Annotated in this window: 50 protein-coding genes and 1 pseudogene (1 of these 51 running past the window's edge); 18 read left to right on the top strand and 33 right to left on the bottom strand. The window is 61.7% G+C overall.

Going from position 1 to position 57,671, the window contains the following annotated elements:
• From GV818_RS16315 to bacA, 5 genes are all read right to left on the bottom strand, one after another.
• Nucleotides 1–681, bottom strand: the beginning of a protein-coding gene (locus GV818_RS16315) for a DNA repair ATPase (protein ID WP_161758024.1). The gene continues 4,569 nt to the left of window position 1, outside the view; 681 of the gene's 5,250 nt are visible here — the first part of the coding sequence; the start codon lies at nt 679–681; the stop codon falls past the left edge of the window.
• Between the two features lie 162 nt (nt 682–843).
• Nucleotides 844–2,919 (bottom strand): flotillin family protein, encoded by a 2,076-nt coding sequence (locus tag GV818_RS16310; RefSeq protein WP_161758025.1) that lies wholly within the window; start codon nt 2,917–2,919, stop codon nt 844–846.
• Between the two features lie 36 nt (nt 2,920–2,955).
• Nucleotides 2,956–3,597 (bottom strand): OB-fold-containig protein, encoded by a 642-nt coding sequence (locus tag GV818_RS16305; RefSeq protein ID WP_161758026.1) that lies wholly within the window; start codon nt 3,595–3,597, stop codon nt 2,956–2,958.
• Between the two features lie 66 nt (nt 3,598–3,663).
• Nucleotides 3,664–4,359, bottom strand: coding sequence for a PspA/IM30 family protein (locus GV818_RS16300; protein WP_161758027.1), 696 nt, complete (start codon nt 4,357–4,359; stop codon nt 3,664–3,666).
• Nucleotides 4,360–4,374: 15 nt separating this feature from the next.
• Complete coding sequence (bacA, locus tag GV818_RS16295; protein WP_161758028.1) at nt 4,375–4,995, bottom strand: biofilm formation regulator BacA; 621 nt, start codon at nt 4,993–4,995, stop codon at nt 4,375–4,377.
• A gap of 317 nt (nt 4,996–5,312) precedes the next feature.
• On the opposite strand from bacA, the gene GV818_RS16290 reads away from it, so the two are divergent.
• Both GV818_RS16290 and GV818_RS16285 read left to right on the top strand, forming a co-directional pair.
• Nucleotides 5,313–6,512 carry a CaiB/BaiF CoA transferase family protein gene (locus tag GV818_RS16290; RefSeq protein WP_161758029.1) on the top strand — a complete coding sequence of 400 codons (1,200 nt, stop codon included), beginning with the start codon at nt 5,313–5,315 and terminating at the stop codon, nt 6,510–6,512.
• Nucleotides 6,513–6,588: 76 nt separating this feature from the next.
• Nucleotides 6,589–7,440: a TIGR02285 family protein gene (locus GV818_RS16285; protein ID WP_161758030.1), complete on the top strand. Its 852-nt coding sequence runs from the start codon at nt 6,589–6,591 to the stop codon at nt 7,438–7,440.
• 167 nt (nt 7,441–7,607) lie between these two features.
• On the opposite strand, the gene GV818_RS16280 is transcribed toward GV818_RS16285, so the two are convergent.
• Nucleotides 7,608–7,895 (bottom strand): DUF3509 domain-containing protein, encoded by a 288-nt coding sequence (locus GV818_RS16280; protein ID WP_161758031.1) that lies wholly within the window; start codon nt 7,893–7,895, stop codon nt 7,608–7,610.
• A gap of 218 nt (nt 7,896–8,113) precedes the next feature.
• Here GV818_RS16280 and GV818_RS16275 point away from each other — a divergent pair, with 218 nt between their 5' ends.
• On the top strand, nt 8,114–8,767 hold the full coding sequence (locus GV818_RS16275) for a response regulator transcription factor (RefSeq protein ID WP_178124944.1): 654 nt from the start codon (nt 8,114–8,116) through the stop codon (nt 8,765–8,767).
• Here the strand turns inward: GV818_RS16275 and GV818_RS16270 are convergent.
• The 6 genes from GV818_RS16270 to xerD all read right to left on the bottom strand — a co-directional run bounded on the left by GV818_RS16270 (nt 8,764) and on the right by xerD (nt 18,563).
• Nucleotides 8,764–10,029 (bottom strand): EAL domain-containing response regulator, encoded by a 1,266-nt coding sequence (locus GV818_RS16270; RefSeq protein ID WP_161758033.1) that lies wholly within the window; start codon nt 10,027–10,029, stop codon nt 8,764–8,766. The two genes, GV818_RS16275 and GV818_RS16270, sit on opposite strands and share 4 nt — an antisense overlap.
• 91 nt (nt 10,030–10,120) lie before the next feature.
• Entirely contained in the window at nt 10,121–13,735 is a 3,615-nt protein-coding gene (locus tag GV818_RS16265) for an ATP-binding protein (RefSeq protein WP_161758034.1), read from the bottom strand.
• Nucleotides 13,736–13,827: 92 nt separating this feature from the next.
• Nucleotides 13,828–15,237: a threonine synthase gene (thrC, locus tag GV818_RS16260; protein ID WP_161758035.1), complete on the bottom strand. Its 1,410-nt coding sequence runs from the start codon at nt 15,235–15,237 to the stop codon at nt 13,828–13,830.
• A 108-nt stretch (nt 15,238–15,345) separates the two neighbouring features.
• Nucleotides 15,346–16,650: a homoserine dehydrogenase gene (locus GV818_RS16255; RefSeq protein ID WP_161758036.1), complete on the bottom strand. Its 1,305-nt coding sequence runs from the start codon at nt 16,648–16,650 to the stop codon at nt 15,346–15,348.
• 135 nt (nt 16,651–16,785) lie between these two features.
• Complete coding sequence (locus GV818_RS16250; RefSeq protein ID WP_161758037.1) at nt 16,786–17,517, bottom strand: thioredoxin fold domain-containing protein; 732 nt, start codon at nt 17,515–17,517, stop codon at nt 16,786–16,788.
• Nucleotides 17,518–17,666: 149 nt separating this feature from the next.
• Nucleotides 17,667–18,563 (bottom strand): site-specific tyrosine recombinase XerD, encoded by an 897-nt coding sequence (gene xerD / locus GV818_RS16245; protein ID WP_161758038.1) that lies wholly within the window; start codon nt 18,561–18,563, stop codon nt 17,667–17,669.
• Nucleotides 18,564–18,670: 107 nt separating this feature from the next.
• Between xerD and GV818_RS16240 the strand changes: the two genes are divergently transcribed.
• Entirely contained in the window at nt 18,671–20,473 is a 1,803-nt protein-coding gene (locus tag GV818_RS16240; RefSeq protein WP_161758039.1) for a cation:proton antiporter, read from the top strand.
• A 71-nt stretch (nt 20,474–20,544) separates the two neighbouring features.
• On the opposite strand, the gene GV818_RS16235 is transcribed toward GV818_RS16240, so the two are convergent.
• From GV818_RS16235 to ffh, 6 genes are all read right to left on the bottom strand, one after another.
• Nucleotides 20,545–20,958, bottom strand: a complete 414-nt coding sequence (locus GV818_RS16235) for an acyl-CoA thioesterase (protein WP_022642499.1) — start codon at nt 20,956–20,958, stop codon at nt 20,545–20,547.
• A 91-nt stretch (nt 20,959–21,049) separates the two neighbouring features.
• The gene (gene rplS / locus GV818_RS16230) at nt 21,050–21,400 is read right to left on the bottom strand and encodes a 50S ribosomal protein L19 (protein ID WP_009047143.1); all 351 of its coding nucleotides are present in this window, start codon (nt 21,398–21,400) and stop codon (nt 21,050–21,052) included.
• Nucleotides 21,401–21,445: 45 nt separating this feature from the next.
• Nucleotides 21,446–22,219 carry a tRNA (guanosine(37)-N1)-methyltransferase TrmD gene (trmD, locus tag GV818_RS16225; RefSeq protein WP_178124942.1) on the bottom strand — a complete coding sequence of 258 codons (774 nt, stop codon included), beginning with the start codon at nt 22,217–22,219 and terminating at the stop codon, nt 21,446–21,448.
• The gene (gene rimM / locus GV818_RS16220; RefSeq protein ID WP_161758041.1) at nt 22,201–22,737 is read right to left on the bottom strand and encodes a ribosome maturation factor RimM; all 537 of its coding nucleotides are present in this window, start codon (nt 22,735–22,737) and stop codon (nt 22,201–22,203) included. Before rimM ends, trmD begins: the two co-directional genes overlap by 19 nt.
• 5 nt (nt 22,738–22,742) lie before the next feature.
• Complete coding sequence (rpsP, locus tag GV818_RS16215; protein WP_161758042.1) at nt 22,743–22,994, bottom strand: 30S ribosomal protein S16; 252 nt, start codon at nt 22,992–22,994, stop codon at nt 22,743–22,745.
• A gap of 249 nt (nt 22,995–23,243) precedes the next feature.
• Nucleotides 23,244–24,620 carry a signal recognition particle protein gene (gene ffh / locus GV818_RS16210; RefSeq protein WP_161776998.1) on the bottom strand — a complete coding sequence of 459 codons (1,377 nt, stop codon included), beginning with the start codon at nt 24,618–24,620 and terminating at the stop codon, nt 23,244–23,246.
• Between the two features lie 208 nt (nt 24,621–24,828).
• Here ffh and GV818_RS16205 point away from each other — a divergent pair, with 208 nt between their 5' ends.
• The 3 genes from GV818_RS16205 (at nt 24,829) to GV818_RS16195 (ending at nt 28,554) form a co-directional block, all read left to right on the top strand.
• Complete coding sequence (locus tag GV818_RS16205; protein ID WP_161758044.1) at nt 24,829–25,641, top strand: cytochrome C assembly family protein; 813 nt, start codon at nt 24,829–24,831, stop codon at nt 25,639–25,641.
• A 9-nt stretch (nt 25,642–25,650) separates the two neighbouring features.
• Entirely contained in the window at nt 25,651–26,880 is a 1,230-nt protein-coding gene (locus tag GV818_RS16200; RefSeq protein ID WP_161776997.1) for an HlyC/CorC family transporter, read from the top strand.
• Nucleotides 26,881–27,237: 357 nt separating this feature from the next.
• Complete coding sequence (locus GV818_RS16195) at nt 27,238–28,554, top strand: MFS transporter (RefSeq protein ID WP_161776996.1); 1,317 nt, start codon at nt 27,238–27,240, stop codon at nt 28,552–28,554.
• A 60-nt stretch (nt 28,555–28,614) separates the two neighbouring features.
• Here the strand turns inward: GV818_RS16195 and purT are convergent, their stop codons facing one another.
• The 5 genes from purT to GV818_RS16170 all read right to left on the bottom strand — a co-directional run bounded on the left by purT (nt 28,615) and on the right by GV818_RS16170 (nt 31,901).
• On the bottom strand, nt 28,615–29,796 hold the full coding sequence (gene purT, locus GV818_RS16190; protein ID WP_161758047.1) for a formate-dependent phosphoribosylglycinamide formyltransferase: 1,182 nt from the start codon (nt 29,794–29,796) through the stop codon (nt 28,615–28,617).
• Nucleotides 29,797–29,897: 101 nt separating this feature from the next.
• On the bottom strand, nt 29,898–30,365 hold the full coding sequence (locus GV818_RS16185) for a preQ0 transporter (protein ID WP_161758048.1): 468 nt from the start codon (nt 30,363–30,365) through the stop codon (nt 29,898–29,900).
• 144 nt (nt 30,366–30,509) lie between these two features.
• A complete protein-coding gene (locus GV818_RS16180) occupies nt 30,510–30,725 on the bottom strand; it encodes a DUF1289 domain-containing protein (protein WP_161758049.1) in 216 nt (71 codons plus the stop codon).
• Nucleotides 30,722–31,246, bottom strand: coding sequence for a gamma carbonic anhydrase family protein (locus GV818_RS16175; RefSeq protein ID WP_161758050.1), 525 nt, complete (start codon nt 31,244–31,246; stop codon nt 30,722–30,724). The genes GV818_RS16180 and GV818_RS16175 overlap by 4 nt, the downstream gene beginning before the upstream one ends.
• A 55-nt stretch (nt 31,247–31,301) precedes the next feature.
• Entirely contained in the window at nt 31,302–31,901 is a 600-nt protein-coding gene (locus tag GV818_RS16170) for a CoA pyrophosphatase (protein WP_161758051.1), read from the bottom strand.
• A 136-nt stretch (nt 31,902–32,037) separates the two neighbouring features.
• On the opposite strand from GV818_RS16170, the gene GV818_RS16165 reads away from it, so the two are divergent.
• From GV818_RS16165 to nagE, 7 genes are all read left to right on the top strand, one after another.
• Nucleotides 32,038–32,589, top strand: coding sequence for an NUDIX hydrolase (locus tag GV818_RS16165; protein WP_161758052.1), 552 nt, complete (start codon nt 32,038–32,040; stop codon nt 32,587–32,589).
• A gap of 48 nt (nt 32,590–32,637) precedes the next feature.
• Nucleotides 32,638–33,141, top strand: a complete 504-nt coding sequence (locus GV818_RS16160; RefSeq protein ID WP_161758053.1) for a L,D-transpeptidase family protein — start codon at nt 32,638–32,640, stop codon at nt 33,139–33,141.
• A 272-nt stretch (nt 33,142–33,413) separates the two neighbouring features.
• On the top strand, nt 33,414–34,145 hold the full coding sequence (locus tag GV818_RS16155) for a GntR family transcriptional regulator (RefSeq protein WP_161758054.1): 732 nt from the start codon (nt 33,414–33,416) through the stop codon (nt 34,143–34,145).
• Between the two features lie 28 nt (nt 34,146–34,173).
• Nucleotides 34,174–35,280 (top strand): N-acetylglucosamine-6-phosphate deacetylase, encoded by a 1,107-nt coding sequence (gene nagA, locus GV818_RS16150; protein ID WP_161758055.1) that lies wholly within the window; start codon nt 34,174–34,176, stop codon nt 35,278–35,280.
• On the top strand, nt 35,261–36,283 hold the full coding sequence (locus GV818_RS16145; protein ID WP_161758056.1) for an SIS domain-containing protein: 1,023 nt from the start codon (nt 35,261–35,263) through the stop codon (nt 36,281–36,283). Before nagA ends, GV818_RS16145 begins: the two co-directional genes overlap by 20 nt.
• Nucleotides 36,284–36,310: 27 nt before the next feature.
• A complete protein-coding gene (ptsP, locus tag GV818_RS16140) occupies nt 36,311–38,833 on the top strand; it encodes a phosphoenolpyruvate--protein phosphotransferase (RefSeq protein ID WP_161776995.1) in 2,523 nt (840 codons plus the stop codon).
• A 22-nt stretch (nt 38,834–38,855) separates the two neighbouring features.
• Nucleotides 38,856–40,562 (top strand): N-acetylglucosamine-specific PTS transporter subunit IIBC, encoded by a 1,707-nt coding sequence (nagE, locus tag GV818_RS16135; protein WP_161758058.1) that lies wholly within the window; start codon nt 38,856–38,858, stop codon nt 40,560–40,562.
• Nucleotides 40,563–40,632: 70 nt separating this feature from the next.
• Here the strand turns inward: nagE and GV818_RS16130 are convergent, their stop codons facing one another.
• Together GV818_RS16130 and purL are read right to left on the bottom strand one after the other, a co-directional pair.
• The gene (locus tag GV818_RS16130; protein WP_161758075.1) at nt 40,633–40,944 is read right to left on the bottom strand and encodes a Nif3-like dinuclear metal center hexameric protein; all 312 of its coding nucleotides are present in this window, start codon (nt 40,942–40,944) and stop codon (nt 40,633–40,635) included.
• A gap of 5 nt (nt 40,945–40,949) precedes the next feature.
• The gene (gene purL / locus GV818_RS16125; RefSeq protein ID WP_161758059.1) at nt 40,950–44,846 is read right to left on the bottom strand and encodes a phosphoribosylformylglycinamidine synthase; all 3,897 of its coding nucleotides are present in this window, start codon (nt 44,844–44,846) and stop codon (nt 40,950–40,952) included.
• 287 nt (nt 44,847–45,133) lie between these two features.
• On the opposite strand from purL, the gene mltF reads away from it, so the two are divergent.
• Nucleotides 45,134–46,594 (top strand): membrane-bound lytic murein transglycosylase MltF, encoded by a 1,461-nt coding sequence (gene mltF / locus GV818_RS16120; protein WP_161758060.1) that lies wholly within the window; start codon nt 45,134–45,136, stop codon nt 46,592–46,594.
• A 66-nt stretch (nt 46,595–46,660) separates the two neighbouring features.
• Here the strand turns inward: mltF and pdxJ are convergent, their stop codons facing one another.
• The 8 genes from pdxJ to lptF form a co-directional block, all read right to left on the bottom strand.
• Nucleotides 46,661–47,407, bottom strand: a complete 747-nt coding sequence (gene pdxJ, locus GV818_RS16115; protein WP_161758061.1) for a pyridoxine 5'-phosphate synthase — start codon at nt 47,405–47,407, stop codon at nt 46,661–46,663.
• Nucleotides 47,408–47,542: 135 nt separating this feature from the next.
• Nucleotides 47,543–48,232 (bottom strand): DNA repair protein RecO, encoded by a 690-nt coding sequence (gene recO, locus GV818_RS16110; protein ID WP_161758062.1) that lies wholly within the window; start codon nt 48,230–48,232, stop codon nt 47,543–47,545.
• Between the two features lie 111 nt (nt 48,233–48,343).
• Entirely contained in the window at nt 48,344–49,246 is a 903-nt protein-coding gene (gene era / locus GV818_RS16105) for a GTPase Era (RefSeq protein ID WP_161758063.1), read from the bottom strand.
• Complete coding sequence (rnc, locus tag GV818_RS16100; protein WP_161758064.1) at nt 49,239–49,928, bottom strand: ribonuclease III; 690 nt, start codon at nt 49,926–49,928, stop codon at nt 49,239–49,241. Before rnc ends, era begins: the two co-directional genes overlap by 8 nt.
• Before the next feature lie 216 nt (nt 49,929–50,144).
• On the bottom strand, nt 50,145–50,999 hold the full coding sequence (lepB, locus tag GV818_RS16095; protein ID WP_161758065.1) for a signal peptidase I: 855 nt from the start codon (nt 50,997–50,999) through the stop codon (nt 50,145–50,147).
• Nucleotides 51,000–51,004: 5 nt separating this feature from the next.
• A complete protein-coding gene (gene lepA, locus GV818_RS16090) occupies nt 51,005–52,804 on the bottom strand; it encodes a translation elongation factor 4 (RefSeq protein ID WP_161758066.1) in 1,800 nt (599 codons plus the stop codon).
• Nucleotides 52,805–52,972: 168 nt separating this feature from the next.
• A complete protein-coding gene (gene lptG / locus GV818_RS16085) occupies nt 52,973–54,034 on the bottom strand; it encodes an LPS export ABC transporter permease LptG (protein WP_161758067.1) in 1,062 nt (353 codons plus the stop codon).
• Entirely contained in the window at nt 54,027–55,145 is a 1,119-nt protein-coding gene (gene lptF / locus GV818_RS16080) for an LPS export ABC transporter permease LptF (RefSeq protein WP_161758068.1), read from the bottom strand. Before lptF ends, lptG begins: the two co-directional genes overlap by 8 nt.
• 306 nt (nt 55,146–55,451) lie before the next feature.
• Between lptF and GV818_RS16075 the strand changes: the two genes are divergently transcribed.
• The 3 genes and pseudogenes from GV818_RS16075 to GV818_RS16065 all read left to right on the top strand — a co-directional run.
• Entirely contained in the window at nt 55,452–56,942 is a 1,491-nt protein-coding gene (locus GV818_RS16075; protein ID WP_161758069.1) for a leucyl aminopeptidase, read from the top strand.
• Between the two features lie 60 nt (nt 56,943–57,002).
• On the top strand, nt 57,003–57,431 hold the full coding sequence (locus GV818_RS16070; protein WP_161758070.1) for a DNA polymerase III subunit chi: 429 nt from the start codon (nt 57,003–57,005) through the stop codon (nt 57,429–57,431).
• A gap of 7 nt (nt 57,432–57,438) precedes the next feature.
• Nucleotides 57,439–57,671 (top strand): annotated as a pseudogene (locus GV818_RS16065) (DNA polymerase III subunit chi); the annotation flags it as partial.

Raw genomic sequence — 57,671 nt, 5'->3', positions numbered from 1 at the left:
GTCGAGGATGTTCAGGTGCGGAAAGCGCCCTTCCACCACCATCTCGCGGGTGGCTTTCTTCCATTCGAAATCGAAGGGCGCCGGCAGGGCGATATCGCGCTCGCCGCGGTTGTCGATGTAACGCACGTCCCGGCCGTCCACCGAGATCGACCAGCGGAACACCCGCACATCGGTGACGCGCTCGCCGATCTGGAAACTCGCCAGCAGCTTGCCGTCACGGATCGCCAGTTGCAGCAGGCGGGTGTTCTTGTAATAGGTGTAGAGCTCATTGAAATCATTGAGGAAGCCCTGGGCAGCCAGGAAGCTGCCTTCCAGGGGCACGGGCTCGGCTTCATAGCCTTCGCCCTCTTCCACCAGCCGGTAGAGGGAAAACACGTCGGCGACGCTGGTTTCCTTCTTCAGGCCGATAAACACGTTGTAGCCAAACAGCAGGCAGTCGCCGACCTGGACGATGTCCCGGGCGATGCAGTTGTTCTCGGTACGGATGCGCACCCGCCCGACCACTTCCATGCGGCTGTTGCCGAACTCGTCGAGACGCCTCTGGTTGAGGCTGTCGGTGGTGGCCCGCAGGCGCTGGCCCTGGTCCAGCAGGCGCTTTTGCAGCACCTCATAGGCGCCGCCTTCGGCGACGGCCTTGTCCAATACGTCCTGCGGGGGAGTTGCGACTTGAGCGTCCGACATCGTGGCCTTCCTGGATCTACGGCGGTGTGCAAAAAAAGCGGGCTCCTGAAACCTGGAGCCCAGTACCTGAAACGCCCGCAGCGGCACCCGCCCTGGAGCCGTCGATACAGACGACGGCTGCGGGGCCGGGGAGCGCGGGTGAATCAGGTGGGGTCAGGCATTTCAGGCTTCGGCAGAGGGCGCCTCAACCTTGCGCGTAACGGCAGCGGCAGCCAGCTCGGCCGCTACGGCCGGGGCGCTCTTGCCGTTGAGCAGGCGCGCCAGGACGTCCTGGACCACCGGGCTCTTGCCCACCACGCCCTCGATGGCCTTGCCCACCGACAGCGACTTGGCAAAGGAGTTGAAGAAGTCGCCTTCGCCACCGACGATCTCGATCTTGGCCTTGCTGAGGGCAGCAGACAGTACTTCGGCCTGGTCCTTGGCGATTTCCTTGTTGGCGGCGATGGCGGCCATCGCTTCCTCGAAGTTCTTCTCCAGTTGCATGCGGAATTCTTCGTGCTGGCGCGCGCTGTCGCTGAGGGAATCCAGAGCACTGAACTTCTTGCCCAGACCTTCGGCCTCGGCGTTCAGGCGCTGCAGCAGCACCTCGGCTTCGGCCGAACCCAGGTCCTTGGTGGCCTTGGCCTTGGCCGCGCCCAGTTGCTCTTCGCCACGGGCCTGAGCCCCGAGTTTTTCTTCCATGACCTTGGCTTCCGCCAGGCCGTCTTTCTCTTTGGCAGCCGCCTGGGCTTCCATGATGCGTGCGTCGGCCAGGCCTTTTTCCTGTTCGCCACGGGCTTCGGCAATCAACTGCTCGGTGCGTACGCGGGCTTGAGCCAGGCCTTCTTTTTCCTGGGCCGCAGCAGTGATTTCCAGCACTCGGGCATCCGCCAGGCCAGGCGCGGCGCGCTCGGCTTCCAGGCCTTCGGCCAGGCGTTTCTTGGCTTCGGCCTGTTTGGCCGCGGCTTCCAGTTCGGCCTGGGCCAGGTTGTTGATTTCCACCGCCTTGTGTTTGGAGCGGGTCTCGTCGGCCTCGGCCTGTTTGACCTGGCGCACCAGGTCCTGCTCGGCTTCGGCCTGGGCCTGGATCACCACCACTTGCTTGGCGCGTTCGGCTTCGGAAATCTCGCGCACTTCCTTGATCCGTTCTTCTTCCTGGGCCACGGTTTTCTCTACCGCTACCCGCTCACGAATCACCGTGGCGATGTTCTTGCGCTGCTCTTCCAGGGCCTTTTCTTTCTCGATGCGCTGCAGCTCGACTTCACGCTCGCGAGCCACCACTTCCAGGTCCTTGGCACGGGTGACTTTTTCCACCTCGATGACCACGGCACGCTGGCGGTTCTGCTGGGCCACTTCGACTTCGCGCTGATGGTTCTCGGTGCGCACGTCGATTTCCTGCTGGGACTGAATGCGTGCTTGTTCGGCCTTCAGGCGCTCTTCTTCCTTGACCTTGGCGGTTTCGGCTTCTTCGCGGGCACGGATGGTTTCAATCTCGCGCTTCTGCCGCGCTTCAGCGTCGGCCTGCTGGCGTTCCAGGGACAGCGAGGCTTCGCGGGTCTCAACGTTTTTCTTCTGGATCGCCAGCGCCTGGTTGCATTCCAGTTCGTTGGTGATGACGTTCTGTGTCGCGGTCAGCTCGGTGATCTTGCGGATACCCTCGGCGTCGAGAATGTTGCTCGGATCCAGGGAGTGCTTGGCCGTCTGTTCCAGGTAGTCGATGGCCACGTCTTCCAGCACGTAACCGTTGAGGTCGTTGCCGATGATCTCGATGATCCGGTCGCGGAAATCCTGGCGATTTTCGAACAGTTGGACGAAGTCGAACTGCTTGCCCACGGTTTTCAGCGCTTCGGAGAACTTGGCGTTGAACAGCTCGTTGACTGCCGCGCGATCAGAGGCGCGGTCGACACCAATGGCCTTGGCCACCTTGAGCACGTCTTCCTGGGTTTCATTGACCCGCAGGTAGAAGGCCACGGTGATGTCGGCGCGCATGTTGTCGCGGCAGATCAGCCCGTCCTTGGCCCGACGATCAACTTCCAGGGTGATCAGCGAAATGCGCATGAACTCCTTGAGGTGGATGACCGGGTACACCAGGGCGCCGGTGAAGTGCACCTTGGGGGTCGAGGACATGTCGTTGACAATCAGCGCCGTGCCTTGGGGGACCTTGATGTAAAAGGCCTTGAACAAGGCCAACAGGCCGAAGACCACCAGGACGACGAGGCCAATCCCGAGCAGGATGGGCAGCAGCGACGGTAAATTCATGCAATCAATCTCCTTTGATTCTGAGGAAGTCCGGGCTCAGAGGCCGCGAAACTCGTCCTCGGTAATGACCCTATAGGCGTGTTGCGCCTGCAGATACTCCAGTAACACGACGCGATCGCCGCGTTTGAAAGCTTGTGTTTCATCGGCACGCACACGCAGGATCAGGCCCGCGCCGCCGTTCTCGAGCACAGCTTCGCCGTGCTCCAGGGTGACCCGGCCGCTGCGTACCACAGCGGTCTGCCCCAGCACCGATTGGCTGCTGGTAGCTTCCATCTTGTGAAACAGCGGACGTAGCGGGCTACAGATTGCGGCGCTGATGGGCGCGGCCAGAAACAGCGCGACCATCGCCAGCAACAGACCCAGGGGATAGCGCAGCCAGCCCAGCGGCAGGTGACTGAGAATGTAGAGTTCGGCGAAATAGGTCAGGAACCAGCTGAAGAACGTCAGCAGGGTCAGCACCAGGGTGACCGGCACCCCGTTGAGCTTGAACTTGATCAGCAGCCCGGCCAGGCCTTCGGTGGCGTGAGCGCTGTCGAGCAGCGAGTCGGCCTCGAAGTCCAGCAGGTCGACATCAAGCATGCCCATGGCAACCACGGCCCAGTAGATCACTGCCAGACAGAGCATGAAGCTGAACAGCACTGTGGGGAACGACAACACTGTCTGCAGGAAGATTTCCATTGCTTTCCTATCCCTGAAAAAGCCAGGCAAGGCCCGACGGCCCTGCCCCTACAACACAACGGTGAATCAGGACTTGTTGCGGTCCTTGAGGCGCGCCAGCACGCTGTCGGCGCTGGTGCTGCCAGCGACGATCCCGGCTTCACGCAACTTGGCGTCCAGGGCATCGTCCGGGTTGCTGGTGTTGGCCAGCTCGGCAGCGGCGTCCATCTTTGCCGCGCGCTCAGCCTGCTTCTGCTTGATCCGCTCCAGGGACTCCACGGCAGTGTGCAGCTTGCTCTGCGAGCCGCCGTAGCGCTGGGCCACAGCCTGCTGGGCCTTCTGCACGCTCTCGGTGGCCTTGACGGTATCCACCTGCTGTTTCAAATGTTTGATATTGCCTTCGGCCTGGGTCACGGCCTTGCGCAACTGCGCCACGCTGGCGGCAAAACCGTCGGCCTGCTCGCGTTCCACGGCCAGGTCGTTTTCCAGATTGGCGATCTTCTGCGCCACTTCCTGGGCCAGGGTTTCATTACCCGCTTCCAGGGCCTTGAGGGCGTAGCTTTCATACTCGGCGACCTTGGCCGCGCTGCGGTCGGCGCGCTCGGCGGCGAGTTTCTGCCGCGCCATGATCTCGGCCAGGGCTTCCTTGGACTTGCGCAGTTCCTGATCGGCGTCACGGATCTCCTGATCGAGAATCCTCAGCGCCTGGCTGTCCACCAGGGCCTCGCCCGCCTCATTGGCACCACCGCGCAGCGCGGTGAGCAGCTTGCTCCATACGTTCATGTGCATTCCTCCAGGTCAGGCCTGAGCCTTCAGGTAGCCTTCGTAGGCCTCGGTTGCCCTGATCACGTTACTGGCCAGGGTTTCGATCTCGTAGAGCACGTTGGAGAGAATCGAAGTGGCACTCAGGGCGCCGAACATCATGTAGTGGCGCTCGCCGTCGAAGCGGGCTTCCAGGCCGATGCTCGACAGCGGGAACAACTGGCGGCTCAGCAGCACTTCCTCGTTGAACGCAGCCACGTCGGTCACTTCGCTTTGCGGCCAGAGCAGCGCCTCCACCAGGATCTGCTCGCCGGACAAGGCGACGAACAGCGGCAAGTCGCCGTATTCGCGCATGGTCACGTGCAAGCTCGGCTCGGCCCCTTCAAGCAGTTCAACGCTGGCTTCGCCGCTGTTGAACAACTCGGTGGCCACCAGGGCCTGGCACAGCGATCGGGCATTCCAGATCTGCGGCATGCTCACTTCTCCATCCTTTTCCACAGGAGCCAGCCCTTCTAAGGGCTGACGCAGTTTGCGTTCAACCGCCAGCAACGCCTGGGCGTTCTCCGGCAGTATCCAGACTTCCTTTTTCACCAAGCCCTGATCACGCAGGCGCTGGCGGAATAAACGTTGGTAATGAGCTGAGGATTTGTTTTCCATGACGCAGAGACTAAAACATCACATGTAAGGTTTTCAATTCATCACATGTAAAATTTACAGGTGATGTTTGTAACAAAAAATATCAGACGGGTCGCAGGGCAAACCGCGAAACCGGCAACGGCCGCATAGACCCTTTTTCATCTTTCGCAACTGCTACTTTTTCAAGCGGCGTCATTAAACCCGCCAACAAAGCGAATGAGAAGCACAATTGTCCCAGGCCCAACCCGCAAATAATCAATAATGGCAGGTAGCCGGCGCTGCCTTAATGGCGACCAATGGTCTAGGCTAAGCGGATTTTCCTGCCCAGCGGATGCCTCATGAATAGCCTCAGCAAGCCCCTCGCCGGATTGAAAGTGATTGAACTCGGCACCCTGATCGCCGGCCCCTTCGCCTCGCGTATCTGCGCCGAGTTCGGTGCCGAAGTGATCAAGGTCGAGTCTCCGGATGGCGGCGACCCATTGCGCAAGTGGCGCAAGCTGTATGAGGGCACCTCGCTGTGGTGGTTCGTCCAGGCACGCAACAAGAAGTCCCTGACCCTGAACCTCAAGCATCCGGAAGGCTTGGCGGTGCTCAAGCAGTTGCTGGGCGAAGCGGACATCCTGATCGAGAATTTCCGTCCCGGCGTGCTGGAGAAGCTCGGCCTGGGCTGGGACGTGCTGCACGCCCTCAACCCGAAACTGGTGATGGTGCGCCTGTCGGGCTTCGGCCAGACCGGGCCAATGAAGGACCAACCGGGCTTCGGCGCGGTAGGTGAATCCATGGGCGGCCTGCGTTACATCACCGGTTTCGAGGATCGGCCGCCGGTGCGTACCGGGATCTCCATCGGCGACTCCATCGCCGCACTGTGGGGGGTGATCGGCGCGCTGATGGCCCTGCGGCACCGCGAGGTCAACGGCGGCCAGGGGCAAGTGGTGGACGTGGCGTTGTACGAGGCGATCTTCGCCATGATGGAAAGCATGGTTCCGGAGTTCGATGTGTTCGGCTTCATCCGTGAGCGCAGCGGCAACATCATGCCCGGCATCACGCCTTCGTCGATCCACACCAGTGCCGACGGCAAGCACGTGCAGATCGGCGCCAACGGTGATGCCATCTTCAAGCGCTTCATGTTGATCATCGGCCGCGAGGACCTGGCCAATGACCCGGGCCTGGCCAGCAACGACGGGCGCGATAGCCGCCGCGACGAACTCTACGGGGTGATTGATCGCTGGGTGGCCTCGCTGCCCCTGGACCGGGTGCTGGAGCAACTGAACCAGGCCGAAGTCCCGGCCAGCCGGATCTTCAGCGCCGAGGACATGTTCCACGACCCGCAATTCCTTGCCCGGGAAATGTTCCTCCAGGCCAAGCTGCCCGACGGCAAGGCCTTCAAGATGCCCGGCATCGTGCCGAAACTCTCTGAGACTCCCGGCTCCGCGGAGTGGGTCGGTCCGGAACTCGGCGAGCACTCAACAGAAATCCTTGCGAGCCTGGGCTACAACAGCGAGCAGATCCAACACCTGCGCAATACTGGGGCAATCTAAGCTGAAACACCGGTCTCACACAGACGCCCTGCAACGGGCAATCCAGCGCGCGAAGCAGTGCCTCGTCCGGCTCGCAATGCCGCTTGCGGCGCTATTGCTGTGGCTGCCCAGCGCCCCCAGCCACGCCGGAGAAATCATCACCTGGCTACTGCGCGACTTTCCGCCCTTGAGCATCTTCGAGGGGGAGCAAAAGGGCCACGGCGTCATCGATCTGCTGATGCCGCAACTGATCGCCAACCTGCCGGAATACCAACACGAGCTGGTTCGGGTCAATCGCGCCCGTGGCATGCAGATGCTGCGCGAGCCGAGCTTCACCTGCGATCCTTCGCTGATCTGGAGCAAGGAGCGCGCGCAATGGGTGGCCTTCTCGATCACCAGCTTTCGCGTGCTGAGCAATGGCCTGGCGATTCGTCGCGCCGACCGCGAGCAACTGACGCAGTTTATCCATGACGGCAAGGTCGACCTGCACGGCCTGCTGGACAGCGGCAAGGAGTTGCTCGGGGTGGTGGCCGAGCGCAGCTATGGGCAACAACTCGACAACCTGCTGCAGCAAGTCCCGCCCAGTGCCATTCATGCCCACTATGGCAACGACGCCCTGGGCAGCCTGCTGCAGATGCAACGCCTGGGGCGCCTGCAATTGCTCCTGGGCTACCGGGCGGAAATCCGCTATCAGGCCGTACAGCAAGGCATCGACCCCCAGGACCTGGAGTTCTACCCGATCGAAGGCATCAGCAAGTACCAGGAAGTCCATGTCGGCTGCTCCGATACTCCCCAGGGCCGGCTAGCCATCACCCGCATCAACCAGACCCTGCTCAAACTGCGCGAGGAACGTCTGGTGGAGTTGTATGCAGCCTGGCTGGAACCCGGGATGCGCGACGAATACCGCGCCGACGCCCGAAGCTATTTCCAGGATCTAAAGGACCACTGACAAACGCCGGGCAAAAAGAAACCCCGAGAAGTGGGGAGACGACTCGGGGTTAAACGTGGTCTTTGACGACCCGTACCAGCAGGCTACAAGCACCGGAGCACAATGCCTGATCCTGCTGATACTGAGTCTGACTGACAGGATGGCTGGAAGGTTCCATAAAAAATTTGTCAGTTGCGCCGATCGAAAACCTTGCCTTCGGCGACATGGCGCAGCGCGGCAATCACGCAGGGCTCCAACCGCCCTTCGGCGATCAGCACGTCACGGTGCAAGCCATCGACAACATCAGTGAGTAAACGCTTGTCGGTGAGCTGGGCCTGATTGACTTCACGTTCCACAACGATGGCACCTGAAGCATTCTTCAAGCTCAGCAGGCATTCACCGTGGGCGCCGCCAGGCGTTAGGGTGACCAGGTAGGGACTCAGTGCCTCGCTCAATAAAAGACTGATACTTTCCATCTAGATCACCACTCAATAGCTCGAATAAAAGGTTCGAAAACAAAAATGCCGGTAGCTTTCTGACATTCAAGTGACCATCGCCCAGAGAAGAAAGTTCGCCACACCTACTGCTGCCGACCTGAGTCATTCGAGCATGCACGGGTAACATGACAGATATAAAACGGCCGACCAGGCGCAAACCACGCCGCCGTTGCATTGGAGCCCAAGCTTTGAAAGCAATGTCGAACAACAAATTGCGCATCATCCTTGCCGACGACCACCCGATCTTCCTGATCGGTTTGCGTGCGGTGCTGGAACAGGACAACAGCCTGGCTATCGTCGGCGAAGCCCGTTCGCCTTCCGCCCTGACCCAACTGATGCAGGAGGTCGAATGCGATGTGCTGGTCACGGATTTCATGATGCCCGAGGAGCAGCAGAACGACGGGCTGCGACTGATCGAGCAATTGCGCCGGCATCATCCCGACCTGCCCATCGTGGTGGTGACCATGCTCAACCACGCCGGACTGTTTCGCTCGATCCTCGACCTGGGCGTGACGGGGTTGCTGAGCAAGGCCAGCCTGGCCGATGAACTGCCGTCAGCCATTGCCCATGCGCGACAGCACAAACCCTATGTGGCCCAGGCCATCAAGCGGGCATTGAGCCTCGCCGGCGAAGTGGGGCCAGACCGGCTGGTCTCCAAGGATCAGTTGTCGCCCCGGGAACTGGAAGTGATCCGCCTGCTGGCCGCCGGCCACGCGGTGGGAACCATCGCCGCCCAGCTCAACCGTAGCAAACAGACCGTCAGCGCGCAGAAAGTCAGCGCCATGCGCAAACTCGGCCTTTCCAGCGAGGCCGCGCTGTACATCTATGTTCAGGAACACGGGCTGTCCTAAGCACACAAACCGGCCGCCTGCTGGCCAAGGCCGTTGCACCCCAGCCCGTGGGTCTCGGCCAGCCATTGGCGCGTCTCGGCGGCGCTCAGCGGCGGGGCAATAAAACAACCCTGCAGGTGAGCCGCTCCCAAGCCCTTGGCAGCCATACAGTCGGACTCGGTCTCGATCCCCGTCACCACCACCCCCAGGGACATGCGTCGCGCCATGCTCATCGCACCGCCGACCAGCGCCCGCTTGCGCTCATCGTCGGCCATGCCTGCGACAAACACCGGAGGAATCTTCAGCTCGGTGAAAGGCAGCTCCAGCAAGCGTTGCAGGCTGGTTCCACCGGTACCGAAATCGCCGATGGACAACTTGCAGCCGATCATCCGCAAGCGCAGCAGCGCCTCGACATGGGCGGTATCGGTCTGCAGCTGCGTGGTGTCGATCACTTCCAGGGTCAACATCCGCGCCGGCACTTCGAAGCGCCTCAGCAACGCCTCCAACTGACGCGGGAACAATGGCCGCTCAAGGATGCCGATGGGAATGTTTACGGCAATCGGCAGCCAGTGGCCCAGCACCAGCTTGACTCCGGCCACCAGCTCAAGCGCCTGCTCCAGCATGTGCCAGGTGAAGACCTCCTGCAGGCCGGCGAACTCGATCAGGGGCAAAAACTCGCCAGGCATCAGCAAGCCCCGCTCGGGGTGCTGCCAGCGCGCCAGCGCCTCGACGCCTTGCAGCCCGCCGTGCTGGTGGATGACCGGCTGAAAGTGCGCGACACCACACGCCAATACCGCCGCCAGCCCCTCATCCTGGGTCACCGCCTCAAGGACAAAGGGCTCAAGGCCGAGCAAGTCCCGGAGCAAGGTCTGGTTCAGCTCGGGGCCGCCTGCCCGGGAGTGCTGCTGATAGGCACAGAGCAGGTCGCCGATCACCGCGGCCGAAGCCGGCTTGGGCAGGCACGCGAGCACTTTCAACCCCAGCTCGCGAGCCATGCCGGCCGTGCCCTCAAGTACATCCGGCTCGGCGTCGCTGAGAATGATCAGAGCCTTGGCCTGCTGCTCAAGGGCCAGTTCGCGGATCAGCTCCAGCCCATCGGTCTGCTCCAGGTACAGATCGCAGATAGCGATATCCACCGGCCCCTTGCTGTCCAGCGAACGCCGTGCGGACTCCGGGTTCTCGGCGGTCAGCACGTTGAACACGCCATTGGCGTTGAGCATCTGGTGCAAGGCCATCAATTGGAACGAGTTGTCTTCGAGAATCAGCACTTTAAGCGAATGCATGGGGGCAACCTCCGATACGGCGTAGGTGGGAACAGTCCACTACAGGCCGATACGATAATCAGACGAATCCCAATCACCCATAGGACAAGTCTTATTCGTCCAGAGCTGTCTGGATGTCGCTGCGCAACATCCCAATGACCTCGAGCAACTGCGGCCATTGCCTGCCCAGCGCCTGCCCCTGCCGCTCCTTGACCAGCACCTCCAGCTCGATACAGGCCTTGGCCAGGGGCAAGGCGTCGATCAGGCAACACACCCCCTTGAGCCGATGCAAAGTGCCTCCCAGGCGCCCCCAATCCTGCACGACCAAGGCCTCTTCCAGCGCCTGCTGCTCTTCGCCAAGGTTGCGCAACAACTCCTGCAACATGCGCTGCAGCACGTGCTCGTCGGCCTGGGTCATGCCGCGCAAGGTCTGGATGTTGAATGATGGCGACGGCAGGAATCGGGCGAGCGACTGGGCCAACTGATCCAGGGTCACCGGCTTGACCAGCAACTGATCCATCCCCGCACGCTCGCAACGCTCTCGCTCGTCTTCGAAGGCATTGGCCGTGCAGCCGATCACCGGACAGGGCGCACGCCCTTCCTGCGCCTCGATCTCGCGGATGGCCTCGGTCAGGGCGTAGCCACTCATGCCCGGCATATTGCAATCGGTCATCAGCACATCAAAGGTCCCGGAGCGCCATTGCTGCAGCGCCTCACGGGCGTTGCCGCAGGCCACGACCCGATGCCCGAGAAACATCAATTGCTGGCTCAGGACCATGCGATTGGCGCTCAAGTCATCCACCACCAGCACGTCGATACTGCGGCTCGGCGGGCGCTCGGCAGGCGGCGAGGCTGGCGGATCGAGATCCTCGCTGACCCGCTCCAGATACAGCTCGATCACTACAACGGTTCCGGCCCCCGGCTCACTCAGCAGTTGAATGCGCCCGCCCATCAACTCGGTCAACTGCCGGCAGATGCTCAGACCCAATCCGGTACCACCGTAGGTCGAAGAGGTCATGGCATCCGCCTGGACAAAGGGCGTGAATATCTTCGCTTGCTGCTCGGCACTGATCCCCGGGCCGGTGTCCGCGACGCTGATCCGCAGACACGGGATGCCAGACTCATCGAGCTGGCGCTCAACCGTCACCCGCACCTCACCTTCAGCGGTGAACTTCAAGGCGTTGCTCAACAGGTTGTGCAGGACCTGGCGCAGGCGCAAGGGATCAAAGAGATAACGCCCCCGGGCCTCCTCATTGAACACCAGTTGCAAATGCACTCCCTGGTTGCGTGCGGTCACCTCAAAGAGCTGCCGAACACTCTCGAAAAACGGCTTGAGGGCGGTGACCTGCGGCACCAACTGCATATGACCAGCCTCGATCTTGGCCAGATCAAGGCTGTCCCCCATCAGACTGATCAACTCCTGGGCAGACTGATAGGCCACCCGCAGGGCCTCGGAGAAGGGCGCACCCCGCATCCCGGCCTGCTCCTTCTCCAGTTCCAGCAAGCCAATGATCGCGGTCATCGGCGTGCGGATCTCATGACTCATGGTGGAGAGAAAAGCGCTTTTCGCGGCATTGGCCTGATCGGCAGACTGACGCGCCTCCACCAACTGGTTCTCCAGACGCTTGCGCTCGGTGATATCGATCCAGCCACCCAGCAAGCCCTGCAGGCGGCCCTCGGCGCTGTAGAACGGAACCGTCCATTGATAGGCATGGATCGACCCGTTGCGCGTCTCCACCTGGCGGTCGGCGAACACCGATTCCTCGGACGCCAGCAACTGCATGATCTCGCCATGCAGCTGGCGAGCGGTGGCCGCAGGCAACAGATCCAGCTCTGGCAGTTGTCGCCCCTGAATCAACGCCAGGCTCGTCCCCAACTGCTGTTCATAACTCTTGTTGCAGGTGATCAGGCGCCCCTCCAGATCACGGACAAAGATCGGGTTGGGAATGCCGTCAAGCAGGGCCCGCATGAACACCAACTGATCATTGAGCCGCTGCTCGGCCTGCAATCGCTGCTGAATCTGCAGCTTGAGCCGACTGCTCCAGGCCAGGGAAATCAGACCGAACAGCAATGCGGTGGAAATGGCCCAGTACACCCAGGTCGGCACCCGCTGCCAGACCGGCATCGGCACCGGGGTGGCCCCCAGCCATTTGAGACGGATGGCGCTGAGCTCCGCCACCGGCAGCGCCTCCAACGACTTGTTGAGAATACTCAGCAGCTCGGGCTGATCCTTGCGCACGGAAAACTCGTCGGCGGACCAAGTGCCTTCAACGCTGCGCCCCACCCGGAGCCCATCGTCAGCCGGCCCCAACCCAAGCGCCTGGACCTGGACCTCGTTCTGAATGGTGGCCAGGGCTTCACCACTGCTGACCAGGGCCCGAGCTTCCTCATAGCTGGCAACGCTGCGCAGTCGGATGTCGGGATAGTTGCGCCGGATGTAACTCTCAAGGGTATGCCGCGCCGGCAACGCCAGTACCTCACCGGCCATCTGCTCCAGGCTGCTCAGGCGGCGATCCTCGGGGCGCACGACAAAGACCCAGGCAGCACCACCAAAGGCATGGGAGAAATTCAGGAACAACCGCCGGTCTTCACTGGCCGTGAGGGTCGAGTTCATCTGCGCCTGCCCACTCTCCAGCCACTCCAGGGTCTGTGCTGTGGAAAGGCTCTCCTTGTGCACAAAATGCAGGCCGGTCATGCGCGCGATACGGTTGAGCAGATCGATGTTCAGTCCAGCCCAGCGCCCCTCCTTGTCCTTGAACACGTTGGGCGGGTACTGCTGGGACGCCACCATCACATGGGGATGCTGGAGAATCCAGGCCTGCTCCTCGGCGCTCAGTTCGATGCGCTCACCGGAGATGTTCGCCCCCAGGCCGGTGGTCCAGCGGGCCTGTATTTCCCGCTGCAGGGATTCGTCGATGCTCTGCAGTGCCTGCTCCAGCATGCCTGCCAGCAACGCGTTGTCGTCACGGGTGGCAAAGGCGAAGCCGGTCGACGGCAAGCGGCTTTCATCCTGGATATGCACAGCCAGATAAGGGCGCAGGGCCTTGTAGGCACGCACGATGATCTCATTGCCGATAAAGGCGTCGGCGTCGCCCTGGTTCAATGCCTCAAGGCCGCTGTAGAGGTTGGGCGAGAGCATGATCTGACTGTTCGGATACGCCGCATGAACCTGTTCGGCGTTGGCATACCCGTCCAGTAACACCAGCTTCTTTCCGGCCAGATCATCACTGGGGCTCGACCCGTCACGGCGCACCACCACCACGGCCCTGTCGGGCATGTAGTCACTGGTGAAGCGCAGCCCAGAGAGGCCCCGCTCATAGCCATTGGCGCTGGTCAGAACATCGATGGTGCCGTTGCGCAGCGCTTCGACCGCCTGCTCACGCTCGGAAAAACCCAGGACTTCCATGGCCACGCCCAATCGCTCGCCCACCAGGCTGAGGTAATCGGCGCTGATGCCCTGATAGCGATTGCGGTCCCGGGTGATGTCAATGGGCTGGTAGTCATCAATGGCAATCCCCACCCTCAGGCGTGGATGCGTCGCCAGCCATTGACGCTCGGCGGGCGCCAGGGTCAGAGGGTCCAGCTCGACGAACGCCGGCACCAGTTTGAAGGGCAGATTCTTCGCCGTACCGGCCAGCGCCATACCCCAGAGCAGGGCCCAGGCCAGCAGGCCCAGCAATAGCAGGCCCAAGGCGCGCCGCACCCTGTAAGTTTGACGAAGCATCATCCGGGCCTCCCTGCCCCTGGCGGGCCAAGCTTGTGCATGAAAAAACAAAGCCCGTCAGGAGACGGGCTTCGTGGGACGACAAGACCAAGGGATCAGAGGGGCTTGCCACGATTGCCGTGCTGGCTGACAAAAGCCTGCACCGCTTTCAGGTCATTGGCCAGTACTGTGCAGCGCTCTTCACGCTGGAACAGGTCGGACAAGTGCGCTGGCAGCTCCAGGGACTTGCCGATACCGGCCTTCTCCACAGCTTCCGGGAACTTGACCGGGTGCGCGGTGCCCAGAATCACCATCGGCGTATCCAGGCTGCGACGGCACTCGCGAGCCGCCTTGACCCCGATCGCGGTGTGCGGGTCCAGTATCTCGCCGGTCTGCTCGAACACCTCGGCAATGGTTTCGCAGGTCTGCTCGTCGTTCACCGCCAGGGAATCGAACAGCTTGCGCGCTTCGGTCCAGCGATCTTCGTCGACGCTGAAGCCGCCGCCCTGCTTGAAGCTGTCCATCAGGCCGGCCAGGGCCGCGCCGTTGCGACCGTGCAGGTCGAACAACAGGCGCTCGAAGTTCGACGAGACCATGATGTCCATGGACGGCGACAGGGTCGCGTGCAGGGTTTCCTTGACGTACTGATTGCCGCTCATGAAGCGGTGCAGGATGTCGTTGCGGTTGGTGGCGACGATCAGTTGGCTGATCGGCAGGCCCATGTTGCGCGCCAGGTAGCCGGCGAAGATGTCGCCGAAGTTGCCGGTGGGCACCGAGAACGCGATGGAACGCGCCGGGCCGCCCAGCTGCAGGGCCGCGTGGAAGTAGTAGACGATCTGGGCCATGATCCGCGCCCAGTTGATCGAGTTCACCGCCACCAGGCGGGTGCCCTTGAGGAAGCCTTGATCAGCGAAGCTGGCCTTGACCATTTCCTGGCAGTCGTCGAAGTTGCCTTCGATGGCGATGTTGTGGATGTTCTCGCCGAAGATGGTGGTCATCTGCCGGCGCTGCACTTCCGAGACGCGGTTGTGCGGGTGCAGGATGAAGATGTCGACGTTGTCACAACGCTTGCAGCCTTCGATCGCCGCCGAACCGGTGTCACCGGAGGTGGCGCCGATGATCACCACGCGCTCGCCACGCTTCTCCAGCACGTAGTCCAGCAGGCGACCCAGCAGTTGCAGGGCGAAATCCTTGAACGCCAGGGTCGGGCCGTGGAACAGCTCGAGCACCCACTCATTGCCATTCAGCTGACGCAGCGGCGCGATGGAACTGTGGGAGAAGGCGCCGTAGGTTTCTTCCAGGATCTTCTTGAAGTCGGCGTCCGGAATGCTGCCGGTGACGAACGGGCGCATGACCCGGAACGCCAGCTCGTGATACGGCAGGCCGGCCCAGGAAGCGATTTCCTCCTGGGTGAAACGCGGCAGGTTCTCTGGCACATAGAGACCGCCATCGCTGGCCAGACCTGCCAGCAACACATCTTCGAAATTCAGGGCCGGTGCCTGGCCACGAGTACTGATATAGCGCATGGGGACAAACCTTCGGTTTGAGCCTCAAGCTGCAAGCTGCAAGCTGCAAGTCAACGCCGGATCTGCCGTGACTTGCCACCTGAGGCTTGCAGCTTGTAGCTGCTTCGATTAATTCAAATGTTCGACGCGGATACGGACCACTGGACCGACAACACCCTGCAGGGCTTCCAGGGCGGTGATCGCATCGTTGATGTGCTGCTCCAGAACACGGTGGGTCAGCAGGATCATCGGTACCAGGCCGTCCTGCTCTTCCACTTCCTTCTGCATGATCGATTCGATATTGATCCCGCGCTCCGAGAGGATGCTCGCGACCTGGGCCAGTACGCCCGGGTGATCCTTGGCCTGGATGCGCAGGTAGTAGGCGCTTTCGCAGGACTCGATCGGCAGGATCGGGTGGTCCGACAGCGAGTCCGGCTGGAAGGCCAGGTGCGGCACGCGGTTTTCCGGGTCGCTGGTCATGGCGCGAACCACGTCCACCAGGTCGGCCACTACCGAGGAGGCGGTCGGTTCCATGCCGGCGCCAGCGCCGTAGAACAGGGTCGAACCCGCAGCATCGCCGTTGACCATCACCGCGTTCATCACGCCATTGACGTTGGCGATCAGGCGATCGGCAGGGATCAAGGTCGGGTGCACCCGCAACTCGATACCGGCTTCGGTGCGGCGTGCCACACCCAGGTGCTTGATGCGATAGCCCAGGGCTTCGGCGTAGTTCACGTCAGCGGTGGTCAGCTTGGTGATGCCTTCGGTGTAGGCCTTGTCGAACTGCAGCGGGATACCAAAGGCGATGGACGCCAGGATGGTCAGCTTGTGCGCAGCATCGATGCCTTCCACGTCGAACGTCGGGTCGGCTTCGGCGTAACCCAGGGCCTGGGCTTCGGCCAGTACGTCTTCGAAGGTACGGCCTTTCTCGCGCATTTCCGAAAGGATGAAGTTGCCGGTGCCGTTGATGATCCCCGCCAGCCAGTTGATACGGTTGGCCGAAAGACCTTCACGGATCGCCTTGATCACCGGGATGCCACCGGCCACTGCGGCCTCGAAGGCCACGATCACGCCCTTCTCCTGGGCCTTGGCAAAGATTTCGTTGCCGTGGACGGCAATCAGCGCCTTGTTCGCGGTGACCACATGCTTGCCATTCTCGATGGCCTTGAGCACCAGTTCGCGAGCCAAGGTATAGCCGCCTACCAGCTCGATGACGATATCGATTTCAGGGTTGGTGGCCACGGCGAAGACATCGTTGGTAATCGCAATACCGGTCGTCTGGAACTGGGGCTTTGGCGTACGGGTAGCAATCTGCGCTACTTCGATTCCACGCCCGGCACGCCGAGCAATCTCCTCGGCGTTGCGCTGAAGTACGTTTAAGGTACCGCCACCGACAGTACCCAGCCCACAGATGCCTACTTTGACCGGATTCACTCTGAACTCCCCATAAAACGGCCGACTCAAGGTCGGCCGTGGAAAACAGCCGCAAACAGCGCGGCTCTCTATTAATGGCCCGTCGGTCGCAACCGCCGGGCCATGATCGTCAAAGGCTAGCGTGACGATGCAGGATTATTTCGCACCCAGCGCCAGTTTGGCGATCTGTGGTGCTGGCTGGTAGCCCGGAATCACTTGGCCGTCGGCCAGGACGATGGCCGGCGTACCGTTGACGCCGATCGACTGCCCCAGGGCGAACTGCTTGGAAACCGGGTTGGCGCACTTGGCCGCCTTGATTTCCTTGCCGTCGACCATCTTGTCCATGGCGGCTTTCTTGTCCGCCGAGCACCAGACTGCTTGCAGCTGTTCGTCACCCGGCGAGCCCAGGCCCTGGCGCGGGAACGCAACGTAGCGCACTTCAACGCCCAGCTTGTTCAGCTCGGGCACTTCAGCGTGCAGCTTGTGGCAGTACGGGCAGGTGGTGTCGGTGAACACGGTGATGTGGGTCTTGGTCTCGCCGATGGCCGGATAGACCACAGTTTCCGCGACCGGGATGCCGTTGATCAACTTGGAAATGCCCAGACGCTCGGTTTTTTCCGTCAGGTTGACCGGCTTGCCGTCCTTGAGCTGGAACAGATAGCCCTGGACCACGAACTGGCCGTCGGCGCTGGCATACAGCACTCGACTGCCCTTGAGCTTGACCTCATACAGGCCGGCCAGGGGACTGGCGGTGATGCTCTCCACCGGCGTATCGAGCTGCAGAGTCTCGAGGCTTTTGCGAATGGCTTTATCGGCACTGTCATCGGCCATGGCGAAGGTGCTGAGCAGCGCCAGGGAGGCGGCGGCAAAAATCTGGGTCAAACGCATGGGAACTCCTGAAGGCGGGCAAATGGGCAACCTGGAGCGATCGCCATGGCAATCGCTCGCAAACAGCCGTTTTGCAAACCGGCAAAGCCTATCACATCTGTTTGCCGGCACCGACTACGGGCGACGCAAAGCGCCTTCCGAAAGCCAAATCAGCCCCGCGGGTGATGCTTGGCGTGCAAATCCTGCAGACGGGCACGGGCCACGTGGGTATAGATCTGAGTGGTGGACAGGTCACTGTGCCCCAACAACATCTGCACCACCCGCAGATCGGCGCCGTGATTGAGCAGATGCGTGGCAAAGGCATGGCGCAGAGTATGGGGCGACAGCGACTTGCCAATGCCGGCCACCTTGGCCTGGTGCTTGATCCGATGCCAGAAGGTTTGCCGGGTCATCTGCTCGCCACGCAGGCTGGGAAACAGCACATCGCTGGGCCGCCCTCCCAGCAACTCGCCCCGGGCGTCACGCATGTAACGCTCGACCCAGACAATCGCTTCCTCGCCCATGGGCACCAGGCGCTCCTTGCTGCCCTTGCCCATCACGCGCAACACGCCCTGACGCAGGTTTACCTGCTCCAGGGTCAGGCTGATCAACTCGGTGACCCGCAAGCCACAGGCATATAGCACTTCGAGCATGGCGCGATCACGCTGGCCGATGGCTTCACCGAGGTCCGGCGCCGCCAGCAGCGCCTCGACATCCGCCTCCGACAGTGACTTGGGCAGTGGACGCCCCAACTGCGGCATATCGATCTGCAGGGTCGGGTCGACCTCGATCAGCTTTTCTCGCAGCAAGTAACGATAGAACCCACGCAACCCTGAGAGAAATCGCGCCGTCGAGCGGGGCTTGTAAGCCTGCTCAACACGCCAGGCCAGGTGATCAAGGATCAACTCGCGCCCGGCCCGCGGCAACTCCAGCCCCTGCTCCTGCAACCAACCATTGAACAATGCCAGGTCACTGCGATAGGCATCACGGGTGTTGTCGGACAGGCCTTTCTCCAGCCACAGGGCATCGAGAAATCGGTCGATCAAGGGGTGGTCAATGGCGGGCATAAACACTCGAAAGGCGCGATCCAGGGGCCACGCGCAAAAAAATAGTGAACTGTGCAGAGGGTCGCTAGTCTTTCATAGCCAGCCATTTCAAGGAACAGGGTGCATTGATGAGCGAACAACAGATTTTGCTGGCCTTCGGCGGCATTGGCGTCGCCGCGCTGGGCTGCCAATGGTTGGCCTGGAGACTGAAACTGCCGGCCATTCTGTTCCTGCTGCTCAGCGGCATTCTCGCCGGCCCGATACTGGGCTGGCTCGATCCCCAGGAGATGTTCGGCCCGTTACTGATGCCCCTGGTCTCCCTGGCTGTGGCGCTGATCCTGTTCGAAGGCAGCCTGACCCTGCACCTCTCGGAATGGCGGGAGATTGGCAACGTAGTGCACCGCCTGGTGACGATCGGCGCCCTGTCCACCTGGGCTGTGATCACCCTCGCCACTCACTGGCTACTGGGCTTCGACTGGATGCTGGCCCTGCTGTTCGGGACCTTGACCCTGGTCACCGGGCCGACAGTGATCGTGCCCATGTTGCGGGTCGTGCGCCCCAAAGCCTCGATCGCCAACATCCTGCGCTGGGAGGGCATCGTCATCGACCCGATCGGTGCGCTGCTGGCGGTGGTGGTCTACAGCTTCATTATTGCCAGCGCCGCCGGCGAGGGCCTGAGCCACAGCCTGCTGACCTTTGCTGGGGTGATCCTCTGTGGCGGGCTGTTCGGCATCGTCGGTGGCTGGGTCCTGGGCAGCATCATGCGGCGCCAATGGTTGCCGGAATACCTGCACAACCTGGCGACCCTGGCGGCGGTGCTGGGGATCTTCATTGCCTCCAACCAGGTGATGCATGAATCCGGGCTGCTGGCGGTGACGCTGATGGGCATGTGGATGGCCAACATGAAGGGCGTGGACGTGCGACATATCCTGCACTTCAAGGAAAACCTCAGCGTGCTGCTGATTTCCGGGCTGTTCATCCTGCTGGCGGCGCGCCTGGACCTCAAGGCGCTGATTGCCCTGGGCCCGCTGGTGCTGATTCTGCTGCTGGTGATCCAGTTCATCGCCCGACCACTGAATGTTTTGCTGTCCACTGCAGGATCGAGTCTCAACTGGCGCGAGCGTGCCTTGCTGGCCTGGATCGCACCGAGGGGGATTGTGGCGGCGGCGGTTTCGGCGATTTTCGCCATACGCCTGGATGAGGCCGGGCATCAGGGTGCACTGCTATTGGTGCCACTGACCTTCGCCGTGATCATCGGCACGGTGGTCCTGCAAAGCGCCACCGCTCGTCCGTTGGCGCGCCTGCTGAAAGTCGCGGAACCCGCCCCCAGCGGCTTCCTGATCGTCGGCGCCAACGGCCCGGCACGCACCATTGGCAAGGCCTTGCAGCAGTTGGGCAGCCGAGTGCTGCTGACCGACTCCAGCTGGGAGAACATCCGCGCCGCGCGCATGGAAGGCCTGCCCACCTATTTCGGCAATCCGGCCTCGCAGCACGCCGATGCGCACCTGGATCTGGTGGGATTGGGGCATCTGCTGGCGCTCTCACCTTCAGGCGAACTCAACACCCTGGCGGCCATGCGCTTTCGTCACGACTTCGGCCATCAGCGCCTGTTCGCGCTGGCCAACAGCCAGGAAAGCCGGCGCACCGACAAGCACCGAGCCAGCCATGAACACCGCGGCCAGCTCCTGGGCAGCGAGGCCCTGACCTATACCAAGCTGGCCAGCCTGCTGGGCCAGGGCGCGGAGCTGTACAGCACAAACCTGACCGAAGCCTTTGACTGGGACGCCTACCAGACGTTGCACGGCGAACGCGCGACCCTGCTGTTCGCCCGCGATGGCAACGGCTGGGTACATGTTTTCACCCCGGAAAGCAGCCTCAAGCCGGCGGCAGGCTGGACCCTGCTGGCCCTGATCCAACCCGAGTCCCTCTAACCACAACCCCCTCGTAGGAGCTGGCTTGCCAGCGAAGAGGCCCGAGCCCCCATTCGCCGGCAAGCCGGCTCCTACGCCGCGAACCCTGGAAGCACCGGCACCGGGCGCTTGTCGTCGTCGATGGCGACAAAGCTGAACAAGCCATGGATGGCCTTCTCCCGACCATCACAGCTCATGCTTTCGACAAACACCTCGACCTCGACCTTGAGGCTGGTATTGCCCACCTTCACCACTCGCCCCACCAACTCGACAATCGAACCAGCGGCGATCGGATGATTGAAATCGATCCGGTCAGTGGACACTGTCACCAGTGGCAGCCGACAGAAACGCGTGGCCGCGATAAACGACACTTCGTCCATCCAGGCCAGGGCGGTGCCGCCAAACAGAGTGTTGTGGTGGTTGGTGGTGGACGGGAATACCGCCTTGGTCACGCGGGTCACCGAGAGCTCGGTGCGGCGCTGAATTTCTTGCTCGCGAGGGGACATGGATCGACTGCCTGAAACACTAAGAAGGGATAAATGACGGGCAACAAAAAAGCAGCCCGTAGGCTGCTTTTTTCTGCATCGGAAGCTGGACTTAAGCCAGTTTTTCCTTGATGCGAGCTGCTTTACCCGACAGGTCACGCAGGTAGTACAGCTTGGCTTTACGTACGTCACCGCGACGCTTGACAGCCATGCTGTCGATTTGCGGGCTGTAAGTCTGGAAAGTACGCTCTACGCCAACACCGTTGGAGATTTTACGAACGGTGAATGCACTGTTCACGCCGCGGTTACGCTTGGCGATTACAACGCCTTCGAATGCCTGCAGACGGGAACGATCGCCTTCCTTCACTTTCACCTGAACGACAATGGTGTCGCCCGGGGCAAAGGCTGGGATCTCTTTGGTCATCTGCTCTGCTTCGAGTGCAAGGATGATTTTGTTGGTCATGCTGTGCTCCTAAGGTAAATCGTCGGATCTACCATCGATACGTTGTTAACTATCGTCCCGCTCGCGGAGATATTCCTCGAGCAGCTTCTTCTCTTCTCCAGAAAGCGAGCGGCTTTCCAGAAGATCGGCGCGTCGTTCATAGGTCCGACCAAGGGACTGCTGTAAACGCCAACGCCGGATGTGTGCGTGGTTGCCACTTAGCAACACGTCGGGAACACGCTGATCCGCATACACCTCCGGTCGGGTGTAGTGCGGGCAATCCAGCAGACCGTCCGTGAAGGAATCTTCCTCCGCGGAATCCACATGCCCTAAAGCTCCGGGCAGCAGTCGCGTAACCGCATCAATCAGGACCATCGCCGGCAGCTCGCCACCGGAGAGTACATAGTCGCCAATCGACCACTCTTCATCGACATGAGCCTCAATAAAACGCTCGTCAATGCCTTCATAGCGACCGGCAATCAGGATCAATGCATCCTCATTCGCCAACTCGCGTACCGCCGACTGATTCAGTTGACGGCCCTGGGGCGACAGGTAAATCACCTTCGCACCCTCCCCGGCTGCATTTCTGGCCTGAACCAGCGCATCCTCCAGGGGCTTGATCTTCATCACCATGCCTGGACCACCGCCAAACGGGCGATCGTCTACAGTGTGATGTCGATCCGTGGTGTAGTCTCGCGGATTCCAACAGGTGAGCTGCAACAGCCCCTGTTTCACCGCGCGGCTGGTTATGCCGTACTCGCTGATGGCGGAAAACATCTCGGGAAACAAACTGATCACTTCTACGCGCAAATTAGCCACGCTTAGAAGTCCGCGTCCCATTCCACCTTCATCTCGCCCGCGGCCAGGTCGATGGCCAACACGCATTGCTCGGTATAGGGCAACAGGCGTTCGCGATCATCCAGGCTGCCAGCGCAAGGCTTGACCACCATTACATCATTGGCGCCGGTTTCCAGAAGATGATCGATCTTCCCGAGCAATTGCCCGAGTTGGTCAATAACCTTCAGACCTTCCAGCTGGTACCAGTAGTACTCGCCGTCGGTCAGTTCAGGGAACAGGTTGCGCGGCACGCAGATCTCGTAACCGGCCAGAAGACGAGCTTCTTCACGATCATCAAGACCCTTGAGCTTTGCGACCAGGAATTTGTCATTCCCGCGTCCGCTGACCAGCTCAACCTGTTTCACGCTACCTTCGCGCTTGAGCGTCCAGGTTTTGTAGTCCAACAGGTTTTTAATTGGATCAGTAAAGGAGTAAACCTTCACTTCGCCGCGAACGCCGTGAACAGAATAGATTTTGCCGATAACGATCAAATCATCAGCAGGAGCAGGCGTCGCGTTCATAGGGTTCAGGCTGCAGCCTTAGCCGATTCCTTCAGCAACTGAGCAACACGCTCAGAAGGCTGTGCACCAACGCTCAGCCAGTAGGCTACGCGCTCTTGGTTCACGGACAGGCGGATTTCTTGACCACGAGCGATCGGGTTGAAGAAACCAACTTGTTCTTTGTGCGAACCGTCACGTGGGTTACGGCTGTCGGTCACGGTCAAGTGGTAAAACGGGCGCTTTTTGGAGCCGCCAAGGGCAAGACGGATTGTTAGCATGTGAACATCGTTCCTGTAGTCGGTGCTGCAAATCTAAATGCACAGCGGGCATGGGTGCCCGAAAGGCCGCATATTCTAAGGAATATCCGGACTTTTGCAAATGTCTTTTTCCGGCGCCTATCGGCTGCCACTCAGATTTGCTATGGAGCCGTTGCAAGCAACAGCGGGTCAGCGCGCCTCAAGTAGAGGTTTGCTGGAGATTCCACGTCCCCGTGGAAAAGCGCCGACATGACTGCCGGCGCAGATTCTTTACATTTTCGGCATGCCGCCGCCGGGCAACATACCGCCCATGCCGCGCATCATCTTGGCCATCCCGCCCTTGGCGGAGAACTTCTTCATCATCTTCTGCATCTGCTTGTGCTGCTTGATCAAGCGACCGATGTCCTGCACCTGGGTACCGGAGCCCATGGCGATCCGACGCTTGCGCGAACCGCTGATCAGCTCAGGGTCGCGGCGCTCGGCCGGAGTCATGGAATTGATGATGGCTTCCATCTGCTTGAACTGCTTCTCTGCCGCACCCTGGGCATTGCCCATCTGCGCCAGGTTCACCCCGCCGATGTTCGGCAGCTTGTCCATCAGGCCGCCGAGGCCGCCCATGTTCTTCATCTGTTGCAGCTGGTCGCGGAAGTCTTCGAGGTCGAAGCCCTTGCCCTTCTTCAGTTTTTTAGCAAGCTTGTCGGCTTTTTCTTTATCGAGGGTCTGTTCGGCCTGCTCGATCAGACTGAGCACGTCGCCCATGCCAAGGATGCGCGAAGCGATACGCTCAGGATGGAACGGCTCAAGCGCCTCGGTCTTCTCGCCCATACCGATGAACTTGATCGGCTTGCCAGTAATGGCCCGTACCGACAGTGCTGCACCACCACGGGCATCACCGTCGACCTTGGTCAGGATCACCCCGGTCAGTGGCAGCGCATCGCCAAAGGCCTTGGCGGTGTTGGCGGCGTCCTGGCCGGTCATGGCGTCGACCACGAACAGGGTTTCCACCGGCTTGATCGCGGCGTGCAAGGCCTTGATCTCGCCCATCATCTCTTCGTCGATGTGCAGGCGACCGGCGGTGTCGACGATCACCACATCGATGAACTTGAGCCGGGCTTCTTTAATAGCCGCTTCGGCGATGGCTACCGGCTTCTGGCTCAGGTCCGATGGAAAGAAGGTCACGCCGATGTCATTGGCGAGCGTTTCCAGCTGCTTGATCGCCGCCGGACGGTAGACGTCCGCCGACACCACCATCACGCTCTTTTTCTTGCGCTCTTTAAGGAAGCGCGCGAGCTTGCCGGCGGTAGTGGTCTTACCGGCACCTTGCAGGCCGGCCATCAACACTACAGCGGGTGGCACCGCACTGAGGTTCAAGTCCTCGTTGGCCACACCCATCAGGCTTTCCAGCTCGGCCTGGACAATCTTCACGAAGGCCTGGCCCGGGGTCAGGCTGCGGGACACTTCGGTGCCGACTGCACGTTCCTTGACCGAATTGACGAAGTCCTTGACCACTGGCAGGGCGACGTCGGCTTCGAGCAACGCCATGCGCACTTCGCGCAGGGTGTCTTTGATGTTGTCTTCGGTCAGCTTGGCCTTGCCGGTGACATGGCGCAGCGTCTGCGAGAGACGGTCGGTTAGGTTTTCAAACATGCTCGATCCTTTCAGGCCCAAGGTAGACCGGGGTAATGGCGGCCCAGAGCGTAATAAACAAGTGCTCGATGAGCCTGCGGCGTGGGCAGGGCGCGGATTATAGCGAAGACTGTGCGTGGCGGACACCTCGCCGTCTGCTTGCGTGGTCTTTCAGGGCTGTGGGTTCTATGCCAAACTCAGCGACTTTCGGGCCTGCCTAACAGGATTTATGCTCCCCTTGTCACCCAGTTTGCTACCCACCCTCGCCGCCGCCGTCCTTTATGCCGCTGCGACCTTCTATCAAGGCTCCCGCCTGGCCACAGGCGCCAAGGCGAACAAGCGCCTGCTGGTTACGCTCGGCGTCCTGGCCCTGCTCGCCCATAGCGCCAGCCTGCTGACCCACCTGATGACCCCGGTCGGCCTGGGCCTGGACTTCTTCAGCGCCGCCAGCCTGATCGCCGCCGCCGTCATCGCCCTGACCCTGCTGGCCTGCTCGCGCATTCCCGTGGAAAACCTGCTGGTGCTGTTGTTCCCACTCGGCGCCCTGACTGCCCTGCTGGCGCAGTTCGTGCCCACCGGGACCGTACCGGTGATTGATGAAGAACCTGGGATTCTCGCCCATATCCTGCTGTCGATCCTGGCCTACGGCATGTTCACCATTGCGGTGTTCCAGGCCTTGCTGCTGCTGGTGCAGGATCACCAACTGAAGAACAAGCACCCGTCCGGGCTGATCAGGAACTTTCCCCCACTGCAGACCATGGAAAGCCTGCTGTTTGGCTTCCTCTGGGCCGGCTGGACCCTGCTCTCGCTGTCGCTGATCTCCGGCTGGCTGTTTGTCGAGAACCTGTTTGCCCAGCACCTGGTGCACAAGACCCTTCTGGCCTGCCTGGCCTGGGTGGTATTCAGCGTGCTGCTGTGGGGCCGCAATCGCCTCGGCTGGCGCGGACACAAGGCGATTCGCTGGACCCTCGCGGGCTTCTGCCTGCTGATGCTCGCCTACTTCGGCAGCAAGCTGGTTCGTGAATACATCCTGCATATTTGACGACCGGCCATGACCGACTCTCTGCCCTCCGGGCCCATGCTCGCGGTAATCGCCCTGCTCATTGTCTGGTCAGGCCTGTTCACGGCCATCGATGCTGCACAATTGCATCTGCTGACCCTGCGCAGCCATTCGCGCTCGGGTGACAAGCCGGCTGCAAGGCTGGCCTTCCCCAAGGAAAGTCTGATTCTGTGCAATACCTTGTGCCGAGTCCTGGCGGTGATCATCAGCACCTTGCTGGCACTGTTCTACTGGGCGGAAAACGGCCCCTGGCTGGCGTGCCTGATCAGCACCTGTGGCCTGCTGGTATTGGCCGAATACCTGCCCCGGACCCTCGCCGCGCGGTACCCGGAAGGCACCTTGAGCTTCGGCAACAGCCTGTTGGCCATTCCGATGAAGATCATCTATCCCCTGGCATGGCTGCTCAACGCCATCAGCCAGCTGCTGTTGCGGCCCTTTGCCGCCAAAGCCAGCGCCGTCAAGCACAGCGACGACGACCCAGCACTGCAGGACGACGAACCCGCCCCCCAGGAGCACCATGCCCTGTCCGGCATCCATGCCCTGGACAACATCACCGTCAATGACATCCTGGTGCCCCGCAGCGAAGTGGACGGCATCAACCTGGACGACCCGATCGAAGAGATCATCGCCCAACTGCGCCTGAACAAACGCACGCGCCTGCCGGTGTTCCACAGCGACATCAACCAGGTCGAAGCGGTGCTCAACACCCGGCAGATCCGCCACCTGCTGCCCGACGCCAGCCTGACCAAGGATGCGCTGCTGGCGGCCTGCCACGAGCCCTATTTCGTTCCAGAAAGCACCCCACTGCAGTTGCAATTGCTCAATTTCCACAAGCAGCAGCGACGCCTGGGCATGGTGGTGGACGAATACGGCGAAGTGCTGGGCATCGTCACCCTAGAAGACATCCTCGAAGAAATCGTCGGCGAGTTCGAAAGCGAGCACAGCCTGGATAATCCGCACATCCACCCTCAAGCCGATGGGCGCTACGTGGTGGAAGGTGCGGCATCGATCCGCGAGCTGAACAAGAGCCTCGGCTGGCACCTGCCCAGCGATGGCCCCAAGACCCTCAACGGCCTGGTCACCGAAGCCCTGGAAACCATTCCCGACAGCGCCGTGTGCCTGAAGATCGGCCGCTACCGCCTGGAGATTCTCGAAACCGAGGAAAACCGCGTCAGCCGCGTGCTGATCTGGCACACCAGCAGCGTTCCCGCCATCACCTGACACTCACCGGCATCCCTTGCAGCCGCTCATATCCTGCCATTGGGCGGGCGCTACTCCGTTCGCCTGGAAGCGCCAGGAAGCGCCTTCCCGACCTTATCGCAGCCTGCGACAGCGGCTACCGTTTCAGCCCCCCGTTTTAGCCCTTGTTGGATCGTTAGGGGCCTTTCTATAATCGGACGGCTTATCCAAGCCCCGCAGTCCCGCGTGCTACCCGCACTCAGCGCGATCCTGCACGCCATAGCCGCTACCGTTCGACGTTTCTCCCACCCCGAGAGACGACCGCGCCAAACCCACATCCCTGGGTGCTCGACCATAATAATTCGCTCCACTGGAGCACTGACTGTCAGGGATCTTCGCATGACGACCAGCACCGCCTACAGCGCCTCCGCGCCTGCTCAACCGACCAACTCCGCAACCCGCGTGGCCACCGCCAGCTTCATCGGCACCGCCATTGAGTTCTACGACTTCTACGTCTACGCCACTGCTGCCGCGCTGGTGATCGGTCCAGTGTTCTTCCCCCAGACCTCCGGCACCGCACAGATGCTCTCGGCCTTTCTGACCTTCGGCATCGCCTTTCTCGCCCGCCCCCTGGGCTCGGCATTGTTCGGGCACTTCGGGGACCGCGTCGGACGCAAGTCGACCCTGGTCGCTTCTCTGCTGCTGATGGGCGTGTGTACCACCCTGATCGGCGTACTGCCGGGATACGCCAGCATCGGTGCCTGGGCGCCGATCCTGTTGTGCGTACTGCGTTTCGGCCAAGGCCTGGGGCTCGGCGGTGAATGGGGCGGAGCCGCCCTGCTGGCCACGGAAAACGCCCCGGAAGGCAAACGCGCCTGGTTCGGCATGTTTCCACAACTGGGCCCATCCATCGGCTTTCTCGCCGCCAACGGCTTGTTCCTGGCGCTGGCCCTGGGCCTGGACGACGAACAGTTCCGCTCCTGGGGCTGGCGCATTCCATTCCTGCTCAGCGCGGCCCTGGTAATGGTAGGCCTGTATGTGCGCCTGAAGCTGCATGAAACCCCGGTCTTCGCCAACGCCGTAGCACGCCAGGAACGGGTGAAAATGCCGCTGGTCGAACTCTTCAGCCAATACTGGCTGCCGGTGTTGCTGGGCGCCTCATCGATGGTGGTGTGCTACGCGCTGTTCTATATTTCCACGGTGTTTTCCCTGAGCTACGGCGTCTCCACTCTGGGTTACAGCCGGGAAACCTTCCTCGGCCTACTGTGCTTCGCGGTGTTGTTCATGGCAGCAGCCACGCCGCTATCGGCCTGGGCCAGCGACCGCTTCGGCCGTAAGCCAGTACTGATTGTCGGCGGAGTGCTGGCCATCCTGTCCGGCTTCACCATGGAGCCATTGCTCACCCAGGGTTCCACCGCAGGCGTGGCGCTGTTCCTGTGCATTGAGTTGTTCCTGATGGGCGTGACCTTCGCGCCGATGGGCGCCCTGCTGCCGGAACTGTTCCCGACTCATGTGCGCTATACCGGTGCTTCGGCGGCTTACAACCTGGGGGGCATTGTCGGTGCCTCGGCGGCACCCTTCTTCGCCCAGAAACTGGTGGCGATGGGGGGCTTGAGCTGGGTCGGCGGCTATGTTTCGGGGGCGGCGATCCTGAGTTTGATCGCGGTGCTGTGCCTGAAGGAGACGCGCAACAACGACCTCAATCGGGTCGGTTAGGAAGAGTATTCGCCGGCCAGCGCCTACAGATGGTGTGTAGAAGCCGGCCGGCGAATGGCTTTACAGCTCGACCACCACCGCCTGGGAAGCGCGTGTTGCCTTGGCCCGGGCAGCCTCGATCGACTCGTCACGCGCCAGGGCCACGCCCATGCGCCGCTGACCGTTGACTTCCGGTTTGCCAAACAGGCGCAGCGCAGTGTCCGGCTCGCTCAAGGCGGCGCCGAGATTGGCGAACGCGGTCTGGGTCGACTGGCCTTCCACCAGGATCACCGCCGAAGCCGAAGGCCCGAACTGGCGGATCAATGGAATCGGCAGGCCGAGAATGGCCCGCGCATGCAGGGCGAACTGCGACAGGTCCTGGGAAATCAGGGTCACCAGGCCGGTGTCATGCGGGCGCGGCGAGACTTCGCTGAACCACACCTGATCGCCCTTGATGAACAACTCCACACCAAACAGACCGCGGCCGCCCAAGGCCTCTGTCACTGCCTTGGCCACACGCTCGGACTCAGCCAGGGCTTTTGGGCTCATGGCCTGGGGCTGCCAGGACTCTTGATAATCACCCTTCTCCTGACGATGACCGACCGGAGCACAGAAAGTGGTGCCACCGACATGACGCACAGTCAGCAGGGTGATTTCGTAATCGAAGTCGATAAAACCTTCGATGATCACCCGGCCCTTGCCAGCACGCCCGCCTTCCTGGGCGTAGTCCCAGGCTTTCTGCACGTCGTCGACGCTGCGCAGCAGACTTTGGCCTTTGCCCGAGGAGCTCATCACTGGCTTGACCACGCAAGGGAAGCCCAGGTCTTCCACGGCCTTGCGATAGTCTTCGACGGTGTCGGCGAAGTGATACGGCGAGGTCGGCAGATCCAGCTCTTCAGCGGCCAGGCGACGAATGCCTTCGCGGTTCATGGTCAGCGAGGTCGCCCGTGCGGTCGGGATCACGGTGAAGCCTTCGGCTTCTAGCTCCACCAGGGTCGCGGTGGCGATGGCTTCGATTTCCGGCACGATAAAGTGCGGCTTCTCGGCTTCGATCACCGCCCGCAGGGCTGCACCGTCGAGCATATTGATCACGTGGCTACGATGGGCCACTTGCATCGCCGGAGCGTTGGCGTAGCGGTCCACGGCAATCACTTCAACACCCAGGCGTTGCAGCTCGATCACCACTTCCTTGCCCAACTCACCACAGCCACAAAGCAAGACGCGGGTCGCGGTTGGCGACAATGGAGTTCCGATACGAGTCATCTGAAGGTCCTCAAAGGAGCGGATCATCGAGGGCCGAGCGCCAGGCGGGCGACCCATGGGGAGAAAGAGCGCGGCATTTTACATGAACCGCAGGCCTTGGCTCAGCTAGCGCACGCGGCTTTGCGCAAACGCCAGGCCATGGCCAGCCAGACGACGGTGACCCCGGCGAACTTCGAACCCAGGGCGGTGAGAACCACCCCTGGAGTCAGCGCATCGATCATGCCAAAGAAGATAAAGGTATCCAGGGGAATGCTCAGGGCAGAACTGATCCACAGGCGGTCATGCAGGGGCCGCTTGGTGATGCTGAAAACCAGCCAGTCAATGCATTCCGAAACGGCGAAAGCGCTGGCACTGGCCAGGGCAATAGCTGGGTCAGAGGTCACGTAGGACAGCACCAGGGCGGCCAGCATGGCGACAATGGCGCCATGTCCGAAACGGGTCTGCACCATGTCGCGCAAGACAAACACCAACCCGCCCCAGGCCGACCAGATGATGTCCAGGTGCGGCGCTGTGGAAAAGGCATAGTTGGTCAGCACGACACTGCTGATATAGGCGATCAGGAAGAGCATGGGCTGGAAAGTACCTGTCAGGAAGGCGCACAGGTTACTTCAGGCGCGGGGGTTGGACCAAGAAAGTCCTGAGGTGCGTTGCGCTGGCAAGCCAGCGCCGCACAAACGCCTTGCAGGAGCAGCCCGGCCAGCGAGAAGACCGGATCAACCAGCCGAGCTGGACCCGATCATCCATAACAACCCGCTGGACTTGGCGCGCTCATGGCACAAGGCCAAGACCGTGCGCCGCTCACTATTGTCCATCCGACTCCAACGGGTGATTTCATCCACCGTGCGTTGGCAGCCGGTGCAGATGTCCTGCTCGTCCAGGGCACAGATGTTCACACAGGGCGAGGCGACGGGTCTTTCAGGGGTAATCATGGCTCTTGCTCAACCAGGTCTTGGGCATAACGCTGGGCATTATGAACGTAGTGGGCGGCGCTGGCTTCGAGCATTTTCTTCTGTGGCTCGGTGAGTTCACGCACCACCTTGCCCGGCGACCCCATGACCAATGAACCGTCAGGAATTTCCTTGCCTTCGCCAATCAGCGAGTTGGCGCCAATGATGCAGTTCTTGCCAATCTTCGCGCCGTTGAGAATCACTGCGTTGATGCCGATCAGGCTGTAGTCGCCCACCGTACAGCCATGCAGCATGGCGTTATGGCCGATGGTCACACCGGTACCGATGGTCAGCGGATAGCCCATGTCGGTATGCATCACGGTGCCGTCCTGAACGTTACTGTGCTTGCCGATCAGAATCAGTTCGTTGTCGCCACGCAGCACCGCGTTGAACCACACGCTGGCACCCTCCTCCAGCTTGACCTTGCCCACCAGCGTGGCATTAGGGGCCACCCAGCTCTGCGGATGGGTGTCGACTCGGGCGTCGCCCAGGCGGTATTTCATCTTATTGTCCTCATGGCTCAGGCAGCCGCGGGTGTATGCCATACGGGTGATGGCTTCAGCTATTGATAAAGTTTTTCGGCGGGTGATGCAGGCTGATCCTGGCGTCGTACAGCAGATTGACCAGCTCGACGATCATGATCGCGGTCAGGCCCCAAATCTTGTACTCACCAAAACGATAGCTGGGGACGTACCAACTACGGCCCTGGTAGTCGATGCGATGAGTGTGCTCACGCGGGTCCTGGCGAAAGAACTCCAGGGGCACGTTGAAAACGGCGGCGATCTCGGCGTCATTGGCCCGGTACTCGACATAATCCGGAATCACCCCGACGTAGGGCGTAACCTTGATCCCATGCAGGGAAATCAGTGGGCTCAGGGGACCGATGACCTCCACCAGCCCCGGCGGCAAGCCAATTTCCTCTTCGGCCTCACGCAGTGCGGTAAAAATCAGGTCCGGGTCTTCCGGATCGCGTCGACCACCCGGAAAAGCCACTTCACCGCCATGGGTCGAAAGCCCGCTGGCGCGCAGGGTCAGCACCAGCTCCGGTTCTTCGCTGCGGGTGATGGGCACCAGTACCGCAGCCTCGGGAAAACGTCGGTCGGTCTCCAGCGTACGCGGCGTGTAACGGCTTACCCGATGAAGTAGCTCGTCCAGCATGAGGCATCTCGATCTGTTGGCTACCGTGCATCATGCACCAATCCAATCAACCGCCCAACCCCCGGTCGTTCAACGACAACTTGCCGACAATGGGCCCGCCGCGCCAAGATAGCCGCAGCCTTTTCGGATACCCAGCATGAAATTTTGCAGCCAGTGCGGCAACCCGGTGACCCAGCGCATTCCCGAAGGCGATTCGCGCCTGCGCTTTGTCTGCGATCACTGTCAAACCATCCATTATCAGAACCCCAATATCGTTGCCGGCTGCCTGGCCACCTGGGAGGGCAAGGTGCTGCTGTGTCGGCGTGCCATCGAGCCACGCCTGGGTTATTGGACCCTGCCGGCGGGCTTCATGGAGAACGGCGAGACCATCGAACAGGCGGCCATCCGCGAGACCTTCGAGGAGGCGTGCGCGCGGGTGCGCAACCTTAGCCTCTATACCCTGATCGACGTGCCACACATCAGCCAGGTGCACGTGTTCTTTCGCGCGGAGCTGGCCGACCTGGACTTTGCCGCCGGCCCCGAGAGCCTGGAATTGCAGTTGTTCGACGAAGCCGATATCCCTTGGTCCGAGCTGGCTTTCCGCACCGTCGGCCGTACCTTAGAATGCTTCTTTGCTGACCGGCGGGCGGAGGCCTTTGAAGTGCGCTCCGAATCCATTCCGCCGCTTTCTCAGCCTGCCATCAGTTAAATAATAAAACGTGCACGCAACCCGTGCGCGCCTGGGGATATCGTGTCAATGCGCTGGTTGCTTGCCCTGCTGTGCTGTTCCTTCGTTGCTGTGTGCCAGGCCTCCACGGTGGAAACCCTGGACGGCAAGATCATCGAAAAAGTCCTGGTGCTCAAATCCGCCCATCAATTGCAATTGATCAATGGCGGCAAACCCCTGAAGACCTACCGGATTTCCCTGGGCAAGAAACCCAAGGGCACCAAGCTCATGGAAGGTGACAAACGCACCCCGGAAGGCCTCTATTGGGTCGACTGGCGCAAGACCAGCGATCGCTACAACCTGGCCATGCACATCTCCTATCCGAACATCACCGATGCCGCGCGCTCGCGCCGTGAAGGTGTGAACCCGGGCGGCATGATCATGATTCATGGCACCCCGGACACAGAAGAGTTTCCAGAGCAGTACTTCCACACTCTGGACTGGACCGATGGCTGCATCGCCATGCGCAACGTCGATATGCGTGAGGTCTGGGGCCTGGTCAAAGACGGCACCATGGTCGAAATCCGCCCTTAAATGCCCTTTCGCTGAAAAAAAATATCCCCTCGCACGCCCCACGGCACGCATACCACTTCGCGACCCGCTACGGGTCGCCGCCTGAGGTTATGGCCCTCGCTGCCAGACCTGCCTAATACCACTTCATTCCTTTATCCTCTCAGGCACCCCGCAAGTGCCCGTTTTACGGTGCCCACAGCTGACCGGCGGCATTGACATGGTATTTAAGTGGTATTAGTTTTTCGGCACTACCGGGCGACAACAACCTAATAACCGCATCGGAAAACCTACAGATGAATCACCTTCTGACCCTGCGTCCCGACGACACCCAACCGACTCCGCTGTACCTGCAACTGGCCCGTAACCTGGAAGCGGCGATTCATGCCGGCCAATGGAAAGCCGAGCAGGCATTGCCTTCGGAACGCAACCTCAGCGAACTGCTGGGCATCTCCCGGGTCACCGCGCGCAAGGCTCTGGAGGTCTTGTTCGAACGCGGCCTGATCCGTCGCAGCCAGGGCTCTGGCACCTTCATCACGCCACGCCTGGAACAGCCGCTGTCGCGCCTCTCCGGCTTCAGCGAAATGCTTCGCCACAAGGGCTTCGTGCCCAGTTCACTGTGGCTGGAACGCAGCATCAGCCTGCCAACCCACGAAGAGCTGATTCGCCTCGGCCTGTCCCCCAACGACAAGGTGGCCCGCCTCAAGCGCCTGCGTAAGGCCGACGACACCGTAATGGCAATCGAGATGAGCACCCTGCCGGCGACCATCATCGCCAAGCCGGAAACCGTGGGTGACTCGCTCTACGAGTACCTGGAGCGCATCGGTCAGCCGGTGGTACGCGCCCTGCAACACATCCAGGCGATCAACGCCTCGGATGAGTTCGCGGCCCTGGTGGGCATTGCCCCCGGCACCGCCATGCTGCTGATGACTCGGGTCGGTTACCAGAAAGACAACATCCCGATCGAAGTCACCGACACCTACTGCCGCAACAACTTCTATGACTTCGTCGCCGAACTGCGACGCTGAATCCGCCCCTGGAGCCAGAGAAACGCCCATGTCCGAAGACAACATCCTCACGCCCCAAGGCTGGGTCCGCGGTCGCCTGGTGCACCAGGACGGCAAGGTCATCGCCGTCGAAGGCAGCCCTTGCGATCCAGCGGAAAACGACCTGCCCTACCTGCTGCCGGGCTTCATCGACCTGCATGTGCATGGCGGCGGCGGCAAGGACGTCATGCAAGGCAGTGAAGCCTTCCAGACCATCACCCGCACCCACCTGCGCTTCGGTACCACCTCGTTGCTGGCCACCACCATGACCGCACCGAGCGCGGAGATCCGCCAAGTCCTGGCGGAACTCGGGAGCTACGCAGAACAACGCGCCGATGGCTGCGCGCGAGTCCTCGGCGTGCACCTGGAAGGCCCCTACATCAACCCCGGCAAGCTCGGCGCACAACCCAATTTCGCCCACACCGCGCTGCTCGCGGAAGTCGAGGAATACCTGCAACTGGCGCCGATCCGGGTCATCACCATCGCCCCGGAAATTGCCGGCCACGACGGCTTGATCCGCGCCCTCAGCGCCCGTGGCGTGCGCATGCAGATCGGCCACACCCTGGGCAGCTATGAAGAAGGAGTGGCGGCCCTCGCCGCCGGCGCCACCAGCTTCACTCACCTGTACAACGCCATGAGCCCCCTGCATCACCGCGAGCCCGGGATCGTTGGCGCGGCCCTGGCCCACGCCCAGTACGCCGAACTGATTCCCGACCTGCTGCATGTGCACCCCGGGGCAATCCGTGTGGCACTGCGCTCGATCCCCTGCCTGTACTGCGTCACCGACTCCACCGCTGCCGCCGGCATGCCCGACGGTGAGTACAAACTCGGCAGCCATACAGTGACCAAGTGCCTGGGCGGCGTACGCCTGCCAGACGGCACCCTCGCCGGCAGCACGCTGACCATGGACCAGGCCCTGCGCAACCTGGTGAAGATCGGCCTGCCCCTGGCCGAGGCCTCGCAGCGCCTGTCGCAATTTCCTGCCGACTATCTCGGCATCCCTGAACGCGGCCGCCTGCAACCTGGCAGTTGGGCCGACAGCGTGCGCCTGGACCGCGCACTCACACTGACCGCTGTCATGGTCGAAGGAGAAGACATTGACTTCAAAAATGCTTGAAGAGGCGCTGTCCTCGCACGTTGCCGTGAGTAGCCAGTTGCAGCATCTGGACCCGTCGCTGATCGAGGTCGCCGGCCGCCTGCGACGCCAGCCACCGCAAGTGGCAATGACCGTGGCTCGGGGCAGCTCCGACCACGCCGCCAGCTACTTCGCCTACCTGACCATGCAGCAAGTGGGCATCCCGGTGGCCTCGCTGCCAATGTCCGTGGTGACCATGCAACAAGCCCCCCTGCGGGTCAGCGGCCAGGCAGTGTTCGCCTTTTCGCAATCGGGACAGAGCCCGGACCTGGTGAACAGCGTGCGCCTGCTGCGCAAACGCGGCGCCCTCAGCGTGGCCATGGTCAATGCGCCAAACAGCCCACTGGAAGCCGCCAGCGAGTTTTCCCTGCCGCTGTATGCCGGTGCCGAGCAGAGCGTTGCCGCCACCAAGAGCTTCATCGCCACCCTCAGCGCCAGCGCCCGCTTGATCGGCCACTGGAACGAGGACACTCACTTGCTCGAGGCCGGCCTGGCGCTGCCCGAAGGCCTGCAGCAGGCCGCGACCCAGGACTGGGGGCTCGCCGTCAACGCCCTGCGCGATTGCCAGCGGCTGATGGTGATCGGTCGTGGCGCCGGCTTTGCCATCGCCCAGGAAGCCGCACTCAAGCTCAAGGAAACCTCGGCCATCCAGGCCGAAGCCTTCAGTAGCGCCGAGGTCCGTCACGGCCCGATGGCACTGATCGACCACGACTATCCCTTGCTGGTATTCGCCCCACGCGGCGCGGAACAGGGCGGCCTGCTGAGCCTCGCCGCCGATATGCGCCAGCGCGGCGCCAAGGTGTTGCTGGCGGCCCCCGATGACATTGCCGAACGGGACCTGACCCTGAGCCGGGCAGAGAACTCGGTGCTCGATCCGATCCTGGCGATCCAGAGCTTTTACGTCATGGCCGCCAGCCTGGCCGAGGCCCGCAGCATGGACCCCGACCAGCCGCGCCACTTGAGCAAAGTGACCCGTACGCACTAAGCCCCTTTGATTGATGAGTACTGCGCCATGCACAACAACAATAACGACCTGACGCTCAGTGCCCCGTTAAGCGGGCCCGTGCTGTCGCTGCGCAGCGTTCCCGACCCGGTGTTCGCCAGCGGCGCCATGGGTGACGGGATTGCCATCGACCCTCTCAACAACACCTTGCATGCGCCCTGCGCCGGCCAGGTGATCCAGGTGGCGCGTACCGGCCATGCAGTGACCCTGCGCGCTGCCAACGGCGCCGAACTGCTGCTGCACCTGGGCCTGGACACCGTCGAGCTGCAAGGTGAAGGTTTCGCCCTGCTGGTGGAGGAAGGGCAACAGGTGAATGCCGGCCAACCCTTGCTGTGGGTTGACCTCGACTACGTAGCGCAGCACTGCCGAAGCCTGATCAGCCTGCTGATCCTGACCAACGGCGAGGGTTTCGACTTGCGCCACCTGCCCCTGTCATCGGTCAAGGTCGGCGAGCCACTGCTGCACATCACCCCCAGGGCAAACCAGGCTGCCCAGGCACAGACCCAGGCACACTCCAGCGAACAGGCCAGCGCCCGGATCAAGGTCGCCCATCGCGGCGGCCTGCATGCCCGCCCCGCCGCCCTGGTGCGCCAGACTGCCGAGGGTTTCAGCAGCCGATCACAGTTGATTTTCAAGGACCAGAGTGCCTCCTGTTCCAGCCTGATGGCCCTGATGGGCCTGGGCATCGGCGAGCAGGATGAAGTGCTGGTCAGCTGCCAGGGCGCCGATTGCCAAGAGGCCTTGCAGGCTCTGCTCAAGACCCTGGGCACCGCCCTGGCGGCAGATACTCACGCCGCCACCCCGGCGCCCGCCCAGATCGCCCACCGCCCCACAGAGGATGGAGTGCTACATGGCGTCTGCGCCGCCCCGGGATTGGTTAGCGGCCCGTTGTTCCGGCTCAACGCCATAGCGCTCCCGGAAGATCTCGGCGAGCATCAGCCGCAAGCCCAACGCCTCGCCCTGAGTGCGGCCCTGGACCAGGTACGTCGGGATATCCGGCACACCCTGGAGCAAGCCAGACAACGTCGAAACCAGGAAGAGCAGGATATTTTCAACGCTCACCTGGCTCTGCTCGAAGACCCGACCCTGCTCGATGCCAGCGACGCGGCGATCGCTCAGGGACGTGCCGCCACCCACGCCTGGAGCGCGGCAATCACCGAGCAATGCCAGGTGCTGCAGCAACTGGGCAACCCGCTGCTGGCAGAGCGCGCCAATGATCTGCGAGACCTGCAACAGCAAGTGCTACGCGCGCTGCTGGGAGAGGCCTGGCACTGCGATCTGCCGGCCGGGGCGATTGTCGCCGCCGAGGAACTGACCCCCTCCGACCTGCTGCAACTCAGTGCCCAGGGCGTGGCCGGCCTGTGCATGGCCGCCGGCGGCGCCACCTCTCACGTGGCGATTCTTGCCCGGGGCAAGGGCCTGCCCTGCCTGGTAGCCCTGGGCCAGGAAGTGCTGGGCATCGGCAACGGCCAACAGGTCGTGCTGGATGCCGATGGCGGACGCCTGGAGCTGGCCCCGGACCCTCGCCGTATCGAGCAAGTGCAACAAACCGCTGACTCACGCCGACAACGTCGCCAGTCACAGCAACAGCAAGCCCATGCCAGCGCCCTGACCCGGGACGGCCAGCAGATCGAAGTGGCGGCCAATGTCGCCTCCAGCGAAGAAGCCCGGGAAGCACACCAGGGTGGCGCCGATGGCGTCGGCCTGCTGCGCACCGAGTTCCTGTTCGTCGATCGCCACTCCGCGCCAGACGAAGTCGAACAGCGACAGGCCTATCAGGCAGTGCTGGATGCCATGGGCGACAAGCCGGTGATCATCCGCACCATCGACGTCGGCGGCGACAAGCAACTGGACTACCTGCCGCTGCCGGTGGAGGCCAATCCGGTGCTCGGCCTGCGAGGCATCCGGCTGGCCCTGGCGCGCCCGGAACTGCTGGACCAGCAATTGCGCGCACTGCTCCAAGTCACGCCACTGCAGCGCTGCCGAGTGATGCTGCCGATGGTCACCGAAGTCGCCGAACTGCTGCAGATCCGCCAGCGCCTGGACGCGCTGGCCGCCGAACTGGGCCTGGCCCAGCGCCCGGAGCTGGGGGTGATGATCGAAGTGCCAGCGGCTGCGCTGATGGCCGAGCAACTGGCGGAACACGCCGACTTCCTGTCCATCGGCACCAACGACCTGTCCCAGTACACCCTGGCCATGGACCGTGACCATGCCGGGCTGGCCGCGCGGGTCGATGCCCTGCATCCCGCCCTGCTGCGGCTGATCGCCCAGACCTGCGCCGGCGCCGCCCGCCATGGACGCTGGGTCGGGGTTTGCGGCGCCCTGGCTTGCGACCCACTGGCCACGCCGGTGCTGATCGGCCTCGGGGTCAGCGAGTTGTCGGTAAGCCCACCGCAAGTGGGCGAGATCAAAGACCGGGTACGCCAGTTGGATGCGGCCGAGTGCCGGCACCTCGCCCAGTCATTGCTCAACCTCCCCGGCGCCGCCGCAGTCCGCCAGGCCTGCGCACGGCATTGGCCTCTGCACCCATAACAAGAACTCCAGGAGAGACGCCATGTACCAGTATTTCATCGAGGGCCTGCAACGCCTCGGCCGGGCGCTGATGCTGCCCATCGCCATCCTGCCCATCGCCGGCCTGCTACTGCGCCTGGGTGACACCGACCTGCTGAACATCGCGATCATCCACGATGCCGGGCAGTCGATCTTCGGCAACCTGGCGCTGATCTTTGCCATCGGCATCGCCGTGGGCTTTGCCAAGGACAACAATGGCACCGCAGGGCTGGCCGGAGCCATCGGCTATCTGGTGATGATCTCGACCCTCAAGGTACTGGATGCCAGCATCAACATGGGCATGCTCGCCGGGATCATCAGCGGCCTGATGGCGGGTGCGCTGTACAACCGCTTCAAGGACATCAAGCTGCCGGAGTACCTGGCATTCTTCGGCGGCCGGCGCTTCGTGCCGATCGCCACCGGCTTCACGGCCGTTGGCCTTGGGGTAGTGTTTGGCCTGATCTGGCCGCCGATCCAACACGGGATCAACAACTTCGGCCAGTTGCTGCTGGAAAGCGGCAGCTTCGGTGCCTTCGTCTTCGGCGTGTTCAACCGCCTGCTGATCGTCACCGGCCTGCACCACATCCTCAACAACATGGCCTGGTTCATCTTTGGCAGCTTCACCGACCCGGCCACCGGTGCGGTGGTTACCGGCGACCTGACCCGCTACTTCGCCGGCGACCCCAAGGGCGGCCAGTTCATGACCGGGATGTTCCCGATGATGCTGTTCGGCCTGCCCGCTGCCTGCCTGGCCATGTACCGCAACACCTTGCCGGAGCGGCGCAAGGTAATGGGCGGGATCTTCCTGTCCATGGCCCTGACCTCGTTCCTGACCGGGGTCACCGAGCCCATCGAATTCGCCTTCATGTTCCTCGCTCCGCTGTTGTATCTGCTGCACGCGTTGCTCACCGGGCTGGCCATGGCCCTGACCAATCTGCTGAATATCCACCTGGGGTTCACCTTCTCCGGTGGCGCCATCGACATGGCCCTGGGCTGGGGTCGCTCGACCAACGGCTGGAAGGTATTTCCGGTGGGGCTGCTGTATGCCGTGGTGTACTACCTGGTGTTCGACTTCTGTATCCGGCGCTTCAACCTCAAGACCCCGGGTCGCGAGGACAGCCCGTCCAGCGAAAAGACCGAGCTCAGTACCGACCAACTGGCCAGTGCCTATATCAAGGCCCTGGGCGGCGCAGCCAACCTGATCACGGTTGGCGCCTGCACCACTCGTCTGCGCCTGGAACTGGCGGATCGCAGCCGGGCCGCTGATGCGGAACTGAAGGCCTTGGGGGCCATGGCCGTAGTGCGCCCCGGCAAGGGTGGCAGCCTGCAAGTGGTGGTCGGACCGATGGCCGACAGCATTGCCGACGAAATCCGTCAGGCGTTGCCGACGTCGGCCAGCACCACGGTGCCCCCAACCCTTGAACCCGCCCCACGGCAGATCGACATTCCCGTACCGGAAGCACAGCAATGGCTCGACGCCCTCGGCGGCCGCGACAACCTGCTGCAAATGGATTGTGTAGCCCTGACCCGGTTGCGGGTGCAATTGAGTGACAGCCGGAGCTTGTCGGAGTCCACGCTCAAGGCACTGGGTTGCCAGGGCACACGGCGGCTGGAGGGAGACGTCTGGCATGTGCTGATTGGCGAAAAGGCCAGTGGCCTGCAGGTGGCGTTGCAGTCGCTGATGCACCAGGAGGTAAGTGCTGGAGCTTGAGGGTGCCTTGAGACACAAAAAAGCCCGCTGACCGTTTCCGGTTCAGCGGGCTTTTTATTGGTGAATAACCTCAGAACGCTTCCAGGCGCCAGACTTCATAGGCTGGCGTTTCGTAGGGATGACTCTGCTTGAGCGCCATCACCACCGAACGGATCAATTCATCGGCCACCACCAGCTCGACTTTCCACTCCTCCACCCGCTCCACCAGGCCGGCCTGCCCGAGAAACGGCTGACTGCCGTCCAACGGGCGAAACTGACCCTGGCCAAGCACCTGCCAGGCGCACTGGTCATAGTCGCCGATACGACCGCCACCGGCGGCGAATACGGCGTTCTTGACCTGCTCCACATGGCTGGGAGGCACGAAAAAGCTGAGCTTGTACATCAGCCTCAGTTCACCCAGACGCGAGCGTTGCGGAACATGCGCATCCACGCCGCATCTTCATTCCACTCTTCCGGACGCCAGGAGTTCTGCACGGCACGGAACACTCGCTCAGGGTGCGGCATCATGATGGTGACGCGGCCGTCGCGGCTGGTGAGACCGGTGATCCCGCGCGGCGAACCGTTCGGGTTGGCCGGATACTTCTCGGTCACTTTGCCGTGGTTGTCGACGAAGCGCAGGGCCACGCAGCCGGACAGATCGGCTTCGAGCAAGGCTTCCTCGCTTTCGAACTCAGCATGCCCTTCACCGTGAGCGATGGCGATCGGCATACGCGAACCGGCCATGCCCTGCAGGAAGATCGAGTTCGACTCCTGGACCTGAACCATCGCCACGCGCGCTTCGAACTGCTCGGAACGGTTGCGCACGAAGTGCGGCCAGAACTCGCTGCCCGGGATCAGCTCGTGCAGGTTGGACATCATCTGGCAACCGTTGCACACGCCAAGGGTGAAGGTGTCGTTACGCTCGAAGAAACCCTGGAAAGCATCACGGGCACGGCTGTTGAACAATGCCGACTTGGCCCAGCCCTCACCGGCACCCAGTACGTCGCCGTAGGAGAAGCCACCGCAGGCGACCATGCCCTTGAACTCGTTCAGGTCGACACGGCCGGCAAGAATGTCGCTCATGTGCACGTCGATCGCGTTGAAGCCGGCACGGTCAAATGCCGCCGCCATCTCCACCTGGCCGTTGACGCCCTGCTCACGCAGTACGGCAACCTGAGGACGTACACCTTTCTTGATATACGGTGCGGCGATGTCCTGGTTCACATCAAAGCCCAGCTTGACGCTCAGGCCCGGATTATCTTCTTCCAGCAGCACATCGAACTCTTGTTCGGCGCAGTCGGCGTTATCACGCAGACGCTGGATCTGGTAGCTGGTTTCAGCCCACTGGCGCTGCAGCAGACGACGCTCGCCGGCGAAGATGCTTTCGCCGTTGAACTCGATATCGATGTGGCCGTTGTTGACCGGCTGGCCGATCACCGCCACGCAGTCGCCCAGGCCGGCAGCGCTGAACTGAGCCAGTACGTCCGGAGTGGCATCCTGGCGAACCTGGATGACCGCACCCAGCTCTTCGTTGAACAGGATCGCTGCGATTTCGGCAGAAGTTTCTGCCAGGCCGTCGAGGTTCAGGCTCAGGCCACAGTGGCCAGCGAACGCCATTTCCACGGTGCTGACCAGCACACCACCGTCGGAACGGTCGTGGTAAGCCAGCAGGTGACCGTCGGCGTTGAGGCCCTGGATCACCGCGAAGAAGGCTTTGAGGTCTTCGGCGTCATCAACGTCCGGAGCCTGGTTGCCGAGCTTGCCGTGGGTCTGCGCGAGAATCGAGGCGCCCATGCGGTTCTGCCCGCGACCGAGGTCGATCAGGATCAGGTCGGTGATGCCCTTGTCCATGCGCAGCTCTGGCGTCAGGGTCTGACGAATGTCAGCCACAGGCGCAAAGCCGGTCACGATCAGCGACAGCGGCGAAGTCACGCTCTTGTCTTCGCCTTCATCGCTCCAGCGGGTGGCCATGGACATCGAGTCCTTGCCCACCGGAATGGTCAGGCCGAGCTCAGGACACAGCTCCATGCCAACGGCTTTGACAGTGTCGTACAGACGCGCGTCTTCACCCGGATGGCCGGCAGCGGACATCCAGTTGGCCGACAGCTTGATGTCGGAAATCTTGTTGATGCGCGAAGCGGCGATGTTGGTCAGGGTTTCGCCGATGGCCATGCGGCCCGACGCCGGAGCGTCCAGCAAGGCCAGCGGAGTACGCTCGCCCATGGCCATGGCTTCACCGGTGTAGACGTCGAAGCTGGTAGCGGTGACGGCAACGTCGGCTACCGGAACCTGCCATGGACCCACCATCTGGTCACGGGCCACGAGGCCGGTGATGGTGCGGTCACCGATGGTGATCAGGAAGCTCTTGCTGGCTACGGCCGGGTGATGCAGAACACGTTCAACGCAGTCAGCGATGTCCAGGGTCGACGGATCGAAGTCATCACCCAACTCGTTCTCGCGAACGGCCGAACGGTGCATGCGCGGCGCCTTGCCCAGCAGCACTTCGAGCGGCATGTCCACCGGACTGTTGCCGAAGTGGCTATCCGTGACCGTAAGTTGCGGCTCGGCAGTGGCTTCGCCGACTACCGCGAACGGGCAACGCTCACGCTCACAGATGGCTTTGAAACGCTCGAAATCAGCAGCGCCAACAGCCAGGACATAACGTTCCTGGGATTCGTTGGACCAGATTTCGTGCGGGGCCATGCCCGGCTCGTCGTTTGGAATATTGCGCAGTTCGAAACGGCCGCCACGATTGCCATCGTTGACCAGTTCCGGGAAGGCGTTGGACAAGCCACCCGCACCGACGTCATGGATGAAGCTGATGGGGTTGTTCTCACCCAATTGCCAGCAACGGTCGATGACTTCCTGGCAGCGGCGCTCCATTTCCGGGTTTTCGCGCTGTACCGAGGCGAAGTCCAGGTCTGCCGAGCTGGTGCCGGTGGCCATGGAAGAAGCAGCACCGCCGCCCAGGCCGATCAACATGGCCGGGCCACCCAGGACGATCAGCTTGGAGCCGACTTCGATCTCGCCTTTCTGTACGTGTTCGGCACGGATGTTACCCATGCCGCCCGCCAGCATGATCGGCTTGTGGTAGCCACGAACTTCGTCGCCACGTGGCGTGGTGATCGACTGTTCGAAGGTACGGAAATAACCGGTCAGGGCCGGACGGCCAAATTCGTTGTTGAACGCGGCGCCGCCCAGCGGGCCTTCGATCATGATGTCCAGCGCGGTGACGATGCGCTCGGGCTTGCCGTAAGGCACTTCCCAGGGCTGTTCAAAACCCGGGATCTGCAGGTTCGATACGGTGAACCCGGTCAGGCCGGCTTTGGGCTTGGCGCCACGACCGGTTGCACCTTCGTCGCGGATCTCGCCACCGGAACCGGTGGAGGCACCGGGGAACGGGGCAATCGCCGTCGGGTGGTTGTGGGTCTCGACTTTCATCAGGATGTGCACCGGTTCCTGCACCGCGCCGTACTGGCGGGTCTCAGGGTCCGGGAAGAAACGACCGGCAACGTTACCGACGATCACCGAAGCGTTGTCCTTATAAGCGGACAGAACGCCTTCGCTGTGCATCTGGTAGGTGTTCTTGATCATGCCGAACAGGCTTTTTTCCTGGCTCTGGCCGTCGATATCCCAACTGGCGTTGAAAATCTTGTGGCGGCAGTGCTCGGAGTTGGCCTGGGCGAACATCATCAGTTCGATGTCGTGCGGGTTGCGCTTGAGGCCCTGGAAGGCCGTGACCAGATAGTCGATCTCGTCCTCGGCCAGTGCCAGGCCCAACTCGCTGTTGGCCTTTTCCAGGGCGGCGCGACCGCCGCCAAGGATGTCGATGGCCGTCAACGGCTTCGGCTCGGCATGGCTGAACAGGCCGGCAGCCTGTTCCAGGTTGCCCAGCACGATCTGGGTCATGCGGTCGTGCAGGACATCCGCGATCAGCTGCGCTTCAACATCGCTGAACTGGCCAGCAACGTAGAAAGCAATGCCGCGCTCCAGGCGCTGGATCTTGCTCAGGCCACAGTTGCGGGCAATGTCGCTGGCCTTGCTCGACCAGGGCGAGATGGTGCCGAAACGCGGCAACACCAGGAACAGACGCCCGGTCGGTTCTTGTACCGGTACGCTTGGGCCGTACTTCAGAAGGCGCGCAAGCACCTGCTGTTCGTCGCCGGTCAGGACGCCGGTGACTTCGGCGAAGTGAGCGAATTCAGCATACAAGCCACTGACAGCCGGTACGCATCGGCTCAGTTGCTCAAGGAGTTTGCTGTGGCGAAAGGCAGAAAGGGCAGGAGCGCCGCGCAGGATCAACATCTTCGGGACAGCCTCGGGAAGGGGGTGTGCTTTGAGGCCGTGCATTCTAACGTAAACCGCAGGCCTCGGCACTCGAAACGCTACGCCCAGGCGCCCCCGGACGTCGGCCCGGGTCCAGCGCCTTATAACAAAGGCTTATCGGGCTCATTGCGAAGGGTTATTTTAATCGTCACATTGGCGCCCGAAGCCCCATTCTTGAGGGCTGCAGGCGAGGTCGCCAATCGCTAGCAGACTGGGCCTTCACTGTCGAGATATGGCGGCCGTTATCCTTTGCGTATACTGCGCCAATGTTTTCCCCTATGGCTTTACGTCCGCGCTGCGCCAAGTGGCTCATCGTAACCGGACTCTTCCTGATGCTCGGCGCCTGTGTTGAAAAACCCAGCACCCTTGAGCGCGTAAAGGAGGATGGTGTGCTGCGGGTAATCACCCGCAACAGCCCCGCCACCTATTTTCAGGATCGCAACGGTGAGACCGGCTTCGAATACGAGCTGGTGAAGCGCTTTGCCGACGATCTGGGGGTCGAGCTGAAGATCGAGACCGCCGACAACCTTGACGACCTGTTCGACCAACTGGGCCAACCCAAGGGCCCGGTGCTGGCTGCCGCCGGCCTGGTGAGCAGCGAGCAGCGCAAGCAGCAAGTCAGGTTTTCCCACCCCTATCTGGAAGTCACCCCCCAGGTCATCTATCGCAACGGCCAGTCCCGCCCGACGACCGCCCAGGACCTGGTGGGCAAGCACATCATGGTGCTCAAGGGCAGCACCCACGCCGAGCAACTGGCGGAGCTCAAGCTCAAGTACCCCGGCATCGAATACGAAGAGTCGGACGCCGTCGAGGTGGTCGACCTGCTGCGCATGGTGGACGAAGGGCAGATCGACCTGACCCTGGTGGACTCCAATGAACTGGCGATGAACCAGGTGTACTTCCCCAACGTGCGGGTGGCCTTCGACCTCGGTGACGCCCGCAGTCAGAGCTGGGCGGTGGCCGCCGGCGACGACAACAGCCTGCTCAACGAGATCAACAGCTTCCTCGACAAGGTGGAGAAGAACGGCACCCTGCAACGCCTCAAGGACCGTTACTACGGTCACGTGGACGTGCTCGGCTACGTCGGTGCCTACACCTTTGCCCAGCACCTGCAGCAGCGCCTGCCCAAGTACGAGAAACACTTCAAGACCTCGGCCAAGCAAGAGAAGCTCGACTGGCGCCTGCTGGCGGCCGTCGGCTACCAGGAATCCATGTGGCAGGCCGAGGTGACCTCCAAGACCGGCGTGCGCGGGCTGATGATGCTGACCCAGAACACTGCCCAGGCCATGGGCGTGTCCAACCGCCTGGACCCCAAGCAGAGCATCAGCGGCGGGGCCAAGTACCTGGCCTATATCAAGGAACAGCTGGACGACAAGATCGAGGAACCGGATCGCACCTGGTTTGCCCTCGCCGCATACAACGTCGGCACCGGCCACCTGGAAGACGCGCGCAAGCTGGCGCAGAAAGAAGGGTTGAGCCCGAACAAGTGGCTGGACGTGAAGAAGATGCTGCCGCGCCTGTCGCAGAAGCAGTGGTACAGCAAGACCCGCTACGGTTACGCCCGGGGCGGCGAGCCAGTGCATTTCGTCGCCAACATCCGCCGCTACTACGACATCCTCACCTGGGTGACTCAGCCGCAGCTGGAAGGCGATCAGGTCGCCGAGGGCAACCTGCACGTGCCGGGAGTCAACAAGACCAAGCCGCCAGAAGAAAACCCGCCGCTTTAAAAGCATTCGCCGGCAAGCCGGCTCCTACAGAGGCGGTGTAGGAACCGGCTTAACGGCCAAGACCACTCAGGCCTTGGCCGCAGCCGCCAGGATCAGCGCCTTCATCTCTGCCACAGCACCTTTGAAACCGACAAACAACGCATGGGCCACCAAGGCGTGGCCGATGTTCAATTCGTTGATGCCCTTGATCGCTGCCACGGCCTCGACGTTGTGGTAATGCAGGCCGTGACCGGCATTGACGATCAAGCCCTGCGCCACCCCCACGGCAACGCCATCGACAATGCGTTGCAGCTCCTCTGCCACTTCGCTCGGCGTCTGGGCATCGGCGTAACGCCCGGTGTGCAGCTCGATGGCCGGCGCACCGACCCGCTTGGAGGCTTCGATCTGGCGCTCGTCGGCGTCGATGAACAGCGACACTTCTGCGCCGATTTTCGACAGTCGCTCCACCGCCGCGCTGATCCGTGCCTCCTGCCCTGCCACATCGAGGCCACCTTCGGTGGTCAGCTCCTGACGGGTTTCCGGCACCAGGCAAATGTGTGCCGGACGAATGCGTTCGGCAAAGGCCATCATCTCTTCGGTGACGCCCATCTCGAAGTTCATCCGCGTCTGCAACACATCCTTGAGCAACAGAACGTCGCGCTCCTGGATGTGCCGGCGATCTTCGCGCAGGTGCACGGTGATGCCGTCGGCGCCCGCCTCTTCCGCGTCCAGCGCTGCCTTGACCGGGTCAGGGTAACGGGTGCCTCGGGCCTGACGCAGGGTGGCAACGTGGTCGATGTTCACGCCAAGAAGAATGCGATTGCTGGTGCTCACGGAAGCGCTCCTGAATAAATGAAGATTCGGCGCACAGCATACGGGGAGAACAGGGTCTGTTGCCATTTGCTCATGAGTCGCGTTGCCCCAGCAGCCGCTGGAATGCCGCCACCAGCCAACCAGCGATAACAGAACCTAGGGCTTGCGGAACAGCTCGCGACTGACCAGCGGCCGGCCACCCAAGTGCACCGCCAGGGCTTGGCGCATCAGGCGCTTGGCCGCCGACAACGCGCCGGGCGCACTCCAGTCGGCTTCAGCCATGGCCAATAGTTCAGTGCCGTTGAACAACCCCGGCTGCAGCAGGAAAACCTGCTCCAGCCCGGCATCCACCTGCAGGCGGTACAGGCCATCGGCGGCGATGGGCGCGCCGTGGATGTCGCTGTCCAGGGCAAAGCCATAGCCCAGGTCATCCAGCAGTCGCCATTCGAAGGCGCGCAGCAAGGGCTCCAGGGGACGACCTTCAGCCAAGGCCAGCAAGGTCGCAGCGTAGTGATCGAACACCGCAGGATGGGGATCTTCCGCAGGCAGCAGGCGGATCAACAGCTCATTCAGATAGAGACCACTGAACAGCGCTTCGCCATTGAGCCAGGCGGCGATGCCGGCGCTCTCCATGCGCCCGACATTCTTCAGTTCGCCACGGCCACGAAACTCGACTTCCAACGGCACGAAAGGTCGCGCCAGAGTTCCGGCCTTGCCCCGGGCACTGCGCAGTACTGCGCGCAAGCGACCCTGAGGGGTAAGGAAATCCACCAACGCGCTGCTTTCGCGGTAGGCGCGACTGTGCAGGACGTAAGCGAGTTGACCGACTGGGGCGTTGCTGGACATGGTTGCGAGGATTCTCAGGGGCAGAGAGGGAACCGGGTCCAAAAGGGGTGTAGAGCCTGTTCGCCGGCACGCCGGCTCCAACCGCAGGAGCCCGCTTGCCGGCGAAGGGTTTCAGAGGTCGCCGTAGCCCAGGGAGCGCAAGGCGCGCTCATCGTCGGACCAGCCACCCTTGACCTTGACCCAGAGGTTGAGCATGACCTTGGAATCGAACAACAGCTCCATGTCCTTGCGCGCTTCCATGCCGATGCGCTTGATCCGCTCACCCTTGTCGCCAATGATGATTTTCTTCTGGCCGTCACGCTCGACGAGAATCAAGGCATGGATATGCAGGGTCTTGCCCTGCTGCTTGAACTCTTCGATTTCCACGGTGATCTGGTACGGCAGCTCGGCGCCCAGCTGGCGCATGATCTTCTCGCGCACCAGTTCGGCGGCAAGGAAGCGGCTGCTGCGGTCGGTGATCTGGTCTTCCGGGAAGAAGTGATCGTTCTCCGGCAGGTGCTTGGCGATCAGGCCTTCCAGGGCTTCGAGGTTATGCCCCTGCTGGGCCGATACCGGAACGATCTCGGCATTCGGCAGCTGTTCCTGCAGCCAGGCCAGGTGCGGCATCAGATCAGCCTTGTCCTCGATGCGATCGGTCTTGTTGATCGCCAGGATCACCGGGCCCTGCACATACTGCACACGCTCGAGAACCAGCTGGTCCTCGTCGGTCCACTTGGTGCGGTCGACCACGAAAATCACCACGTCCACATCTTTCAAGGCCGCCGAGGCGGTCTTGTTCATGTAGCGGTTGAGAGCCTTCTCGTTGCTCTTGTGCATGCCGGGGGTGTCGACGTAGATCGCCTGGATGGCGCCTTCGGTCTTGATCCCGAGCATGTTGTGACGAGTGGTCTGCGGCTTGCGCGAGGTGATCGCCAGCTTCTGGCCGAGGATGTGGTTGAGCAGCGTCGACTTGCCTACGTTGGGGCGGCCGACGATGGCGACATAGCCACAGCGTGTTGCGGTTGAATCAGTCATGGCCATTCTCCACGCCCAGGGCAATCAGTGCTGCAGCGGCCGCTACCTGTTCGGCAATGCGACGGCTCACACCTTGACCTCGGCTTTTTTCATTCAATAAGGTGACTTCACATTCAACGAAGAATGTCCGGCAGTGCGGCTCGCCCTGGATATCCACCACTTCATAGCGTGGCAGTTCACAGGCGCGGGACTGGAGGAACTCCTGCAGCCGGGTCTTGGGGTCCTTGTTGGTGTCCACCAGGGTCAGGCTCTCGAACTCCGAGGTCAGCCAGGCCAGTACGCGGTCACGGGCAGTTTCCATGCCGGCGTCCAGGTAGATTGCACCTATCAGGGCTTCCAGGGCATCGGCGAGGATCGACTCACGGCGGAAACCGCCACTCTTCAACTCACCGGAACCCAGTCGCAGGTATTCACCCAGGTCGAAACCACGGGCCAGTACCGCCAGTGTTTCACCTTTCACCAGGCGCGCGCGCAAACGCGACAGCTGGCCTTCGCGAGCCTGGGGAAAACGCTCGAACAGCGCTTCACCGGCGACGAAGTTGAGGATGGCATCACCGAGAAATTCCAGGCGTTCGTTGTTACGCCCGGCAAAGCTGCGGTGAGTGAGGGCCAGGAGCATCAGTTCCTGGTCCTTGAAGGTATAACCGAGCTGACGCTCGAGACGGCTCAAAGAAACGCTCACGGTTTACCCACGCTGATTTCGTCACCGAAATTCGCCATGCTAGGGGCCGCGCACGAGGTGCGGGTGGCAATTAACGCTGTGTTCAAATCCACATCCTGAATATCGTTGACTGCATGCATCTGGCAATGCGCCTGCTACGGACTGCTTGAGGGCAAGGCCGTTTTATACAAGAGCCAGAAAAGCATTCGGCGCTGTGTTCAACAGCGCCGCGTGTGATTACTTGATCAGGCCAACCCGCGAAAAATTCGGCAGGTGGCTGAGTTTCGGTTCGGGCCAGCTCATCCAGACGGCGAAGGCCTTGCCGACGATATTCTTGTCGGGAACCATGCCCAGCAGGTCCTTGGGAATACTCGGATCGTCCCAGTAGCGGCTGTCGTTGGAGTTGTCGCGGTTGTCGCCCATCATGAAGTAGTGCCCGGCGGGAACCACCCACTGACCTTCGGTCGGGGCGTGGTAGCGGCTCATCTCTTTGCGAATCAAGTGCTCGACTTCGCCGAGTTTTTCCTTGTACAGCTCTGCGCTGCCCAGGCTCCCTGGCTGGGAGCCCACCAACAGCTCAGCCACCGGCTGGCCATTGATGAACAGGTGCTTGTCGCTGGTGTAGCGCACTTGATCACCCGGCAGGCCGACTACACGCTTGATGTAGTTGACGTTCGGGTCACTTGGATAGCGAAACACCATCACGTCGCCGCGCTTCGGATCACCGACTTCGATGACTTTCTTGTCGATCACCGGCAGGCGGATCCCGTAAGAAAACTTGTTCACCAAGATGAAGTCGCCCACATCCAGGGTGGGCATCATCGAGCCTGAAGGGATCTGAAACGGCTCCACCAGGAACGATCGCAGCACCAGGACGATAAACAGCACTGGGAAGAACGACTTGCCGTATTCAACCAGCAAGGGTTCCTTGTTCAGCTTCTCGACCACCAGCCCGTCCGGCTGGCTGACGCTGCCCTGATAGTTGGCAATGGCTGCGCGCCGACGCGGTGCCAGAAGCACCAGGTCGAGCAACGCCAAGAAACCGCATACGAAGACAGCGATGACCAGCAACAGCGGGAAATTTAGTGACATAGGACCTAACTATCCAACCTGAGCACAGCAAGGAAGGCTTCTTGTGGAATTTCCACGTTACCCACTTGCTTCATGCGTTTTTTACCGGCCTTTTGCTTTTCCAACAGCTTGCGCTTACGGCTCACGTCGCCGCCATAGCATTTGGCCAGTACGTTCTTTCTGAGTGCCTTGACGGAGGTCCGCGCAATGATCTGCCCGCCAATGGCGGCCTGGATCGCGACGTCGAACATCTGGCGCGGAATCAGCTCTTTCATCTTCTCGGTCAACTGGCGACCTTTGTAGTGCGCGTTGTCCTTGTGCACGATCAGCGCCAGGGCGTCGACCTTGTCGCCGTTGATCAGCACATCCAGCTTCACCAGATTAGCTGACTGATAGCGATCGAAATGATAATCCAGCGACGCATAACCACGACTGGTGGATTTGAGACGATCGAAGAAGTCCAGGACCACTTCGTTCATCGGCAAATCATAGGTCACCTGGACCTGGCTGCCGAGGAACAGCATGTCGTGCTGCACGCCACGTTTTTCGATACACAGGGTAATGACGTTACCCAGGTGCTCTTGCGGCACAAGAATATTGGCGCGAACGATGGGCTCGCGCATATCGTCAATGGACGAGAGGTCTGGAAGCTTGGACGGGTTATCGACATAAATCGTTTCGCCAGACTTCAGCAACAGCTCGAAAATAACGGTTGGCGCCGTGGTAATCAGGTCCAGGTCGTATTCGCGCTCCAGGCGCTCCTGGATGATTTCCATGTGCAGCATGCCGAGGAACCCGCAACGGAAGCCGAAGCCCAGCGCGTCGGAGCTTTCCGGGGTGTACTGCAGCGACGAGTCGTTGAGGGTGAGCTTCTGCAGGGCTTCACGGAAGTCTTCGAAATCGTCGGAGCTGACCGGGAACAGGCCCGCATAAACCTGCGGCTGGATGCGCTTGAAGCCAGGCAACACGTCAACGTCAGGAGTAGAGCTCAGGGTCAGGGTGTCACCCACCGGTGCCCCGTGAATGTCCTTGATGCCGGCAATGATGAAACCCACTTCACCCGCCTTGAGGTCGGCGGTGGCGGTGTGTTTCGGGTTGAATACGCCGACGCTGTCCACCAAGTGGATCTTGCCGGTGGATTTAACCAGGATCTTGTCGCCCTTCTTCACCCGCCCATGACGTACACGCACCAGGGAGACAACGCCCAGGTAGTTGTCGAACCACGAGTCGATGATCAACGCTTGCAGCGGATCTTCGATGTTGCCGGTCGGAGCTGGAATGGTGCTCACCAGGCGTTCGAGCACCTCGTCCACGCCCAGGCCGGTCTTGGCGCTACAGGTCACGGCGTCGGTGGCATCAATACCGATGATCTTCTCGATCTCTTCCTTGACCCGCTCTGGATCGGCCTGTGGCAGGTCGATCTTGTTCAGCACCGGCATCACCTCGAGGCCTTGCTCGATGGCGGTGTAGCAGTTGGCAACCGATTGGGCTTCAACGCCCTGGCCGGCGTCGACCACCAGCAGAGCACCTTCACAGGCCGCCAGGGACCGGCTGACTTCATAGGTGAAGTCCACGTGGCCCGGGGTATCAATGAAGTTCAACTGGTAGTTGATGCCGTCTTTGGCTTTGTAATAGAGGGTAACGCTGTGGGCCTTGATGGTGATCCCGCGTTCACGCTCAAGGTCCATGGAGTCCAGAACCTGGGCTTCCATTTCGCGCTCGGCCAGGCCGCCGCACATCTGGATGAAGCGATCGGCCAGAGTCGACTTGCCATGGTCAATGTGGGCGATGATGGAGAAATTGCGGATATGACTCAAATCACTCACGGATGAACACTCAAAAAGGCTGCAGGCATGGCCCGCCGAAAAATAGCCGGGAATTGTACCTGATACTCGGCACAAGCGTCACGCTCGCCGGTCAGCGCTTGTCAAATGCAAAAACGCCCCGATCCAGGGATCGGGGCGTCGCGCTAAACACCTGGTAAAAACGCTGAATCAGCCGGCTCGGCGCAACATCCAGAAGCCGGCGACAGCACAGATACCCGCCGGTACCAGCACCGCGAACAGCGGCGAAAAGCCGAACACCAGGCTCGAAGGGCCCAGCAGGTCCTGGGCAATACGGAAGGTGAAGCCCACCAGGACGCCGGTAAACACCCGCTGACCGAGGGTCACCGAACGCAGCGGACCGAAAATGAAGGAAATCGCCATCAACACCAGCGCCGCAGTGACCAGCGGCTGCAGAACCTTGACCCAGAACGCCAGCCAGTAGCGGCCGTTGTTCAGGCCCTGATCGGCCAGGTAGTGGATGTAGCCCCACAGGCCACTGATGGACAGCGACTCTGGCGCCATGACTACGGTGCTCAGCAATTGCGGGCTCAAAGCCACGTCCCAGCGCTCTTCAGGCACTTTGATGACTTCGGTATGACCGTCGCGGAAGTAGGTGGTGGTGACGTCGGTCAGCTGCCAGTAGTTCTCGTGGAAGCGCGCCTGACGGGAGAAGCTCGACGACAGCATGTGGCGCTGGCCATCGAAGTGGTAACGGGTCACGCCATACAGCAGGCCGTTGGGCTGCACCGCGTTGATGTGGATGAACTCATCACCCTGGCGGTGCCACAGACCATGCTTGGAGCTCTGCGCATCGCCAGAACCCTGAGCCAAGGCACGACTGGCCTGGGCTTGGGTCTCGGTGGCCGGAGCCACGTATTCGCCTACCAGCACACCCACCAGCATCAGCACCAGCATCGGCTTCATCACCGACCAGACGATACGGCCGACCGAGACACCGGCGGCACGCATGATGGTCAACTCGCTGTTGCTGGCCAAGGTACCGAGACCGATCAAGCAGCCAATAAGGCCGGCCATCGGCAGCATTTCATAGACCCGACGCGGCGCGGTGAGAACCACGTAGCTGAGGACATCGATCACGGTATAGGTGTCGCTGACATTGCCCATTTCATCGATAAAGGCAAACAGCGAGGCCAACCCGAGGATGATCCCCAGGACCGCAAGAATGGCCATGAACACACTGCTACCAATGTAGCGATCAAGCTTAACCACGAGCCATCTCCTTCATGCTGCGACGACTCGCCAATTTCAAACGCAAGGGTTCCCAGTACATCAGTCCCAGGCCGATCACCAGGAACAGAACGTGGACCCACCACAGACCCAGAGCGGGCGAAATCTTGCCTTTCTCCAGCGCACCGCGCACGGCAATCAGGATGGTCAGGTAAGCCATATAAAGAAGGATCGCCGGAATCAGCTTGAGGAAGCGGCCCTGGCGCGGATTGACCCGGGACAGCGGCACCGCCATCAAGGTCACGATAAACACCAGCAACGGCAGGGAAAGACGCCATTGCAACTCGGCGCGAGCCCGCAGGTCATCCTTGCCGATCAGGTCGGCGGTAGGCATGGCGTCACGGTCGGTGACTTCGTCGCTGATGTCCGGCCGTTCCAGCAATACGCCGTAGGTATCGTATTTGATCACCCGGTAGTTGGCCTCGCCCGGATTGCCGTCATAGCGATAGCCGTTCTCCAGGATCAGGTAGCGGTTGCCGTCGGGACGAATGTCCTGATGGCCCTTCTCGGCCACCAGCACCGAAATGCCCTGGTCCTTCTTCTCTTGGTTCAGGCGCTTCTCGGAGATGAACACCCCGGAAAGGTTGGCCCGGTCATCAGACAGCTGCTCGGTATAGGTCACCCGAGTGCCGTCGTTCAGCGCTTGGAAGCGGCCCGCCACCAGGGTGTCGAACTCGGTCAGGGCATCCTGCTTGTTCAGCAGCAACTGGAACTGGTTGGCCCCCTGGGGCGCCAGGCTCAGGCTCAACCAAGCCACCAGCAGGGCTACCAGGGTGGCCGGGATCATGGTCAGGCCCAACAGGCGCTGCTGGCTCATGCCAGTAGCCGACAGCACGGTCATCTCGCTTTCGAGATAGAGCCGGCCATAAGCCAGCAAGATGCCGAGGAACAGCCCCAAAGGCAGGATCAGCTGCAAGAAGCCTGGCAAACGAAAACCCATGACCAGGAACAGCGAGCCCGGATCCAGGGCTCCCGAGGCGGCTTGGGCGAGAAACTTGACGAGGCGCCCGCTCATGATGATGACCAGCAGCACCGCGCTCACGGCACTCAGGGTCAACAGGACTTCGCGGGACAGATAACGAAAGACGATCAAACCAGACACTCCAGGGTTGTCAGGCTAAGGCGGCCGAACAAGCAAACGTATCGAGCCGGCCCCAGACACAGGGCCGCCGAAAAAAGATGGCGCATTATCCTGTGATTGCGCGCGCCTGTCACGGAGGATGCTCACCCGACGCTCCAAAGCAGCGAACTTGGCCAAGACGAGGGTTGTCAGTCGCAAGCAGCGAGGTTCAAACTGGCGGCTTTGTCGTCGGCAGCATGCGACGTCTTCTTCTATATAGATAAGCCACGCGCCGGAGTCTTTCCTGCGCTCTTTGACCATTTATTCAGGGACCCAGACATGGAACTGGTTGTAAAAAGCGTTAGCCCGGAAACGTTGAAGACCGCCACTCTGGTGGTCGCCATTGGCGAAGGCCGCAAACTCGGCAACGTTGCCAAGCAACTCGACGAACTCAGCGGTGGCGCTATCAGCGCGGTGCTCAAGCGCGGCGACCTGGCCGGCAAGGTCGGCCAGAGCCTGCTGCTGCACGGCGTGGCCAAGCTCAAGGCCGAGCGCGTACTGCTGGTAGGCACCGGCAAGGATGGCGAACTGGGCGACCGCCCGTTCCGCAAGATCATCAGCGGCGTGCTCGCCACCCTCAAGGGCCTGGGCGGCAGCGACGCCGTGCTGGCACTGGATGAGGTCGTGGTCAAGGGCCGCGACAGCTACGGCAAGACCCGCCTGCTGGCAGAAACCCTGGTGGACGGTGGTTATGTCTTCGACCGCTACAAGAGCCAGAAGGCCGAACCTCGCGCCCTGAAGAAAATCACCCTGCTGACCATCAAGGCCGCCGAGGCCGAAGTCCAGCGCGGCGTGACCCACGCCCAGGCCATCGCCAACGGCATGGCCTTTACCCGCGACTTGGGCAACCAGCCGCCGAACGTCTGCCACCCGACTTTCCTGGGTGAACAGGCCAAGGCCCTGGGCAAGGAGTTCAAGGGTCTGAAAGTCGAAGTCCTCGACGAGAAGAAGATCAAGGAACTGGGCATGGGCTCGTTCTATGCCGTGGGCCAAGGCAGCGACCAGCCGCCACGCCTGATCGTCATGCAATACAACGGCGGCAAGAAGTCCGAGAAACCCTACGCCCTGGTGGGCAAGGGCATCACCTTCGACACCGGCGGCATCAGCCTCAAGCCGGGCGCCGGCATGGACGAAATGAAGTACGACATGGGCGGCGCTGCCAGCGTGTTCGGCACCCTGCGTGCAGTGCTGGAACTGAAGCTGCCGATCAACCTGGTGTGCATCCTCGCCTGCGCCGAAAACATGCCCAGCGGTGGCGCTGCGCGTCCTGGCGACATTGTCACCACCATGAGCGGGCAGACCGTGGAAATCCTCAACACCGACGCCGAAGGCCGCCTGGTGCTGTGCGATGCCCTGACCTATGCCGAGCGCTTCAAGCCTCAGGCAGTGATCGATATCGCCACCCTGACCGGCGCCTGCGTGGTCGCCCTGGGTGCCCACACCTCGGGCCTGCTGGGCAACAATGACGAGCTGATCGGCCAACTGCTCAGCGCCGGCCAGCAAGCCGACGACCGCGCCTGGCAGCTGCCGCTGTTCGATGAGTACCAGGAGCAACTGGACAGCCCGTTCGCCGACATCGCCAACATCGGCGGCCCCAAAGCCGGGACCATCACCGCTGCGTGCTTCCTCTCGCGCTTTACCAAGAACCTGAACTGGGCGCACCTGGACATCGCCGGTACTGCCTGGACCAGCGGCGGCAAGGACAAGGGCGCCACCGGCCGTCCCGTGCCCCTGTTGACCCAATACCTGCTGGACCGCGCCAAAGCCTGAAAACCATGACCGCGGAGGGCGTCGCTCGAAGGCGCCGCCCTCTCCGGCTCAGGAACCCCAATGACCAAAGTCGACTTCTATATTCTTCCCAGTGCGGACCCTGCGGCGCGCCTGGATTTTGCCTGCAAGCTCACCGATAAAGCCTGGCGCATGGGCCATCGCATCTACCTGCATTGCAGCGATGCCGCGCAACGAGACGAACTCGATGCCCGCCTGTGGCGCTTCAAGGGTGAAGCGTTCGTCCCCCACGGCCCGGCGGAAAGCGAACCTGAAGGCCTGATCGTACTCGGCCTGGGCCAGGACCCCGGCGAGCACAACGATCTGCTGGTGAACCTGGATTTGAAAGTCCCTTCCTTCGCCCAGCGTTTCGCCCGGATTGCCGAGGTGGTGGTGGAAGATCCGACTATTCGTCAGGCTGCCCGCGAGAGTTTCCGTTTCTATCGCGAACAGGGCTATCCTCTGCAAGATCACCGTTTACAGCGACTCTGAGCACCCGATGGACACTCCCAATCCTCTGCAAAAGCCCGCGCACCTGCTGGACGACCTCGAGTCGATCCGCCAACTGCTCGGCGATGACAACCTGCAACCGCCACTGCTCACCGAAACGGTCAGCAGTGAAGTACAGATTCCCCTGCTGTTCGACATGGTGGGCAATCAACCTCCTGCCCCAGCCGAACCTGAGCCGGCAGTAAAGGCCAAGCCACAACCGGCACCCGCCCCGGTTCAAGC

Source organism: Pseudomonas sp. Fl4BN1 (assembly GCF_009908285.1).
In the GTDB taxonomy this organism is placed as follows: Bacteria; Pseudomonadota; Gammaproteobacteria; order Pseudomonadales; family Pseudomonadaceae; genus Aquipseudomonas.
This window is presented reverse-complemented; position numbering and strand designations above follow the sequence as displayed.

Excerpts from the sequence above, each read along its gene's own strand:
- GV818_RS16310 (WP_161758025.1), bottom strand. The coding sequence starts at position 2,919 with ATGAATTTACCGTCGCTGCTGCCCATCCTGCTCGGGATTGGCCTCGTC.
- GV818_RS16305 (WP_161758026.1), bottom strand. The coding sequence starts at position 3,597 with ATGGAAATCTTCCTGCAGACAGTGTTGTCGTTCCCCACAGTGCTGTTC.
- GV818_RS16300 (WP_161758027.1), bottom strand. The coding sequence starts at position 4,359 with ATGAACGTATGGAGCAAGCTGCTCACCGCGCTGCGCGGTGGTGCCAAT.
- bacA (WP_161758028.1), bottom strand. The coding sequence starts at position 4,995 with ATGGAAAACAAATCCTCAGCTCATTACCAACGTTTATTCCGCCAGCGC.
- GV818_RS16290 (WP_161758029.1), top strand. The coding sequence starts at position 5,313 with ATGAATAGCCTCAGCAAGCCCCTCGCCGGATTGAAAGTGATTGAACTC.
- GV818_RS16285 (WP_161758030.1), top strand. The coding sequence starts at position 6,589 with ATGCCGCTTGCGGCGCTATTGCTGTGGCTGCCCAGCGCCCCCAGCCAC.
- GV818_RS16280 (WP_161758031.1), bottom strand. The coding sequence starts at position 7,895 with ATGGAAAGTATCAGTCTTTTATTGAGCGAGGCACTGAGTCCCTACCTG.
- GV818_RS16275 (WP_178124944.1), top strand. The coding sequence starts at position 8,114 with ATGTCGAACAACAAATTGCGCATCATCCTTGCCGACGACCACCCGATC.
- GV818_RS16270 (WP_161758033.1), bottom strand. The coding sequence starts at position 10,029 with ATGCATTCGCTTAAAGTGCTGATTCTCGAAGACAACTCGTTCCAATTG.
- GV818_RS16265 (WP_161758034.1), bottom strand. The coding sequence starts at position 13,735 with ATGATGCTTCGTCAAACTTACAGGGTGCGGCGCGCCTTGGGCCTGCTA.
- thrC (WP_161758035.1), bottom strand. The coding sequence starts at position 15,237 with ATGCGCTATATCAGTACTCGTGGCCAGGCACCGGCCCTGAATTTCGAA.
- GV818_RS16250 (WP_161758037.1), bottom strand. The coding sequence starts at position 17,517 with ATGCGTTTGACCCAGATTTTTGCCGCCGCCTCCCTGGCGCTGCTCAGC.
- xerD (WP_161758038.1), bottom strand. The coding sequence starts at position 18,563 with ATGCCCGCCATTGACCACCCCTTGATCGACCGATTTCTCGATGCCCTG.
- GV818_RS16240 (WP_161758039.1), top strand. The coding sequence starts at position 18,671 with ATGAGCGAACAACAGATTTTGCTGGCCTTCGGCGGCATTGGCGTCGCC.
- GV818_RS16235 (WP_022642499.1), bottom strand. The coding sequence starts at position 20,958 with ATGTCCCCTCGCGAGCAAGAAATTCAGCGCCGCACCGAGCTCTCGGTG.
- rplS (WP_009047143.1), bottom strand. The coding sequence starts at position 21,400 with ATGACCAACAAAATCATCCTTGCACTCGAAGCAGAGCAGATGACCAAA.
- trmD (WP_178124942.1), bottom strand. The coding sequence starts at position 22,219 with ATGGGACGCGGACTTCTAAGCGTGGCTAATTTGCGCGTAGAAGTGATC.
- rimM (WP_161758041.1), bottom strand. The coding sequence starts at position 22,737 with ATGAACGCGACGCCTGCTCCTGCTGATGATTTGATCGTTATCGGCAAA.
- rpsP (WP_161758042.1), bottom strand. The coding sequence starts at position 22,994 with ATGCTAACAATCCGTCTTGCCCTTGGCGGCTCCAAAAAGCGCCCGTTT.
- ffh (WP_161776998.1), bottom strand. The coding sequence starts at position 24,620 with ATGTTTGAAAACCTAACCGACCGTCTCTCGCAGACGCTGCGCCATGTC.
- GV818_RS16205 (WP_161758044.1), top strand. The coding sequence starts at position 24,829 with ATGCTCCCCTTGTCACCCAGTTTGCTACCCACCCTCGCCGCCGCCGTC.
- GV818_RS16200 (WP_161776997.1), top strand. The coding sequence starts at position 25,651 with ATGACCGACTCTCTGCCCTCCGGGCCCATGCTCGCGGTAATCGCCCTG.
- GV818_RS16195 (WP_161776996.1), top strand. The coding sequence starts at position 27,238 with ATGACGACCAGCACCGCCTACAGCGCCTCCGCGCCTGCTCAACCGACC.
- purT (WP_161758047.1), bottom strand. The coding sequence starts at position 29,796 with ATGACTCGTATCGGAACTCCATTGTCGCCAACCGCGACCCGCGTCTTG.
- GV818_RS16185 (WP_161758048.1), bottom strand. The coding sequence starts at position 30,365 with ATGCTCTTCCTGATCGCCTATATCAGCAGTGTCGTGCTGACCAACTAT.
- GV818_RS16180 (WP_161758049.1), bottom strand. The coding sequence starts at position 30,725 with ATGATTACCCCTGAAAGACCCGTCGCCTCGCCCTGTGTGAACATCTGT.
- GV818_RS16175 (WP_161758050.1), bottom strand. The coding sequence starts at position 31,246 with ATGAAATACCGCCTGGGCGACGCCCGAGTCGACACCCATCCGCAGAGC.
- GV818_RS16170 (WP_161758051.1), bottom strand. The coding sequence starts at position 31,901 with ATGCTGGACGAGCTACTTCATCGGGTAAGCCGTTACACGCCGCGTACG.
- GV818_RS16165 (WP_161758052.1), top strand. The coding sequence starts at position 32,038 with ATGAAATTTTGCAGCCAGTGCGGCAACCCGGTGACCCAGCGCATTCCC.
- GV818_RS16160 (WP_161758053.1), top strand. The coding sequence starts at position 32,638 with ATGCGCTGGTTGCTTGCCCTGCTGTGCTGTTCCTTCGTTGCTGTGTGC.
- GV818_RS16155 (WP_161758054.1), top strand. The coding sequence starts at position 33,414 with ATGAATCACCTTCTGACCCTGCGTCCCGACGACACCCAACCGACTCCG.
- nagA (WP_161758055.1), top strand. The coding sequence starts at position 34,174 with ATGTCCGAAGACAACATCCTCACGCCCCAAGGCTGGGTCCGCGGTCGC.
- ptsP (WP_161776995.1), top strand. The coding sequence starts at position 36,311 with ATGCACAACAACAATAACGACCTGACGCTCAGTGCCCCGTTAAGCGGG.
- nagE (WP_161758058.1), top strand. The coding sequence starts at position 38,856 with ATGTACCAGTATTTCATCGAGGGCCTGCAACGCCTCGGCCGGGCGCTG.
- GV818_RS16130 (WP_161758075.1), bottom strand. The coding sequence starts at position 40,944 with ATGTACAAGCTCAGCTTTTTCGTGCCTCCCAGCCATGTGGAGCAGGTC.
- purL (WP_161758059.1), bottom strand. The coding sequence starts at position 44,846 with ATGTTGATCCTGCGCGGCGCTCCTGCCCTTTCTGCCTTTCGCCACAGC.
- mltF (WP_161758060.1), top strand. The coding sequence starts at position 45,134 with ATGTTTTCCCCTATGGCTTTACGTCCGCGCTGCGCCAAGTGGCTCATC.
- recO (WP_161758062.1), bottom strand. The coding sequence starts at position 48,232 with ATGTCCAGCAACGCCCCAGTCGGTCAACTCGCTTACGTCCTGCACAGT.
- era (WP_161758063.1), bottom strand. The coding sequence starts at position 49,246 with ATGACTGATTCAACCGCAACACGCTGTGGCTATGTCGCCATCGTCGGC.
- lepB (WP_161758065.1), bottom strand. The coding sequence starts at position 50,999 with ATGTCACTAAATTTCCCGCTGTTGCTGGTCATCGCTGTCTTCGTATGC.
- GV818_RS16075 (WP_161758069.1), top strand. The coding sequence starts at position 55,452 with ATGGAACTGGTTGTAAAAAGCGTTAGCCCGGAAACGTTGAAGACCGCC.
- GV818_RS16070 (WP_161758070.1), top strand. The coding sequence starts at position 57,003 with ATGACCAAAGTCGACTTCTATATTCTTCCCAGTGCGGACCCTGCGGCG.